At 64.3% G+C, this 56,265-nt stretch carries 51 protein-coding genes and 1 tRNA gene; 24 read left to right on the forward strand and 28 right to left on the reverse strand.

Features of this window, described 5'->3' with window-relative positions:
- Positions 1-174: 174 nt before the first annotated feature.
- From FJW07_RS25800 to FJW07_RS25810, 3 genes are all read left to right on the forward strand, one after another.
- A complete protein-coding gene (locus tag FJW07_RS25800; protein ID WP_140859262.1) occupies positions 175-1,125 on the forward strand; it encodes an acetyl-CoA carboxylase carboxyltransferase subunit alpha in 951 nt (316 codons plus the stop codon).
- Positions 1,126-1,349: 224 nt separating this feature from the next.
- Complete coding sequence (locus tag FJW07_RS25805) at positions 1,350-2,645, forward strand: murein L,D-transpeptidase family protein (RefSeq protein WP_140647418.1); 1,296 nt, start codon at positions 1,350-1,352, stop codon at positions 2,643-2,645.
- Between the two features lie 50 nt (positions 2,646-2,695).
- The gene (locus FJW07_RS25810) at positions 2,696-2,947 is read left to right on the forward strand and encodes a sulfurtransferase TusA family protein (protein ID WP_140647419.1); all 252 of its coding nucleotides are present in this window, start codon (positions 2,696-2,698) and stop codon (positions 2,945-2,947) included.
- A gap of 17 nt (positions 2,948-2,964) precedes the next feature.
- Here the strand turns inward: FJW07_RS25810 and FJW07_RS25815 are convergent, their stop codons facing one another.
- Both FJW07_RS25815 and FJW07_RS25820 read right to left on the reverse strand, forming a co-directional pair.
- On the reverse strand, positions 2,965-4,104 hold the full coding sequence (locus FJW07_RS25815; protein WP_181182722.1) for a GTP-binding protein: 1,140 nt from the start codon (positions 4,102-4,104) through the stop codon (positions 2,965-2,967).
- A gap of 8 nt (positions 4,105-4,112) precedes the next feature.
- Complete coding sequence (locus FJW07_RS25820; protein ID WP_140647421.1) at positions 4,113-5,279, reverse strand: D-alanyl-D-alanine carboxypeptidase family protein; 1,167 nt, start codon at positions 5,277-5,279, stop codon at positions 4,113-4,115.
- Between the two features lie 221 nt (positions 5,280-5,500).
- Here FJW07_RS25820 and FJW07_RS25825 point away from each other — a divergent pair, with 221 nt between their 5' ends.
- Positions 5,501-6,664 carry a M20 aminoacylase family protein gene (locus FJW07_RS25825; protein WP_140647422.1) on the forward strand — a complete coding sequence of 388 codons (1,164 nt, stop codon included), beginning with the start codon at positions 5,501-5,503 and terminating at the stop codon, positions 6,662-6,664.
- Between the two features lie 134 nt (positions 6,665-6,798).
- Positions 6,799-6,875, forward strand: a tRNA-Arg gene (locus FJW07_RS25830).
- 43 nt (positions 6,876-6,918) lie between these two features.
- Here the strand turns inward: FJW07_RS25830 and FJW07_RS25835 are convergent.
- From FJW07_RS25835 to FJW07_RS25860, 6 genes are all read right to left on the reverse strand, one after another.
- Positions 6,919-8,325 (reverse strand): NAD(P)-dependent oxidoreductase, encoded by a 1,407-nt coding sequence (locus tag FJW07_RS25835; protein ID WP_140647423.1) that lies wholly within the window; start codon positions 8,323-8,325, stop codon positions 6,919-6,921.
- A 295-nt stretch (positions 8,326-8,620) separates the two neighbouring features.
- Positions 8,621-9,301, reverse strand: coding sequence for an SGNH/GDSL hydrolase family protein (locus FJW07_RS25840; protein WP_140647424.1), 681 nt, complete (start codon positions 9,299-9,301; stop codon positions 8,621-8,623).
- Positions 9,302-9,355: 54 nt separating this feature from the next.
- Positions 9,356-10,285, reverse strand: a complete 930-nt coding sequence (locus FJW07_RS25845; RefSeq protein ID WP_181182727.1) for an ABC transporter permease — start codon at positions 10,283-10,285, stop codon at positions 9,356-9,358.
- Positions 10,286-10,309: 24 nt separating this feature from the next.
- A complete protein-coding gene (locus FJW07_RS25850) occupies positions 10,310-11,272 on the reverse strand; it encodes an ABC transporter permease (protein WP_140784473.1) in 963 nt (320 codons plus the stop codon).
- Positions 11,269-12,798, reverse strand: a complete 1,530-nt coding sequence (locus FJW07_RS25855) for a sugar ABC transporter ATP-binding protein (protein ID WP_140859264.1) — start codon at positions 12,796-12,798, stop codon at positions 11,269-11,271. Before FJW07_RS25855 ends, FJW07_RS25850 begins: the two co-directional genes overlap by 4 nt.
- A gap of 80 nt (positions 12,799-12,878) precedes the next feature.
- Positions 12,879-13,952, reverse strand: coding sequence for an ABC transporter substrate-binding protein (locus tag FJW07_RS25860; protein ID WP_140704801.1), 1,074 nt, complete (start codon positions 13,950-13,952; stop codon positions 12,879-12,881).
- Between the two features lie 393 nt (positions 13,953-14,345).
- Between FJW07_RS25860 and FJW07_RS25865 the strand changes: the two genes are divergently transcribed.
- Complete coding sequence (locus FJW07_RS25865) at positions 14,346-14,996, forward strand: SGNH/GDSL hydrolase family protein (protein WP_140647428.1); 651 nt, start codon at positions 14,346-14,348, stop codon at positions 14,994-14,996.
- A gap of 47 nt (positions 14,997-15,043) precedes the next feature.
- Positions 15,044-16,144: an ROK family transcriptional regulator gene (locus FJW07_RS25870; RefSeq protein ID WP_226892105.1), complete on the forward strand. Its 1,101-nt coding sequence runs from the start codon at positions 15,044-15,046 to the stop codon at positions 16,142-16,144.
- Between the two features lie 146 nt (positions 16,145-16,290).
- Here the strand turns inward: FJW07_RS25870 and FJW07_RS25875 are convergent, their stop codons facing one another.
- From FJW07_RS25875 to FJW07_RS25905, 7 genes are all read right to left on the reverse strand, one after another.
- Positions 16,291-17,181 carry an adenylate/guanylate cyclase domain-containing protein gene (locus tag FJW07_RS25875; protein WP_140859265.1) on the reverse strand — a complete coding sequence of 297 codons (891 nt, stop codon included), beginning with the start codon at positions 17,179-17,181 and terminating at the stop codon, positions 16,291-16,293.
- 195 nt (positions 17,182-17,376) lie between these two features.
- Entirely contained in the window at positions 17,377-18,294 is a 918-nt protein-coding gene (locus FJW07_RS25880; RefSeq protein ID WP_140859266.1) for an anti-sigma factor, read from the reverse strand.
- Positions 18,281-18,820, reverse strand: a complete 540-nt coding sequence (locus tag FJW07_RS25885; RefSeq protein ID WP_246680868.1) for a sigma-70 family RNA polymerase sigma factor — start codon at positions 18,818-18,820, stop codon at positions 18,281-18,283. Before FJW07_RS25885 ends, FJW07_RS25880 begins: the two co-directional genes overlap by 14 nt.
- 46 nt (positions 18,821-18,866) lie before the next feature.
- The gene (locus FJW07_RS25890; protein WP_140859267.1) at positions 18,867-19,118 is read right to left on the reverse strand and encodes a hypothetical protein; all 252 of its coding nucleotides are present in this window, start codon (positions 19,116-19,118) and stop codon (positions 18,867-18,869) included.
- 207 nt (positions 19,119-19,325) lie between these two features.
- Positions 19,326-20,714: a chromate transporter gene (gene chrA, locus FJW07_RS25895; RefSeq protein WP_140859268.1), complete on the reverse strand. Its 1,389-nt coding sequence runs from the start codon at positions 20,712-20,714 to the stop codon at positions 19,326-19,328.
- A complete protein-coding gene (locus tag FJW07_RS25900) occupies positions 20,711-21,529 on the reverse strand; it encodes a sulfurtransferase/chromate resistance protein (protein ID WP_140859269.1) in 819 nt (272 codons plus the stop codon). Before FJW07_RS25900 ends, chrA begins: the two co-directional genes overlap by 4 nt.
- A gap of 281 nt (positions 21,530-21,810) precedes the next feature.
- Positions 21,811-22,599, reverse strand: coding sequence for a 3-hydroxybutyrate dehydrogenase (locus FJW07_RS25905; protein ID WP_140859270.1), 789 nt, complete (start codon positions 22,597-22,599; stop codon positions 21,811-21,813).
- Positions 22,600-22,848: 249 nt separating this feature from the next.
- On the opposite strand from FJW07_RS25905, the gene FJW07_RS25910 reads away from it, so the two are divergent.
- Together FJW07_RS25910 and FJW07_RS25915 are read left to right on the forward strand one after the other, a co-directional pair.
- Positions 22,849-23,637: an acetoacetate decarboxylase gene (locus tag FJW07_RS25910; protein ID WP_140859271.1), complete on the forward strand. Its 789-nt coding sequence runs from the start codon at positions 22,849-22,851 to the stop codon at positions 23,635-23,637.
- Positions 23,630-24,790, forward strand: coding sequence for a patatin-like phospholipase family protein (locus tag FJW07_RS25915; RefSeq protein WP_140859272.1), 1,161 nt, complete (start codon positions 23,630-23,632; stop codon positions 24,788-24,790). The genes FJW07_RS25910 and FJW07_RS25915 overlap by 8 nt, the downstream gene beginning before the upstream one ends.
- A 159-nt stretch (positions 24,791-24,949) precedes the next feature.
- On the opposite strand, the gene FJW07_RS25920 is transcribed toward FJW07_RS25915, so the two are convergent.
- From FJW07_RS25920 to FJW07_RS25930, 3 genes are all read right to left on the reverse strand, one after another.
- Positions 24,950-25,978: a CorA family divalent cation transporter gene (locus FJW07_RS25920; RefSeq protein ID WP_140859273.1), complete on the reverse strand. Its 1,029-nt coding sequence runs from the start codon at positions 25,976-25,978 to the stop codon at positions 24,950-24,952.
- Between the two features lie 84 nt (positions 25,979-26,062).
- Complete coding sequence (locus FJW07_RS25925; protein WP_140657936.1) at positions 26,063-27,673, reverse strand: inorganic phosphate transporter; 1,611 nt, start codon at positions 27,671-27,673, stop codon at positions 26,063-26,065.
- Positions 27,674-27,822: 149 nt separating this feature from the next.
- Complete coding sequence (locus FJW07_RS25930; protein ID WP_140657938.1) at positions 27,823-28,356, reverse strand: TetR family transcriptional regulator; 534 nt, start codon at positions 28,354-28,356, stop codon at positions 27,823-27,825.
- Between the two features lie 146 nt (positions 28,357-28,502).
- Between FJW07_RS25930 and FJW07_RS25935 the strand changes: the two genes are divergently transcribed.
- Positions 28,503-29,828, forward strand: coding sequence for an efflux RND transporter periplasmic adaptor subunit (locus tag FJW07_RS25935; protein ID WP_246680869.1), 1,326 nt, complete (start codon positions 28,503-28,505; stop codon positions 29,826-29,828).
- Entirely contained in the window at positions 29,825-32,908 is a 3,084-nt protein-coding gene (locus FJW07_RS25940) for an efflux RND transporter permease subunit (protein ID WP_140647440.1), read from the forward strand. The genes FJW07_RS25935 and FJW07_RS25940 overlap by 4 nt, the downstream gene beginning before the upstream one ends.
- A gap of 126 nt (positions 32,909-33,034) precedes the next feature.
- Here FJW07_RS25940 and FJW07_RS25945 read toward each other — a convergent pair whose 3' ends face one another.
- Positions 33,035-33,490 (reverse strand): L,D-transpeptidase, encoded by a 456-nt coding sequence (locus tag FJW07_RS25945; protein WP_140704779.1) that lies wholly within the window; start codon positions 33,488-33,490, stop codon positions 33,035-33,037.
- 367 nt (positions 33,491-33,857) lie between these two features.
- On the opposite strand from FJW07_RS25945, the gene FJW07_RS25950 reads away from it, so the two are divergent.
- Both FJW07_RS25950 and FJW07_RS25955 read left to right on the forward strand, forming a co-directional pair.
- Positions 33,858-34,094 (forward strand): hypothetical protein, encoded by a 237-nt coding sequence (locus FJW07_RS25950; protein WP_140657942.1) that lies wholly within the window; start codon positions 33,858-33,860, stop codon positions 34,092-34,094.
- 32 nt (positions 34,095-34,126) lie between these two features.
- The gene (locus tag FJW07_RS25955; RefSeq protein ID WP_140647442.1) at positions 34,127-34,291 is read left to right on the forward strand and encodes a hypothetical protein; all 165 of its coding nucleotides are present in this window, start codon (positions 34,127-34,129) and stop codon (positions 34,289-34,291) included.
- Positions 34,292-34,362: 71 nt separating this feature from the next.
- Here FJW07_RS25955 and FJW07_RS25960 read toward each other — a convergent pair whose 3' ends face one another.
- Positions 34,363-35,064: a response regulator transcription factor gene (locus tag FJW07_RS25960; RefSeq protein WP_140647443.1), complete on the reverse strand. Its 702-nt coding sequence runs from the start codon at positions 35,062-35,064 to the stop codon at positions 34,363-34,365.
- 93 nt (positions 35,065-35,157) lie between these two features.
- On the opposite strand from FJW07_RS25960, the gene FJW07_RS25965 reads away from it, so the two are divergent.
- Entirely contained in the window at positions 35,158-35,886 is a 729-nt protein-coding gene (locus FJW07_RS25965) for a response regulator transcription factor (RefSeq protein WP_246680870.1), read from the forward strand.
- 136 nt (positions 35,887-36,022) lie between these two features.
- Positions 36,023-38,131, forward strand: a complete 2,109-nt coding sequence (locus FJW07_RS25970) for an ATP-binding protein (protein WP_246680871.1) — start codon at positions 36,023-36,025, stop codon at positions 38,129-38,131.
- A 172-nt stretch (positions 38,132-38,303) separates the two neighbouring features.
- On the opposite strand, the gene FJW07_RS25975 is transcribed toward FJW07_RS25970, so the two are convergent.
- Positions 38,304-38,714, reverse strand: a complete 411-nt coding sequence (locus tag FJW07_RS25975; RefSeq protein WP_140859274.1) for a hypothetical protein — start codon at positions 38,712-38,714, stop codon at positions 38,304-38,306.
- 66 nt (positions 38,715-38,780) lie between these two features.
- Here FJW07_RS25975 and FJW07_RS25980 point away from each other — a divergent pair, with 66 nt between their 5' ends.
- Positions 38,781-39,164, forward strand: a complete 384-nt coding sequence (locus FJW07_RS25980; protein ID WP_140859275.1) for a hypothetical protein — start codon at positions 38,781-38,783, stop codon at positions 39,162-39,164.
- A gap of 26 nt (positions 39,165-39,190) precedes the next feature.
- Positions 39,191-40,393, forward strand: a complete 1,203-nt coding sequence (locus FJW07_RS25985) for an aromatic ring-hydroxylating dioxygenase subunit alpha (RefSeq protein ID WP_140859276.1) — start codon at positions 39,191-39,193, stop codon at positions 40,391-40,393.
- Positions 40,394-40,436: 43 nt separating this feature from the next.
- Here FJW07_RS25985 and FJW07_RS25990 read toward each other — a convergent pair whose 3' ends face one another.
- Entirely contained in the window at positions 40,437-41,855 is a 1,419-nt protein-coding gene (locus tag FJW07_RS25990; protein WP_140859277.1) for an aminotransferase, read from the reverse strand.
- Positions 41,856-42,147: 292 nt separating this feature from the next.
- Here FJW07_RS25990 and FJW07_RS25995 point away from each other — a divergent pair, with 292 nt between their 5' ends.
- Genes FJW07_RS25995 through FJW07_RS26005 form a run of 3 tightly spaced genes read left to right on the forward strand, consistent with a single transcriptional unit; the run spans position 42,148 to position 44,994 of the window.
- Positions 42,148-43,065, forward strand: a complete 918-nt coding sequence (locus FJW07_RS25995; protein ID WP_140684701.1) for an ABC transporter permease — start codon at positions 42,148-42,150, stop codon at positions 43,063-43,065.
- Positions 43,062-43,883, forward strand: coding sequence for an ABC transporter permease (locus FJW07_RS26000; protein WP_140657954.1), 822 nt, complete (start codon positions 43,062-43,064; stop codon positions 43,881-43,883). Before FJW07_RS25995 ends, FJW07_RS26000 begins: the two co-directional genes overlap by 4 nt.
- A gap of 37 nt (positions 43,884-43,920) precedes the next feature.
- The gene (locus FJW07_RS26005; RefSeq protein WP_140859322.1) at positions 43,921-44,994 is read left to right on the forward strand and encodes an ABC transporter ATP-binding protein; all 1,074 of its coding nucleotides are present in this window, start codon (positions 43,921-43,923) and stop codon (positions 44,992-44,994) included.
- On the opposite strand, the gene FJW07_RS26010 is transcribed toward FJW07_RS26005, so the two are convergent.
- The 5 genes from FJW07_RS26010 to FJW07_RS26030 form a co-directional block, all read right to left on the reverse strand.
- Positions 44,958-46,256, reverse strand: a complete 1,299-nt coding sequence (locus tag FJW07_RS26010) for a flavin monoamine oxidase family protein (protein WP_140859278.1) — start codon at positions 46,254-46,256, stop codon at positions 44,958-44,960. The two genes, FJW07_RS26005 and FJW07_RS26010, sit on opposite strands and share 37 nt — an antisense overlap.
- Complete coding sequence (locus FJW07_RS26015; protein WP_140859279.1) at positions 46,253-47,329, reverse strand: extracellular solute-binding protein; 1,077 nt, start codon at positions 47,327-47,329, stop codon at positions 46,253-46,255. The genes FJW07_RS26010 and FJW07_RS26015 overlap by 4 nt, the downstream gene beginning before the upstream one ends.
- A 115-nt stretch (positions 47,330-47,444) precedes the next feature.
- Positions 47,445-48,527 carry an ABC transporter substrate-binding protein gene (locus FJW07_RS26020; protein ID WP_140859280.1) on the reverse strand — a complete coding sequence of 361 codons (1,083 nt, stop codon included), beginning with the start codon at positions 48,525-48,527 and terminating at the stop codon, positions 47,445-47,447.
- 48 nt (positions 48,528-48,575) lie between these two features.
- Positions 48,576-49,262 (reverse strand): transcriptional regulator BetI, encoded by a 687-nt coding sequence (gene betI / locus FJW07_RS26025; RefSeq protein ID WP_140859281.1) that lies wholly within the window; start codon positions 49,260-49,262, stop codon positions 48,576-48,578.
- A 6-nt stretch (positions 49,263-49,268) separates the two neighbouring features.
- Positions 49,269-50,063, reverse strand: coding sequence for a class I SAM-dependent methyltransferase (locus FJW07_RS26030; protein WP_140859282.1), 795 nt, complete (start codon positions 50,061-50,063; stop codon positions 49,269-49,271).
- A 255-nt stretch (positions 50,064-50,318) separates the two neighbouring features.
- Here FJW07_RS26030 and FJW07_RS26035 point away from each other — a divergent pair, with 255 nt between their 5' ends.
- Genes FJW07_RS26035 through FJW07_RS26050 form a run of 4 tightly spaced genes read left to right on the forward strand, consistent with a single transcriptional unit; the run spans position 50,319 to position 55,030 of the window.
- Entirely contained in the window at positions 50,319-51,938 is a 1,620-nt protein-coding gene (locus FJW07_RS26035) for an NAD(P)/FAD-dependent oxidoreductase (protein WP_140859283.1), read from the forward strand.
- Entirely contained in the window at positions 51,925-53,499 is a 1,575-nt protein-coding gene (locus FJW07_RS26040) for an NAD(P)/FAD-dependent oxidoreductase (RefSeq protein ID WP_140859284.1), read from the forward strand. Before FJW07_RS26035 ends, FJW07_RS26040 begins: the two co-directional genes overlap by 14 nt.
- Positions 53,500-53,501: 2 nt before the next feature.
- A complete protein-coding gene (locus tag FJW07_RS26045) occupies positions 53,502-54,776 on the forward strand; it encodes an aminomethyltransferase family protein (RefSeq protein WP_140859285.1) in 1,275 nt (424 codons plus the stop codon).
- A gap of 2 nt (positions 54,777-54,778) precedes the next feature.
- A complete protein-coding gene (locus FJW07_RS26050) occupies positions 54,779-55,030 on the forward strand; it encodes a hypothetical protein (protein ID WP_140704757.1) in 252 nt (83 codons plus the stop codon).
- A 132-nt stretch (positions 55,031-55,162) separates the two neighbouring features.
- On the opposite strand, the gene FJW07_RS26055 is transcribed toward FJW07_RS26050, so the two are convergent.
- Positions 55,163-56,221 (reverse strand): dipeptidase, encoded by a 1,059-nt coding sequence (locus FJW07_RS26055; RefSeq protein WP_140859286.1) that lies wholly within the window; start codon positions 56,219-56,221, stop codon positions 55,163-55,165.
- Positions 56,222-56,265: the final 44 nt, after the last annotated feature.

Here is a 56,265-nt window from a genome sequence, read left to right on the forward strand (position 1 = left end):
ACCCAGATCTACACCCACGTGCTGGAGGAGCGGCTGGTGCGGCTGGTCAACGATCATCATCCGCTTGCCGACTAGGCCTCATATCGCTATGTGAGGGCGACGTTCCACCCCCCGGAGCCGGCATTTCAGCGGTTCCGCCTGCCATTGCCTTCCGACGGATCGGTCCGCTCAAGCATGTACAACTACCTCGACTTCGAAAAGCCGGTGCAGGATCTGGAGCTCAAGATCCTTGAGCTGAAGAAGCTTGCCGAGAACGGCGAGGCGGTCGATGTCGCCGAAGAGATCAGCAGGCTGGAAAAGCGTTCGCGCGACGCATTGCGCGATCTCTACAAGGCGCTCACGCCCTGGCAGAAGGTGCAGGTCGCGCGCCATCCCGACCGCCCGCACTGCGTTGACTACATCAAGGCGCTGTTCACCGATTTCACGCCTTTGGCCGGCGACCGCAATTTCGGCGACGACCAGGCGATCGTCGGCGGCTTCGCCCGTTTCCGCGGCGAGCCCGTCGCGGTGATCGGCCAGGAGAAGGGCTCCGACACGGCAAGCCGTATCAAGCACAATTTCGGCTCGGCGCGCCCCGAGGGCTACCGCAAGGCGGTGCGGCTGATGGAGCTTGCCGACCGCTTCCAGATCCCGCTGCTGACGCTGGTCGACACCGCCGGCGCCTATCCCGGCGTCGGCGCCGAGGAGCGCGGCCAGGCCGAGGCCATCGCGCGTTCGACCTCGGCTTGCCTGTCGCTGAAAGTGCCGTCGATCTCGGTGGTGATCGGCGAAGGCGGCTCCGGCGGCGCCATCGCGATTGCCACCGCCAACCGCGTCTACATGCTGGAACACGCCATCTACTCGGTGATCTCGCCCGAGGGTGCCGCCTCGATCCTGTGGCGCGACACCACGCGCTCCAAGGACGCGGCGACCAACATGAAGATCACCGCGCAGGATCTTCTCGAAATGAAGATCATCGACGCCATCATTCCCGAGCCGATGGGCGGCGCCCAGCGCGCGCCGGAGACGGTGATTGCGTCCACCGGCGACCTCATCGCCAGGACGATGAAGGACTTTGCCGGCGCCAACACCGATTTCCGCGAGCAGCGCCGCGAGAAGTACCTGGCGATGGGCCGCAGCCTTTAATCGGGCATCTTGCGGTAAACTGTGGCGGCAACGACCAATTTCGCCACAAAAATGCCGCCGGATTCGGCTCAATGGACTTGCCGTGAGGGGTTGGCCCAATTTGTCGCGAAGGCTTGCGGTAAGGAATTTTCAAGGTTAACGGGCTTACGATCCACCGGTGTTCAGCCTGCGGGTCAAGCCATGCCGAGAGCCGTTGGCCCGAAAGAAGAGACGTAGCCGTACCGATGTTTGCCAAGCTTGCCCGCACCGGAGTCCTTATCGCCGCCATTGGCGTTGCCGGCTGCAATGATTCATCGATGAAGGATTTCGCGCCGGAGGCCAACAAGCCGCTGCCGGACAAGATCCTCGCCGACATGAAGGCCAAAGGCATGGTGCGCACCTCCTCGGTAATGGCGCGCATCTTCAAGGAAGAAGGCAAGCTGGAGATCTGGAAGGCCAAGACCAATGGCCGCTACGATCTCGTCGCCAGCTACGACATCTGCAAATGGTCGGGAAAGCTCGGCCCCAAATACACCGAGGGCGACCGCCAGGCGCCGGAGGGCTTCTATACGGTGCGTCCGTCGCAGATGAATCCGCGCTCGAATTACCACCTGTCCTTCAACATCGGCTTCCCCAACGCCTATGATCGCGCCAACGGCCGCACCGGCCAGAACCTGATGGTGCATGGCGCCTGTTCGTCGTCGGGCTGCTATTCGATGACAGACGCCCAGATCGAGCAGATCTATGCCTTCGGCCGCGACGCCTTCCAGGGCGGCCAGACCGAGTTCCAGGTCCAGGCTTTCCCGTTCCGCATGACCGCCGCCAACATGGCGCGCTACCGCAGCGACCCGAACTACGAATTCTGGAAGATGCTGAAGGTCGGCTACGACAATTTCGAGATCACCAAGGTGCCGCCGAAGGTCGACGTCTGCGAGAAGCGCTACGTCTTCAATCAGGTCGCGCCCGAAGGCACGACCTTCGACCCGACTGGCCCCTGCCCCGCGACGACCCAGCCGGATTCGTTGAAGACGGCCTACGCCAATTACGAGAAGAGCTACGACGCGGCCTTCAATTCGGCCGTAAAATCGAGCACGCCGCCGCCGAAGCCGACGATTGCCGGCGTCAAGGAAGCCAGCATCGTTTCCGACTGGTCGAAGCGCCGCGCCCGCGGCGAGCGCGTGCCGATCGATCCGCCGTCGATGAATTCAGACGGCTCGGTGACGGAAACGACCCGCATGGGCCGCATAGATTCCCCGCTCGGCCGCAAGATGGCAGCAGCCGACGCGGAAAAGGAAGCCAAGCGCAAGGCCGAAGAGCAGCGCCTCGCGGCGATCGAGGCGGCCAAGGCCGCCAAGGAACAGGCAAAGGCGCAGGCGCTGGCCGAGAAGGAGGCCGCCAAGCAGGCCGCGCAGCAGCCGGTCGTCACCGCCGGCGTCGAACCCGCGCCCGTCCAGCCGGCGCAGGAAACGCAGGCCGCCGACGCCGACCAGGGCACCGTGTCGAAGCTGAAGAAGAAGCTGCTCGGCATGTTCGGCGGCTGACATTTTTATGCATGTCGCCCAAAAGTGGAAGGCGGTCTTGGGATAACGACATGCATGAACAAAAGGCAAAGCCGCCCGCCAACTACGATCTCAAGGGATTGAACTGTCCCTTGCCGGTGCTGAAGGCCCGCAAGCGACTGGCCGCGATGCGACCTGGCACTCGGCTGTGGCTCGAGACCACCGATCCGCTCGCGGTGATCGACATCCCGGCCTTCTGCGCCGATGCCGGTCACCAATTGGTCGAAACGGCCGCGGTCGCCGGCGGCCACCGCTTCCTGATCGAGCGCGGCAACGCGGCCTGAGCCGGTGTCTTTTCGGCTTACAATCCAGCTATCGCCAGCGGATTGGCTTCTAGCGCCGCGCGGTCCGGCGTGTCGATCGACGGCTTGTTGGTGAAGGCGGCGAACAGCCGCCGGATATAATCATCCGGCATATCGAGCGTGATCAGCACCAGCCTGGTGCCGCGCTGGCCATTGGGCCAGGCCGGCAGTCTTGCCGGCGGATGCAGGATCTTCTGCACGCCGTGGATGACCACCGGCCGCGAGGGGTCCTCCGCGAGCTCGATGACACCCTTCATGCGCAGGAGTTTCTCGCCATGCGTCGAGCGCAGAAGGTCGAGGAACATCTCGATCGCCGAGAACGGCACCGGGCCGTCATGGACAAGCGAGTGCGAGCGCACGCGCGTGTCGTGGCGATGCGCATGGTGATGGCGGCCATGATCATCGTCACCGTCATGGTGACGATGGTCGTGATCATGGTGATGATCCTGATCATGGTGATGATCCTGATCATGCGCCGCCTCTTCGCCAAGCCAGCGCCGCACGTCAGCGGACTTGGTTTCAGGATTATAGAGGCCGCAATTGAACAGCGCCGCGGCGCCGGCCTCGCCGACATCGAGCACGACGGCGCCCGGATTGATCTGCTTGAGTCTTGCCCGCAACGCCTCGACCCCGGCCGCGTCGGCAAGGTCGGCCTTGGTCAGCACGATGCGGTCGGCCACAGCGGCCTGTTTCACCGCCTCGACATGGGCATCGAGCGTCGCCTCGCCGTTGACGGCGTCGACCAGCGTGATGACGCCGTCGAGCCGGAAGGCCTGCACCAGCGCCGGATGCGCCATGATCGACTGCAGCACCGGCGCCGGATCGGCCAGACCCGTCGTCTCGACGACGACACGGGTCAGTTTCGCGATACGGCCGGTCTGCAGCCGGTCGACGAGATCGGCGAGTGTGTCGACGAGGTCGCCGCGCACCGTGCAGCAGAGGCAACCATCGGAAAGCTGGATGATGCCGTCCGAGGCCTGCTCGACCAGGAGATGATCGATCGCAACCTCGCCGAACTCGTTGATGATCACCGCCGTGTCGGCAAGCTCCGGATCCTTGAGCAGCCGGTTGAGCAGCGTCGTCTTGCCGGCGCCGAGAAAGCCGGTGAGCACCGAAACGGGAATGGGAAAGCCGCTCATCAGCTTGGCTAGTTGGCAGCTTTGACGGGCTGGTCGCCCTGGGCTCCGGCGGCGGCCGTCGCCAGCGGCTCGGCGCCGGCCGGCGCCGGTCTGTCCGGCCGCCAGATCGGCAGCGGCACATCGGCATAGTTCTGGTCGACCTGGTCGACGAATGCCTTGGGCGCTGGCCCCGTGGCGCCGCCGAGTCCGACCGCGACCAGTGTCGGGTGGTCGAGCTTCACCTGGTAGGGCGATTTCGACTTGTCCTTGGCCGCAACCTCGGGCGCCGCCTCGGACTGCTCCTCCTTCGGTTTCTTCGCGCAGATCTCGTCATGCATGTCGTTGGGCGACAGCGTGTCGCCATAGGGCTTGAGAGCGCCAAGCGTGGTCGAAGTGGCCGACGGCATCTCAAAACCCAGATCGAGCAGCTTTGCCGCCGCTTCGGCGCGGCTGATCGCCGATTTCTCGCCAAGCACGACGGCGACCAGCGTGCGCCCGTTGCGCGTCGCCGAGCCGATCATGTTGAACCCGGAAGAGCATACGAAGCCGGTCTTCATGCCGTCCGCGCCGGGATAGCGGCCGATGAGCAGATTGTAGTTCGGGATGGCCCTCTTGCCGACGGCGAGGCCTTCGATCGAGAACCAGGGCGCGTATTGCGGAAAATCATTGCGCAGCGCCGCCACCAGCACGGCAAGGTCGCGCGCGGTCGTGTACTGTTCCGGCGAATAGAGCCCGTTCGGGTTGACGAAATGCGTGCCCACCATGCCGAGCCGGGCCGCCTCCGCGTTCATGCGGTCGGCGAAGGCGGCTTGCGACCCGCCGATATTCTCGCCGACGGCCATGGCGATGTCGTTGGCCGACTTGACCAGCATCATCTTCAGCGCATTGTCGAGCCGCATCACCGAGCCGGGCTTGAAGCCCATCTTGCTCGGCGGCTCGCCGGCCGAATGCTTCGTCACCTTGATCGGCGAATCGAGCGCCACCTCGCCTGCCTGGATCGCGCGGAAGGCGACATAGGCCGTCATCAGCTTGCTGAGCGAGGCCGGATACCAGCGCTTGAACGCGTCCTGATGCTCCAGAATGGAGCCGCTCTTGAGGTCGAAAAGCACGACCGGGTTGGCACGCGCCGCGCCGGCGAGCGCCGGAAGCGCCAGCGCGCCTGCCAGCAACAGGTTGAGGAAATGCCTTTGCCGCATGATCAAATCCGAAATCGCCTCTTGCCGTAGTCGCCGCTGGGTCCGTAAGATTTCGTTACCCATCGCCAGCACAAATGCGGCTCGACCCTCGACCCCGGACCGCATTGTTGTGGTGCTATTTACCCTATGTGACGCCAAAATGGCAAAGTTCAACATAATCACAATTGCTGAGCAGCGGATCTGAACCGACTGCCGCCAATCAACCAAGAGATGGAACGATCATGCCGATTCTGAACCGCGCCGCGCAAATGCAGGAAGAAGTCGCCGGATGGCGACGACATCTGCACCAGACACCGGAGCTGAATTTCGACGTCTTCCAGACCGCCGGCTTCGTCACCGAAAAGCTGAAGGCGTTCGGCTGCGACGAGGTGGTGACGGGACTGGGCAAGACCGGCGTCGTCGGCATCATCCGCGGTCGCAAGGGCGATGGCCCGACCATCGGGCTGCGCGCCGACATGGACGCGCTGCCGATCGACGAGATCACCGGCAAGCCATGGGCCTCGACCGTGCGCGGCAAGATGCATGCCTGCGGCCATGACGGCCATACCGCGATGCTGCTTGGAGCCGCCAAATACCTCGCCGAGACGCGCAATTTCACCGGCACCGTGGCGGTGATCTTCCAGCCGGCTGAGGAAGGCGGCGGCGGCGGCAACGAAATGGTCAAGGACGGCATGATGGAGCGCTTTGGCATCGAGAAAGTGTTCGGCATGCACAACATGCCGGGCCTGCCGGTCGGCCAGTTCGCCATCAAGCCCGGCCCGATCATGGCCGCGACCGCCGAATTCACCATCACCGTCAAGGGCCGCGGCGGCCATGCCGCGATGCCGCACGGCACGATCGATCCGATCGTCATCGCCAGCCAGCTGGTCGGCGCGCTGCAGACCATCGCCTCGCGCAGCACCGATCCGGTCGAGGCCGTGGTGGTGTCGGTGACGAAGTTCCATGCCGGCGACGCCTACAACGTCATTCCCGAAAGCGCCGAGATCGCCGGTACCGTGCGCACGCTGAAGAAGGAAGTGGCCAAGAAATCGGAAGAGCGCATTCGCGCGCTCTGCGCCGGGCTCGCCTCCGCCTTCGGCGCCACCATCGCGGTGGATTACGACGCCAACTACCCTGTCACCTTCAATCATGCCGAGGAGACCGTGTTTGCGGGCGATGTCGCCGCCGATATCGCCGGCGACAGCCATGTCCACCGCGCCATCCAGCCGGTGATGGGCGGCGAGGATTTCTCCTATATGCTGGAAGCCCGCCCCGGCGCCTTCATCTTCATCGGCAACGGCGACTCGGCGGGCCTGCATCATCCGGCCTACGACTTCAACGACGAGGTCATTCCGCACGGCATGAGCTATTGGGTGAAGCTGGCCGAGACCGCGCTGGCCGCCTGAGCGGCCGCCGGCGAAGGCTCCGCCGCCATACGCTTGGCCGGCTCAGCCCGGCCTCGCCGAGACATTACGGCCTATGGGTAGGTCAGCATGCCCCTTGGCGAACCGACCCGAAGCGGCTATGTGTCTGGCCGCGTGGTCCCGTAGCTCAGTAGGATAGAGCGGCAGATTCCTAATCTGTAGGTCACAGGTTCGATTCCTGTCGGGATCACCAAGTTTTTCAAGGGCTTGGCGAGCAAGTCGCCGCATGGTGGGTGTCAGGGCGATCCTGAAGTGAACGGCCCCGAAAGGTGGTGCGTGCGCATAAGTGTGGAGAGACGGTTGACGGCCTCGGCGAGCTCTTCGCCTCCGGAAGCGATCAGTGCCGGTCGCTCCTGCTCGGACGCCGCCAGGATGCGCTCCCAGAACGTGGCAACGAGAGCGCCCGATCGGGCGAGGTCGGCGGCCACGTTTTGATCGTCGGCCAGCGCCGCCAGGTGCCGGAGATTGACGCCGCCGATACCGGGCGGTGTTTTCGCTCCCATGTCGACAAAACCGGAAGGCAGCGATCCTTTCAGATTGTGGACGCGATGGTCGACGATGGCGGCGCGGATCTGATCGACCGCCTGCTTGGCGCCCGCGACACGGGAGGGATGGTCGGTGTCGGCCGCGGCATGCGGGAGAAGTTCCAGACGCTGGCCATGGCGTTCGACCAGCTTCAGATAAGGCAGCATCGGTCCTGAAAGCGTCGCGCCATCGGCAAAAAGGTCGGCATCGATCGCCGCGTGGGAAATACGGCCCGATTCCAATGCGCGCTCCAGCGCTGGCACATCGACCAGCTCGCCGCGGTCATAGTTGATCAGCACGGCGCCGTGGTTGAGAGCGGAAAGCAGCTCGTCTCCGATCAGCCCGGCGTTGGCGTATTTTTGCCGGCCGGCATCGAAAGCGCCCAGGCCGAGATGGACCGAAAGCGCGTCCGCGCCGCGCGCCGCGTCCACCATGCTTGCGGCGTAGTCGAAGCCTTCCAGCTCGATCCATTTGCGGTGACGGGGCCGCGCATGGATGGTGACCCGCATGCCGAAGGCCTGGCCGAGCCTGGCGAATTCCCGACCGATGTTGCCATAGCCGATCACCGCCAGTCTTTTTCCTTCGAGCTTCTCGGTCGGGTAATGGCGCAGATCTTTTCCCGTATCGAACTGCCCGCCGGCGACCAGGCTGTTGAGCCTGTCCACGGGAAGATCCGGCCTGACTTTCAGCAGCGCCTTCATGGCCATTTGCGCGGTGGCGCGACTGTTGATGCCCGGCGTATTCATAAGCGGCGCTTCGCCGCCCTCTCCGCTACCCCCGCCCCAGGATGCCGAGCCCATATTGCCGGTGCCGGTCCCGATGCGCACGCCGCCGAGGCGGAACCTGGCCTCGGCCGGAATAAAGGTCGCCGCGGCGATGACGGCGTCATAACGGCCGTCGCCAGCCTCGGCCAACAATTCTTCCCGCGTGCTCAATTGCGGCAGGTAGAAGAAATGCAGCCTGCCGGGATCGAGGGCGCCAGCGCTGCCGATGCCTGTCTGATGGAACACATCGCCCTTGGCTTCGATGTAAGCCTTGACCTCACTGTGGTCGGGATTGCCGTCCGCGCCAAAGCGGAGGCCGACAAAATCGCAGATCAGAATATTGGCTGATGTCATGGAGCGTCGTTTCCCTGCAGCTGTCTCCAGCTACTCCAATCCGCTATCCGATGGACCGCGTGAAGCGGCATATCCGGTCGCAAGCGAGAGATTTGCCTCAGGAAGCTAGAACCTGTCGGCCCTGACTTGGAAGGGACAAGCCGCTGAACAATTCATGGTTCGGACCGATCATGGTTTTCATGGCCGGGACGAACCCGCACGATCAGCCTGCCGAAATTGCGGGCCGGCGGTGCCGCGCCGGTCCCGCGATCGCGCATCGGTCTGGAGGGGCCGATGCGCCGTCACACCTGAACCTTCAGGCAACCCTGCGATCGGCCTGGCGCGCGAAGATCTCCTGAACCTTGTCCGCTATCGCCTTGCCGAGGCCGCGGTTGTTCTCAGCGGTGAAGTGGATGCCGTCGCAGCCGTCGGTGGCGATGAAATCCCCGGCATTGAGGAAATCGACCTTCGTGAAATCGGCCATGGCGCGATATTCGGCCGCCAGCGCCGCCGTCTTCTCATGGCCGCCGGCGAACATGCCCTGGAAAAAGGGATGCGGCATCGGGGTCAGCGGCGGCGGCGCGACCACCAGCGCCTGCGGGGCTGGATAGGGTGTGCCGACACCGCCGGCGCTGGTGAGAATCTGGCCGACGAGCTTGGCCATGCCGTTGGCGATCTCATAAGGCGTGCGGCGGAAGAACGACTTGGTGTCATTGGTGCCTAGCATCACGATGACGAGGTCGAGCGGCAGGTGGCTGGCGATGGCCGAGGGCAGATAGGCGCTGCCGTTGAGGCGCGGATCGTTGGGATCGTCGAGGCTGGTCGTGCGGGCGCTCAGGCCTTCCTCGATCACATGATATCCATCGCCCAGATACGAGGCCATCACGCCCGTCCAGCGGTCCTGATAGGCGTAGCGATGTGTCGGCGATCCTTCGACGACCGGAATCCAGCCCCAGGTCAGCGAGTCTCCAAAACAGAGGATCGATCTTTTGGTCATGTCTCCAATCCATTTCCCTATGCGATTGACTATTGGCCGTCCCGAACTCGCCGCTCAGTTCGACCTGCTCCTGATGCCGTAGAGGATCGCCGCGAGCAGGATGATGAGACCCTGCGCGATCAGCTTGCCTGGCTCGTCGACGCCGAAGGTCGTCATCACGACGAACAGCAGCGCGAAGGACAGCACGCCGAAGAAAGGCCCCCAGACACCGCCTTCCCCTCGCCCGAAGACGACGCCCCCAAGGATGGTCGCTGCGACCGCAAGGATCGGCAGGTCGAGGCCGACCCTGACGCTGCCGACGGCGATCGAGGCCGTCTGGACCAGCGCCGCGATGCCAGCGAACAAGCCCGCCAGCGTATGCGCAAGCACGACCGTGCGCGCGACCGGGACGCCGGAGAAATGCGCAGCCTGCACGTTCTCGCCAACCGACGTCACATAACGGCCGAAGACCGTGCGCGACAGGAACAGCGACAGCGCCACCGAAACCACCACCCAGAAGATCACCGGCGTCGGCGCCGGGCCGAGCTTGGTGTTGTAGATGTCGGCGAACATGCCAGGCACATCGCCGGGCGGCTTGCCGCTGGACAGATATTGCACGATCCCGACCAGGACGATGCCGACCGCGAGCGTGACGATGACGGCCGAGACCCGCCTCACCCCGACCATGAGGCCGTTGAAGAACCCGACGGCCAGCCCGATACCCAGCGCCAGGACAATGAAGAAAGCCATGGAAGCGCCGGGAAAGACGCCGGACGAGATAGTATAGTTGATGAGCAGGATGACACCGCCGCCCGACAGGTCGATGCTTCGCACCCGCATCACCAGAAGCTGGCCCAGCACCAATATGCCGAGCGGCACGATCTGGCGCACGAATATGCCCATGATGTTGAGATTGAGCATGTTCGGCCGCGCGATCCACAGAACCAGGAGCAGCACGCCAAAGACGTAGTAGGCAGGAGGGACGCGCAGGAAGCGGCGCATCATAGGATGGGTGAGCGCGGCAGCCACTTACAACCCCATCTTTTTGCGCGACTGCAGAGCGACCACCAGGAGCAGGATCGCCCCCTTGATGGTGGTCTGGATGAAGGGCGACACATTTGTCAGGTTCATGCCGTTGGCAAGCAGCGCCATGACAAGGGCGCCGATGACGGTGCCGTGCAGGCTGCCGATGCCGCCAGAAAGCTGGGTGCCGCCGATGGCGACGGCCGTGATCGCGTCGAGCTCGAACAGCAGCCCGACATTCGGGTCGCCCGAAACGATGCGCCCGGCGAGGAAAATGCCGGCAAGCGCCGCGAAGCAGGCGCAGATCACATAGGCAAGCACGATGTTGCGCCGGTCGGCGATGCCGAAATTATGCGCCGCATCCTCCACACTGGACGAGACGCCACCACCGATCGCGAAAAGATGCAGCCCGAAGCGCGAGCCGTAGAGCAGCTTCCAGGCGACCGCGAGCGTAAAGATGCCCCAGAACACCGGCATGGGCACCCCAAGGAAGGAGCCGGCCACCGCGCTGATGACGACGTCCGGCACCGTGCCGCCCGAAACCGGTCTCAGCACCCGCGTGATCCCGAGCAGAATGTATTGCATCGACAGCGTCGCGATGATCGGATGCACGTTGAAGCGGGTGATGATGAAGCCGTTGCTGAAACCGACCAGCGCGGCCAGCACGAATACCGCCGGGATCAGCACCCAGCTGGGTCCGCCGAGGGCGAGCACTGCCGTCGTGAAGCTGATCATCGATCCGACCGAAAGGTCGAGCCCGCCGAGCAGGACGACGAACATCTGGCCGACCGCCGTGATGACGAGCGGCATCGCCTGCGGCACCAGATTGAGCAGATTCTCCCCGTTGAGGAACTGTGCCGTCTTGAGGCTGAGCCAAAGCGTGATGGCCAGCGCGATCAGCAAGGGCAGCATCCACATGCCTTGCCGCGATCCTCTCGCGCCCGCGAGGCGTCTGTTGATGGCTGTCATCGGCGCTCACCTCTTGCCTCATTGGCCTGCCCGCTGGCGCTGAGCGCGGCGTCGAGGATGTTGTGCTCCGTGGCGTCTGCCGCCGGCATTTCCTTGACGATCGTGTCGTTGTGGACGACGCAGATGCGGTCGCAGAGCCCGATCAGCTCGATCGTCTCGCGCGACAGCACCAACACCGCCCCGCCTTTGCCGGCAAAGTCGCGCAGCAGCCGGTAGATCTCGGACTTTGCGCCGATGTCGACGCCGCGCGTCGGTTCTTCGACGAGCAGGATGTCGATGTCGGCGGCGAGGTAGCGGCCGAGCAGCACCTTCTGCTGGTTGCCGCCCGACAGTGTGCCGACGGGGGCGCTCGGACCGCTGGCCTTCACGGCAAGGCTCGACATCATGTCGGCGACCTGCCGCTGATAGCCGGCGGCCAGGGCCAGTTCAGACCGTTTCGAATGGAGTGCGGCAGCAATGTTGTGCGCCACGGAAAGGCCGAGGAAGAGCCCGTCTTCCTTGCGATCCTCTGGTACGAAGCCGACGCCCATTGCCTGCAGCCGGCGCACGCCGCCGCCAGGCGACACCGGCAAGGGCAGCGACTTGCCTTTGATCGTCACACGGCCGGCGAAAGGATGGTATTGACCGACCAGCGAGCGCAGGAAGCGCTGCTGGCCCTGCCCCTCCAGGCCGGCCAGCGCAACGATCTCGCCGCGGTTGAGCGCCAGCGAGAACGGCCTGGAGCGCTCGGTGATGCGGAAACCCTCGACCGAAAGCATGGCGGGGCCGGAGACATCGCCACGCTGAGGAAAGAGATCGGCCAGCTCGCGGCCGACCATCATCGCGATCAGCGACGCCGGCGTCATCTCGGCGATTGCTCTGGTGCCGACGAGTTCGCCGTCCTTCAGAACCGTGACGGTGTCGCAGATGGCGAAGATTTCGTCCATCCGGTGCGAAATGTAGACCACCGCCTTGCCCTCATCCTTCAGCCTGCGGATGTGGCGGTTCAGGATTTCGACATCGGCGGCATTGAGCGCCGCCGTCGGCTCGTCGAGGATGAACACGCTGGCATCGGTCATGATGCCGTGCGCGATCTCCACGAACTGCCGTTCGGCGATGCTGAGCCTCGACACCAGCGTGCCCGGATCGAGCGTAAGGCCGAGTTCGGCTAGCGCGGCGCCAGCCTCGCGCCGCATGCGGCGATGGTCGACCCCGCCGAAAGCAGTGGTCGGTTCTCGGCCGAGAAACATGTTTTCGGCGATCGTCAGATTGGGCAGCAGCGACAGTTCCTGGAACACCGTCGAGATGCCGGCTTCCAGCGCATCCTTCGGCCTGTGGAAGGCGATCTGGCGCCCATCGCGCAGAATGGCGCCGCTATCCGGCTGGTGGACGCCGGCGAGTATCTTCATCAACGTCGATTTGCCGGCGCCATTCTCGCCCATCAGCGCATGGACGGAGCCCGATCGGAGAGCGATGGAGACGCCCTTCAGCGCCGCCGTGCCGGCAAAGGCCTTCCGGATATCCGACATTTCGACAAGGGTTTTCACGAAACAAGCACCACTGCATTCAGGAGTATTCGGTGGCGCGGGCCACGTCGCCGCAGCCCCGCGCCACCATGGCGCCACCTTTACTTCTTGGCGTAGAACTCCTTGAGCTTGTCTTCGGGCAGCTCCGACGGCCACCACACATTGGCCGAGAGATCGTCGCGATAATATTTCTTGATCTTCTCGATATCCCAACCGGGCGGATTGTAGTCGTAGTGCTTTTTCAGCTCCTTGCCTTCGAGCAGGGCGACGGCGGCGCGGATGCCGGCCGCGCCCTGGGCCGGGCTGTATTCCGCCGAGATCGACTTGAAGCCGTCGGCGATCCACTGGCCGAAGAAGCCGTTGTTGCCCTCGCCGGTGATCGGCGGGATCTTGGCGCCGAACTGCTTGAAGACGTCGACGCAGGCGCGCGTCATATCGGCGCCGGAAGACCAGATGCCGTCGACCTCGGGGTTGTTCAGGTAGAGCGTCTCGCAGAGCTTCTTGGCCTTGTCGTACTGCCAGTCGCCATGCTCCTCGGCGATGATCTTGACGTCGGTCCCCTTCAGCGCCTGCAGCAGGCCGTTGTACCGGTTGGTGTCTTCCGGATGGCCGGCAAGCCCGCGCAGCACCCAGATATTGCCCTTGCCGCCGAGTTCCTTGACCAGGAAGTCGCCCATCACCTTACCGAAATGTTCGGCGCCGCCCTGGATTTCGGTGGTGAAGGCGTCGCTCTCGATACGGCCGGTATGCACGATGACGGGAATGCCCGCCGCCACGGCCTTGGCGATGCTGGCGTCCGCCGAGGTCGACGTGACCGGCTGGACGATGATGGCGTCGACCTTCTGGGCGATCAGGTCCTCGATGTCGGCGACCTGCTTCTTCTGGTCAAAGCCGGCATCGAGCAGGATGAATTTGCTGATGCGCTTGTCCTTGGCGGCGGCAGCCTCCGCCTCATGCGCGACCTGCACCGTCCAGGTGTTCGCGTTTACGCCGAAATGGCTCATACCGATGACCCAGGGCGGATCCTTCTTGAATTTCCCGGCCTCGACCGCTGGATTGTCGCCGGCACGGGCGGTAACCCCGTCGAGCAGCGATACCTCGTCGGCGAACGAGGGAGCACACCACATGGTGGTCGCGATCACTGCCGCTGCGATTGATTGGATAATCCGTCTCACTGAGCCATCCTCCTTCTCAAGCTCCACGAGCCCTGGTGACCAGGACCACGACTTCCCATCGGCGCGCGGCCATTGCCAAACGCCGCTCCTGCCGGGGCGAGCCCGGCACTGCTTCAGTTCGTTGCTCAACCCGAGCGCATGAGCGCTGGAGACAAAGGTCCAGCGTTGCCGCCATGGATCATGGCAGCCAGTCGGCGCAAAAGGTTCGGGGCATTCCTCCCAGGCTCAGTTCAACCATCGATCCGGCGAGCTGTCAATAATTATTCAGAGTGATGGATTATCTTTGCAGCTTGCGCTACCTTTCCGCCAGATGGCAGGGTCGCTGGAAGCGGACGACCGACTCTCGTCCGATAATTTCTGCAAATCAGAACCTTGGCTGGATCGGGGAGGAGCATGCGATCGGTCTTGTGCTACGGCGACTCCAACACGCATGGGCAGGTGCCCGGCGGCACGCCGCTTGACCGCTACGGCCCGGCCGAGCGCTGGCCCGGTGTCATGGCAAGGGAGCTGGGCGTCGGCTGGCATGTCATCGAGGAAGGCCTCAGCGGCCGTACGACGGTGCGCGACGATCCCATCGAGGGTGCCCACAAGAACGGACGTACTTACCTCAGGCCTTGCCTGCAGAGCCATGCCGTTCTCGATCTCGTCATCATCATGCTGGGGACCAACGACCTCAAGGCGCGCTTCAACCAGCCGGCCTCTGAAGTCGCCATGGCCATGGGTTGCCTCGTCTACGACATCAAGGAACTCAAGCCCGGCCCGGGCGGCAGCGTGCCCGAAATCATGATCGTGTCTCCGCCGCCAATGCTGGACGACATCAAGGAATGGCGGTCGATCTTCGCCGGCGCGCCCGAAAAGTCGCGGCAGCTGGCGCTCGAATTCGAGATCATCGCCGATTCGCTCGAAGTGCATTTCTTCGACGCGGGCTCGGTCGTCACCTGCGATCCGCTTGACGGATTCCACATCAACGGACAGGCCCATGTGTCGCTTGGCCGTGCACTGGCCCGCGAAGTCGAAGCAATCGGGTGGCCGGATGAGAGATGAACGCGGCATACGGGTGTCCCGCAGGACCGATCGCGAGAGGACGCACCATGCCTGACATGCGCTTTGCGCCGCCGAACCCGCTCCGCATCGCGGACCGCGCCAGCGGCCTCAACGCCGTCAGCGTGCGCAGCTACAACGAACGCCTTGTGCTGTCGTTGCTGCTTCAGAGCAAGGATATCACCCGTCTCGAGATCGGCGAGCGGACCGGCCTGTCGGCGCAGACTGTGTCGGTCATCGTCCGATCGCTCGAGCAGGAAGGGCTGATCGCCAAGGGTGAGGCCCAGCGCGGCCGTGTCGGACCGCCGACGGTGCCGATCTCGCTCAACCCCGAGGGCGCCTATTCCGTCGGCATCAGCGTCGGCCACCGGCAGGTGGAGGTCGTGCTTGTCGATTTCGTCGGCTCGATCCGCTCCCATACGGTCCTGCCGTTCTCAGCCGCACAAGACACCAACCACCCGCAATTCATGACCGCCATTGCCAAGGCGATTGCCGATCTGCCCCGGCATCTCCACTCGCGCATTGCCGGTATCGGCCTTGCCCTGCCCGGCGACGAAGCAGAACTCGAGCTAACGCCAAAAGCGGCGCGCGAGCGGTTCGACGCCCTGCAGGAGGAGGTCGAGAGGGAGATCGGTTATCCCGTCTACGTCCAGAACGACATCACCGCCGCTGCCGGTGGCGAAAGCATGTTCGGCGTGGCAAAGCATCTTTCGGACTACCTTTTCTTCTATCTCGGCGCGCGCCTGCACAGCCGCCTGGTCCTCAATCACCAGATTTACAACACCACTGCCGCGGTGAGTTTCGACGTCGGCATCCTGCGCCTGGAGCAGGAGATCCGGAAAAATGGCAATTCGCCCTCCGAGCTGTGGGAGCGGCGCGCGGACTGGCCTTCGTTCGGCGATGCCGAGATCGCGTGGCAACGCGAGCTGCTGGAGCAGATGAAGTCGTCGATAGCGGCGCTGAAGCCGTTCGTTCCCGTGGCTTCAGTCGTCCTGTCCTCTTACGCGCCGCAGGCGGTCTGCAAGGCGATCTGCCGGGAGCTGGAACAGGCTATGCCTGGGATAAGCGCCATAGCCGGCAACATCGAGCGTTCGCCCAAGGCGGTGGGAGCGGCGGGCCTGCCCTTCAGCTCGCGGTTCATGGTGGAGTGACGTTCATGATCACCGGCGTCTCGCTGCCCATCGACGGCGGCTACACCGGCCGGTGATATCGGGCGCATAACAAACAGGACCAAGCCACCAGCAGCGGCGGGACAGCGGCCGCTTGAAGTCAGCCACGCCCCAACGAACCCAGCCGGTCAGCCTGAGATAATTTCGTAGCGAAGGATCTGGGCGTCGCCGAGGGCCGATCTGCGTCCAGGCGAGATGACGCCGGAGCCGAAGAGGAGAATATCTTCGCGGCGTACGAATACTTCATTGCCGGGCCCCATCGACACAAATGTGCCCGATGAGCTTCGCTCGGCAAGCCGCGCCTTGCCATTCGAAATGGTGAAGGTCGCGTGGTGCCTTGAGACCCAGGGTCGCTGGACGACGATATTGCATTCCGGAGATCGGCCGATCGTCACCAATTCGTTGTTTCGGCAGGATCGCGACTGATCTTCATAGCGGATGACCAGATTGATCTGCGGCGGCGGAGCGGAGCGCCTATCGACAAAGGTGCCTCGGTTGGCGATGTGCGTGCTGAGGGCCCCATCGTCGCTCCTCAGCGTATAGACGTCGAAGAGTTCTTGCTTTCCCTTGAAGGCCATTTTGTCGAGGAGCCGCAAGGTACTGCGGCTGCCCGCGGAAAGGGCTTCGAAGAAGCTCTGGCTGATCAGGACCTCCCCGGGGTTGGCCGTGGTGGACAATCTTGCGGTGACATTGACAACGTCGCCGAACACCGCGCCACGCGCGCGAATGACCGCCCCGAAATGCAATCCGATCCGGGCGATCAAAGGCTCTTTTGTCAGTTGGCCGCCAATCTGGCAGACGGCCCTCAGCGCCGCCTCCGGTCTCTCGAACAGGCTGAGCACGTCATCGCCCTTGGAGTAAATGAAGTCACCGCCGTGCTGGGCGACGATCTCGCGTATCGCGTCGAGGCAATCCGAGACCTGCCGCAGGGCGGCATCGTCGCCGATGCGCTCATAAAGTGTCGTGCTGCCCACGACATCAGCTAAGAGGACTGCGGCTAGAAGTCTTTCCTGATCCATCGACTCGTATCCGCCCCGAGAGCGTGGCGTTTATAACATACCAAAGGTGACCTTGACTTATCTACCTGCGCGCCCGGGCGCCGGCGCAACGGGGTAAGTGCTTTGGCGCGATTATCCTGGACGGACAGGCATCTGCCTTCCCGCCGAACGGGTTATCGGCCTCAAAAATAGCGGCGATAAAGAAGTTTCGTTTCCCTAACCCGGGCTACCGGCCGCCGGATTGGCGATGATCGCCGCCCGGAAGCGGGCGACGAAATCGTCGAGCGCCGGGCGTTCGGCATCCGAGATCGCCCAGTAGGAGAAGGCGTCGTCTGTCCAGTGGACCAGCAGGAAACCGCCTGCCGACAGATCGTCCGCCACCGGCACGGATTTGGCCTCGTTCTGCCGGGGCGCGGCCACCAGCGTGATCAGATGCTCATGATGGCGGTAGACCAGAGCCGGCATCGGCCTGTCGCCGATCACCTCGACGCGCCCGCCAAGCAGGGCGTAACCATCCTTGGCCATGTCGGGCGCCGCAGGCGAGACGCCGATGCGGCCGTCGAGCCATGGCTTCACCGTGTGGCGGTCGGACGAGACGATGTCGACCGGCGTCGCCGCGAGCAGGCTGCGGCGATGGCCGTTGGCGACGGCCACGGCGAAGCTGTCGGCCCCGTTGTCCGCCGTCGTCAGCCATTGCGTCGCGCCGCTGGCCAGAAACGCCGTCAGCGCGATCGAGGCCGCCATCTGGCGCCAGTCGAAGGAATTGAACCAGCGCGGCGCGCGTGGCCGCATCGCGATGACCTGGCCCGGCACGGAGGGCTGTGCCTCCACCCTCATATCTTCAGCCTGCGTGGCCTCCGCGACCTCGGGATCCTTCACCTCGGCGATCGCCGCGATGCGCGCCAAAAAGTCGTCACTGACGGCGGGCCGCGGCACATTGGCGAGCGCACCGCGCAGCGCCACCAGGCGCGCATGTTCGGCGGCGAGCTCCGGATCGGCGGCCATGCGCCGCTCGACCGCCAGGGCAGCCGCGGCATCGAGCTCGCCATCGACAAGGGCGTGGATCATCAGCTTCATATCCTGCGGGTCTTGCGGCAATCCATCCTCACGCGGGCGATTTTCATGCGGGCTCATGGCGCCCTCCAAGTTCCGTCATCAAGAGATCGCGGGCCCGCGCCAGCCGCGACATCACCGTGCCTTGCGGCACGTCGAGCATGGTGGCGATTTCGCGGTAGCTGAGACCGTTGATGTCGCGCAGCACCACCGTTTCGCGGAAGGCTTGCGGCAGCCTGGCGATCGCCGCTTCCACCGCCGCCGAATTCGCCTTGGCGATCAGCACCGCCTCCGGGCTGTCGGCATCATTGTCCGGCGGCGGCGAGACGTCATCGAGATCGGCGAGGTCGCCGACGGCAACCACGCTGCGCGGGCGGTTGCGCGCCATCCATGTGTAGGAAGCGTTGCGCACGATGGTGAGCAGCCACGCGCGGGAATTTCCCCCAGCGAACCCGGCAATGCCGGCATGCGCCTTGAGGCAGGCCTCCTGCACCACATCCTCGGCGTCGGCTTGATTGCCGGTCAGCCAGCGGGCAAGCGACAGCGCATCGCTAAGATGCGGCAGCACCACTTCGGCAAAACGCGCGGCCAGCATCTTTTCGCTCAACACCGTTCCGCCGTCGGACGCTCCCGCCACGGGTCTGCCGCCGCCCTCAGCGGGAGGCGACGATCTGTCCCCGCTCGTGCGGGTGAAGATCGCGACCGCAGGCGATGGCGCCTGCTTCGAGGGAGGAGAAGGCATTGGTGTCACCGGAGTCAAGTGTCTCGGAAGCAAGGGGCGCCTCGGAAGAGGACGGCGCATCGCTGGCTGCAACGGGATGCTCGCCGTCATGGTCGTGGATCTCGATGGTTGCGATCGGCACGGGATCAGGGCCGGCGGCAGGGCGGTATCGCCCGGAACACATGCGCCCAGCTCCAACGCTCCAAGCGACGACGGTGGCTGACGCCTTCGCCCTCTTCGGCCCGTGCGTATTTGTCGTCGTGCCGCTTCATGATGGTCTCCGCTGTTGCGCACAAATGGTGCATGCCCCTGGAGACCGGCGGACCGGGCGGTTTATTCCCGGCCGGTCGGCTTTTTCGTTCACGCTAACGTGATCGGACGGCGTGCCCGCCTACAGCGCCAGCAGCGCAAGCCCCGCCAGCGCAGATCCCGCCAATGTCGGCAGCATGCCGAGTTTCAGCCTGAACATGGCGACCATCGCCGCCGCCGACAGCAGCGCGGCACGCCAGTCGAGCGAGGACAGGACCGGAACCTCCACGCCCCAGCCGACACTCGCTACCTTGCCGAAGACGACATGCAGCGCGAACCACAGCGCAAGGTTCATGATGACGCCGACCACCGCGGCGGTGATCGCGCCAAGCGCAGCCGCCAGCGCCTTGTTCCGTCTCAATTGCTCGATGTAGGGCGCACCGAGGAATATCCAGAAGAAGCAAGGGACGAAGGTGACCCAGAGCGTCAGCAGCGATCCGAGCGATCCAGCCAGCAGCGGGTTGGCAAAGCCGGCATGACGATAGGCGGCGGCGAAGCCGACGAATTGCAGCACCAGGATCAATGGCCCCGGCGTCGTTTCGGCGAGCCCGAGCCCATCGACCATTTGGCCAGGCGAAAGCCAGCCGAACGAGGTCACCGCTGCCTGCGCGACATAGGCAAGAACGGCATAGGCGCCGCCGAAGGTGACGACGGCCATCAGGCTGAAGAAGCCGCCGATCTGCGCCCAGACGCTCCCCGGCCCCGCCAACACGGCGATCAGCGCCGCCGGCCCCAGCCAGACCGGCAGCCAGATGGCGATGGTGCGGATGGCATGCCCTCGCTTCGGCATGGTGTGGCCGAGTTCGCCCCGCTCGAACATCAGGTCGACCGCGCCCCTGGTCTCGGTGCCGGCTGCAGTCTTGCCATGCGCCGCGGCGGAGAACAGCGCCGGCGCGAAGCGGCTGCCGGTCCAGCCGATCAGCCCGGCTGCGAGCACGATCAGCGGGAACGGCACCCGGGCGACATAGATGGCGAGGAAGGCCGCCACGGCGATCGCCACCATCGCACGGTTCTTCAGCGCCCGCTTGCCGATGCGGATCACCGCCTCGACGACGACGGCGAGCACTGCCGCCTTGATGCCGAAGAACAGCGCCTCGACGACCGGCGCATCGTTGTAGAGCATGTAGAAGCCGCTCAGGCAGAGCATCACCAACGCGCCGGGCAGCACGAACAGGATGCCGGCGACGAGGCCGCCTGCCGTCCGGTGCAGCAGCCAGCCGATATAGACGGCAAGCTGCTGCGCCTCCGGGCCCGGCAGGAGCATGCAGTAGTTGAGCGCGTGCAGGAACCGCTCCTCGCCGATCCAGCGGCGCTCCTCGACCAGTTCCTTGTGCATCAGCGCGATCTGGCCGGCCGGCCCGCCAAAGGAGAGCAGGCCGATCCTGGCCCAGAGCCGCGTCGCTTCGCGGAAGCTCGGCGCGGCCGGGATCTCGGCCCGTCGCGCGGCGGCGTCCTTGGCAAGCGCGCTCATTGTGCCTTGCCTCCAACCGGCCAGTTATGCGTCTCGTCGGTGGCGTCGCGGCACCAGCGGAAGAAGGCGTCGTAGAGAAGCATGCCGGCTTCGAGCTGTTCGAGGTCATCACGGAACATGCGCGACAGGCCAAGCGAAGCGGCGAGGAACCCGGCCGCCTGCGGCACGAGGTCGAGGCGCGCCGTATCGGCGGCGCGCACGATCAGCGCCAGGCGGTCGAGCGCATCGACGCGCAGTCCGAATTCCTCGACCATCGTGTCGAATGTGCAGCGATCGCCGCGATGGCTCCAGAGCACGCCTTCGATATCGAAGGGAACCGCGGCGAAGCGATCCGCGACCAGAGGCACCTCGGCAGCGTCGACGAACAGGAACACCGCATCGGGATCGACGAAGCGGCGGATCAGCCAGGGGCAGGCAATGCGGTCTACCTTCGGCCGGGAACGGGTGACCCATATGGTGCGGCCGTTCTGGTCGCGGGGCGGGATCGCGCCGGCCGCGACCAACGGCGCGCTGGCGGCGGCCCAGGCCTCGAAGCCGCCTTCCAACGACTCCGCCGGAATACCGTCATGGCGCAGCCACGCGGCAACGCCTTGCGAGAGTTTCTGCCCTCTCTGGCAGATGACCACGACCTTGCGTCCCGAAAACTCCGACGCCCAGCTTGAGACAGTTCTGAAATCGCGCCGGCATGACGCCGGCAACAGGCGCGGATCGGCTTCATAGTCCTCGTCGGTGCGCACATCGACCAGGCAAGGCGCATCGGGCAAGCCGACGAGACGGGAAAGCTGCGGAACGGTAATTGCGGTTGTTGACGGCATGGCGTCCACCTCCAGAACACAGAGAGTTTGGACGCGATCGTTGGGCTGACGCCTCACGGGGTCGTCGCGAGGAACCCCTTGGCCATGATGCTGGAACGCGCCCCTACGATTGTCAAGAATTCAAATTGCTAATGCATGTCGCGCAAAAGTGTGCAGCGGTTTTGCGATAACGACATGCATGAAACAAAGGCTTAAAGCGCGTCGCCTGAATCCGCTTCAGCGCGACACGCTTTTAGGGAAGATGGGAGCTCCGCCCTGTCTCCCTTAAACGGTCGTTGCCCTTACTGCGCCGTCCAGCCGCCATCCATCGGCAGGGTCGTGCCGGTGATCTGCTTGGCCGCGTCCGAGCACAGGAACAGCGTCAGCGCGGCAAGCTCTTCGACTGTGACAAATTCCTTGGTCGGCTGCGCCGCAAGCAGCACATCGTGCTTGACCTGCTCTTCGGTCATGCCGCGCGCCTTCATCGTGTCGGGGATCTGCTTTTCGACCAGCGGCGTCCAGACATAGCCTGGCGCGATCGCATTGACGGTGATGCCGTCCTGCGCGACTTCCAGCGCCACCGTCTTGGTCAGCCCCGCAATGCCGTGCTTGGCCGAGACATAGGCCGACTTGAACGGCGAGGCGACCAGCGCATGCGCCGAAGCCGTGTTGATGATGCGGCCCCATTTGCGGCTCTTCATGCCCGGAACCGCCGCCTTGATGGCATAGAAGGCGGCCAAGAGGTTGATGCGGATGATGGCTTCCCATTTGTCGTCGGGAAATTCCTCGATCGGCGCGACATGCTGGATGCCGGCATTGTTGACCAGGATGTCGAGGCTGCCGAACGCTGCCTCGGCCTCGTGGACCATGGCGGTAACGGCGGCGCCGTCCATCATGTTGGCGCCCGAATAGCGGCACTTGACGCCGAAATCCTTTTCGATGCCGGCCCGCTCCTGCTCGATCGCCGCGGCGTCGCCCAGGCCATTGATGGTGACGTTGGCGCCCTCGGCGGCGAAGGCGCGGGCGATTGCCAGGCCGATGCCGCTGGTCGAGCCGGTGACGAGCGCATTCTTCGAAGACAGGGAACCCATGGGAGATCTCGCGACAGGAGGACAGGAGGGAAGACTATGAAGACGAACAGCCGGGAAGGCACATGATTTGTGCGCCGCAGCATCACAATGCCACACCCATATGTCGGCACCATTACAGCTCCGCGATGGGGTTTGCCGGCTGTAAGAAGTGTCGTCTTGGCGCTGACACGGCACTGTCATGCTGCCGTGCAACATATTTGCCAGCGCATTCGCGCGGGCTCATTTCAAACCTTGTTTGGGGCACCAGCCATGGAAATCGCCGACGTCGTGAAGCGGGCCTATGCGATGCCGCTCACCAACCCGTCCTTCCCGCCAGGCCCTTATCGCTTCTTCGACCGCGAATACATCATCATCACCTACCGCACGACGCGCGAGGCGCTGGAAGCCGTCGTTCCGGCGCCGCTCGAGATCGACGAGCCGCTGGTCAAATACGAATTCATCCGCATGCCTGACTCCACCGGCTTCGGCGACTACACCGAAACCGGCCAGGTCATCCCGGTGCGCTACAAGGGCCAGTATGGCGGCTATGTGCATTCCATGTATCTCGACGACGATGCGCCGATCGCCGGAGGCCGCGAGCTGTGGGGTTTCCCGAAGAAGCTTGCCAGCCCCAAGATCGTGCATGAAGGCGAAGTGGTGGTCGGCACGCTGCATTATGGCAGCATTCTGTGCGCCACCGGCACCATGGGCTACAAGCACCGCGAGGCCGACCACGACCAGGTGCTGGCCTCACTCGCCGCGCCCAATTTCCTCATCAAGATCATCCCGCATGTCGACGGCAGCCCGCGCATCTGCGAGCTGGTCCGCTACTACCTCACCGACATCACGCTGAAGGAAGCCTGGACGGCGCCGGCTGCGCTCGACCTTCGCCCGCATGTCATGGCCGACGTCGCCAAGCTGCCGGTGCTCGACATCGTCTCTGCCGTTCATTTCACCGCCGACCTGACGCTGGGCCTCGGCGAAGTCGTGCATGATTACCTCGCGGACCACGGCCGATCGGCTGCGGGCGCGAAGGAGCTGGAGAAAGCCGGTGCTTGAGCGCAACCGCAGCAAGGCGGCCGCCGCCACCATTCAGGAAATCACGGCGCAATATGACCGCATCGCCCTGGTCTTCCAGGGCGGCGGCGCGCTCGGCGCCTATCAGGCGGGTGTCTATCAGGCGCTTGCCGACGCCGGCTGTGAGCCGACCTGGCTTTCCGGCGTCTCGATCGGCGCCATCAACGCCTCGATCATCGCCGGCAACGAGCCCAGCCGCCGCCTGCAGCGGCTGGAGCAGTTCTGGCAGACGATCTCGGGCCGCAAGATCTGGGCCTATACGCCGGAAGGCGACATCTACCGCGACATCCGCAACCAGACCTCGTCGTGGATGACCATGACCATGGGCCAGCCCGGTTTCTTCAAGCCGCGCAGTCCCAGCCCCTGGTTCCAGCTGACGGGAGCGGAAGGCGCCACCAGCTTCTACGACACCGCCGAGCTCAAGGACACGCTGGAGAGCCTGATCGACTTCGACGTGCTGAACGACGGCAAGAAGCGCTTGAGCGTCGGCGCGGTCAATGTCAGGACCGGCAACTTCGTCTATTTCGACACCGACAAGGTGCGCATCGAGCCGGAACATATCATGGCGAGCGGCGCGCTGCCGCCGGCCTTCCCCTCGATCCGCATCGAGGGCGAATATTACTGGGATGGCGGCATCGTTTCCAACACGCCGCTGCAATATCTGCTCGACCAGGAAGAGGATCGCTCCTCGCTGGTGTTCCAGGTCGATCTGTTCAGCGCCCGCGGCGTGCTGCCCCGCGGCATGGCCGACGTCCTGTCGCGCCACAAGGACATCCTGTATTCCAGCCGCACGCGACAGAACACCGACAACTTCCAGCGCATCCATGCGCTCAAGATGAAGCTTCTCGACGCGCTGAAGCGCGTGCCGCCGGACCAGCTCAAGGACGGCGAGAAGGAACTGATGGCCGACTATTCCGATGCCGGCGTGGTCAACATCGTCCACCTGATCTACCAGCACAAAGGCTACGAAGGCCACGCCAAGGACTATGAGTTTTCCGGCACCTCGATGCGCGAGCACTGGGAGATGGGCCTGGAAGACACCGAACGCACGCTGCGTCACAAGAAATGGCTGATGCTGCCCGACAACGCCGACGGCGTCACCATCCACGACCTGCACCGCGAAGACCCGACCTAAGGGTCATGGCCGCCCGGGCCGCGTCGCGGCTCGGGGTCCTGACGCACGTCAAGAAGCCTAATGCATGTCGCGCAAAAGTGACCTCGGTTTTGCGACAACGACATGCATCAGGCAACGACCTAAAGCGCCTCGCGTGTATCCGTTTCGACGCGACGCGCTTTAGAATTTGAGATCGGCGCCTGCCCGCAGCAACAGCCAGTAGAACAACCCGGTCGCCCCACCCGCAAGCAGCATCGCCAGCAGGAAGCCGCCATGCGTATGCGTGAACGGCAGTCCTTCTGTGTTCATGCCGAAAATGCCGACGATCAGCGTTCCCGGCAGGAGCAGCGCGCTCATCACCGCCAGCGCCTTCAGGCTGCGGTTCGATTCGTCCGCGAGTTCCGCCGCGACCTCTTCCTGCAGCAGCCTTGCCCGGTCGTTGACCATGACGACTTCGCGGTCGAGCCTTTTGAGGCGAGCCGCCAGCTTGCCCAATATCTCATGCGCGCCGGCCGACAATTCCCAGCCGGCACGGTTCTCGTCCAGGAACAGCGCGACCTGTGCCGCGATCGGCCGGTGCAACGACACCCCCAGGCGACGCACCTCCTTGATCCGGCGCCGCTCGTCGGCAAGGCGCTCGGTGACGAGACGGTCCTCGACCTCGTCAAGCTGCTTCGTGGCCAGCGCCAGCCGCCCGCTCGCGCTTCCGCAGAAGGCAAGCACGATAGCGCCGAACAGCTCGAAGGCGGTCGCCGGTTGGAGCCCTTGCGAAAGCGCCTTGTTCACCTCTTCCACCGCTGCCAGCGAATGGCGCCGGCCGGTCACCAGCAACCGGTCCGTCACGGCGAAATGCAGCCTGCCGATGGTGGTCGACCTGCGTCCGATCTCGCCATGCAGGTCGGCGGCGATACCGTGCACGACGCCCTTTTCATGCGCCAGCGCCATGCTGTCCTCATGGCCTTCGAGGATCGCATGCGCCGATTGCGGCAGCGCGCAGGCATGGCCGATCCAGGAATGCGCCCGCTGGTCGATGAGATCGACATGCAGCCAAACCCAGCCGTCCGGCGCGGCAAGCGCTGCTTCGATGTCCTTCGGCGCGATCGGCTGCGGCGCTTGGCCGGCGGCGCCGCGATAGGCCCAGATCAGGCCGGGCGCGTGGTGGCGGCTGTCGTCCCAGGCAAGCAGCGTCAGATGCGATGCCTCATTCATGGCCGCCACTCAATCAAATGCTCGAAAGCAAGACGGCGCCGGAACCGGCGCCGTCGATGTTGCTGGTCAGGCAAGAACCGCCGCTCAGAAAACGTGGCGCAGGATCACGAACAGCACGAAGGCCAGCGCGATCGAGCAGGGCAGCGTGAGCACCCAGGCCAGCAGGAGGTTGCGCACGGTCGACCACTGCAGGCCGGAGCCATTGGCCGCCATCGTGCCGGCGACGCCGGACGACAGCACGTGCGTCGTCGACACCGGCAGGCCGAAACGGTCGGCCATGCCGATCGTCACCATCGCCACCAGCTCGGCGGCGGCGCCCTGGCCATAGGTCAGGTGGCTCTTGCCGATCTTTTCGCCGACGGTGACGACGATGCGCTTCCAGCCGACCATGGTGCCGAGGCCAAGCGCCAGCGCCACGGCGATCTTCACCCACAGCGGGATGAACTTCGTCGCGTTGTCGACCGCCTTATGGTAGTCGGTCACCGACTTCAGGTCGGCGTCCTGCATCGGCAGCAGCTTCTTCTTGTCGATCAGCTTCAGCGCTTCGCCGATCAGGTAGATGTCGTTACGCGCGTTGCTGACCAGGTCAGTCGGCACGTTGTCGACGGAAGCGTAGGGCTGCAGCTCGGCAGTCGTGTTGTGGATATAGGTCTGCAGCGCAACGGTCGTCTGATCGTTCCATGTCTTGCTGCGCACGGCTTCCTGCACGGCTGCCTTTGCGGCATTGGCATCGGCAACGGTGACGCCGGGCTTGGCATATTTGCCCAGCGCCGTCTCGACGCTGGCGGAGGCCGACTTGTAGGCTTGGAGATAGTTGATGTCGGGCGTGCGGTTGAGCGCATAGGCGGTCGGCACGACGCCGATCAGGATCAGCATGATCAGGCCCATGCCCTTTTGACCGTCATTGGAGCCGTGCGCGAAGCTGACGCCGGTGCAGGTGAAGATCAGCAGCGCGCGGATCCACCATGGCGGCGGCGCGTTGCCCTTCGGCGCCTCGTAGAGCGCCGGATTGCGCACCAGGAGCTTCATGGCATAGAGCAGGATGGCCGCGGCGAAGAAACCGACGATCGGCGAGACCAGCAACGTGGTGCCGACATTGGTCGCCTGCCCCCAGTCGACGCCGCTGGTGGCGCTTCCGGCCGGGGCCATGAACTGGTTGGCGAGGCCGACGCCGATGATCGAGCCGACCATCGTGTGCGAGCTCGAGGCCGGCAGGCCGAGGAACCAGGTGCCGAGGTTCCACAGGATCGCTGCGACGAGCAGCGCGAACACCATGGCGAAGCCGGATGACGAGCCGACCTGCAGGATGAGCTCGACCGGCAGCAGCGACAGGATGCCGAAGGCCACCGCGCCGCTCGAGGTCAGCACGCCGAGGAAATTGAAGACGCCCGACCACATGACGGCGAATTCGGCCGGCAGCGACCGCGTGTAGATGACGGTGGCCACCGCGTTGGCGGTGTCGTGGAAGCCGTTGACGAACTCGAAGCCCAGCGCAATCAGAAGGGCGATGCCGAGCAGGATCCAGGGCACCGTCTTGGCGATGGCAAGATCCTGGCTGAGCGCATAGCCGACATAGATGATGCCGACGAGCACCAGCACGCCGAAAGCCGGCAGGAACCATTTGGCACCGCCCGATTGTTCTAGGGGATGATCCGGTCTCGGGATCCCCGCCTCACTGGAAACTACGTCCACCATTGTCCCACTCCATTTGCATTGCAGCAAAGAACCGGGGAGGACGCTATGTCCCTAGGATGAAGCTGGTGTGACGCTCTTAACCGTTTGGTCACCACCAAACACTTTGGTCGCCACCAAACTGTTTGGTCACTACCAAACCGTTTGGCGACCTATCCGGCTATCTTCAGGAGCGAGGACACCAGAAGCTTGCGCTCGTCTTCGGACAGCACGTCTGAATCAAACAGATTCATGCTGCGCATCCCCTCGATGGCGAGAAAGCAGACCAGCAGCGAGCCGAGGTCGTCCGTCTCTCCCTTCAGCCGTTCGAACAGCTGGTGCTTGAAGGCCTTGATCGGCGTCAGAAAATCGGGATCTTCGGCGATCGCCGAGAACATCCAGGACGCCGAGGGTTTCGGCCGCTCGCAGTCGTCGGCCGACAACTTGATATAGGCTGAGAGCACGCTTTCCTGGCCGGCCTCGCTAGCGCGTGCTTCTAGCGCCTTCTGGAAATCGCTGAGGTAGCTTTCGACCAGCCCCTGCATCAACTTGGCCTTGGTTGGGAAGTTGTAGAGCAGGCCGCCTTTCGACACTCCTGCGCGGCTGGCGACCGCCTCGAGCGACAGGCTTCCCGGACCAGCCTCGCGCGCCACGTCGGCGGCGGCGGCAAGTATCTTTTCGCGTGAGTTGGCCCTGGGTACTCTCATCACGCCTCCCCCTACATTAGCCTAGGCGGAATTGACAAGACCGTCCAGCCGGTACAGTAAGGCGCGCCATTTGAAATCGGGACCTTTCGTCGATATGTGTCCCGGCATCGATTGATTTGCCGGTTGCCGGCTCGAGGGGACCATCCGTGAAGCGCTTTTTCATCATCGCCGGATTCTTGCTTTTGCTCGCCCTGGTGTGCGTCGGCATCGTAGGCTTCAACTTCATGCGCGATGCCGGCATCAAGCAATTCTTTGCCACTATGAAGCCGCCGGCCGCTACGGTCTCGACCGTGATCGTCAAGCCGGCAGAATGGACGCCCGGCGTCGAGGCGATCGGTACCGTCAATGCCGTGCGCGGTGTCGACCTTACCGTCGAAACGAGCGGCATCGTCAAGGACATCCTCTTCCACGCCAACCAGAAGGTCGCCGCCGACGCCGTGCTCTTGCAGCTGGACGACGCGGTCGAGAAAGCCGATCTGGTGGCGCAGAAGGCGCAGGCCGCGTCGGACCAGGCGGCGCTGACCCGCGCGATCGAATTGCAGCGGCGCGGCGTCGGCACGGATGCGACGCTCGACGCCGCGCGCGCCGCGGCGGACGCTTCCGCCGCGCAGGTCAACAAGATGCAGGCCGTGCTCGACCAGAAGCAGTTGTCCGCGCCCTTCGGCGGCACGGTCGGCATCCCGAAGATCGACGTCGGACAGTACCTGGCCCCCGGCAACTCCGTCGTGACGATCCAGGATCTCGACACGATGCGGGTCGACTTCACGGTTCCCGAGCAGCAGCTGCCGCTGCTCAAGATCGGCCAGACCGTCAAGCTCGGCGGCAGCCTCGCCGACATGACCTTTGCCGGCTCTATTCGCGGCATCGATCCCAAGATCGATCCGGCAAGCCGGCTGGTCTCGATTCGCGGCGAGGTCGCCAATCCGGAAGGCAAGCTGACGCCTGGCCAGTTCGTCCAGATCCGCGTCGAGCTGCCGCAGGAAAACAACGTCATCTCCGTGCCGCAGACGGCGGTGACGACCAGCCTCTATGGCGATTATGTCTTCGTGGTCGAGCCGGCAAAGCCCGCCGGGGGTGCCGCTGCCGCGCCGGCCAAGCCGGATGAGCACAAGGCCGGCGCCGACAAGGCGGCCGGCGATCCCGCCAAGCCGCAGGCGGACGCCACCAAGCCCGCCGACGACGCGGCAAAGCCGGCGGACGCGAAGCCGGCCGACAAGGCGTCCGGCGACGCCGCCAAACCAGCCGACGCCGCCAAGCCGTCCGAGGCCGCGCAGCAGCCTGCGCTCACCATCTCGCAGGTGTTCGTCAAGCTCGGCCGCCGCAACAACGGCATGGTCGAGATCGCCGAGGGCCTCAAGGACGGCGACCAGGTTGTCACGGCCGGCCAGAACCGGCTCTTCAACGGCATGTCGGTTGCCGTCGACAACACCATCGATCCCAGCAAATCGGCGAACAAGCAGGTTCAGCAATGAGCTTCTCCGACCTCTTCATTCGCCGGCCGGTGCTCTCGACGGTGCTGGCCTGCATGATCCTGCTTCTGGGCTTCCAGGGCATCTTCGGCCTGTCGATCCGCCAGTATCCGAAGGTCGACGAGACGGCGATCACCATCACCACGGCCTATCCCGGCGCCAGCGCCGACCTGATCCAGGGCTTCATATCGGCCCCGATCGCGCGCGCCGTCGCCTCGACCGAAAACATCGACTACGTGACCTCGTCCAGCCGTCCGTCCTCGAGCACGGTCACCGTGCAGATGAAGCTCGGCTCCAACCCGGACGTCGCGCTCGCCGAGGTGTTGTCCAAGGTCCAGGGCGTGCGCGGCACCCTGCCGGACGCCTCCAAGGACCCGGTGATCGTCAAGGGCACCGGGCAGCAGTTCGCGATGATGTACATCTCGATGCAGAACCCGAACATGACGAAGGAGCAGCTCACCGAATATATCGAGCGCGTCATCCGGCCTCGCATCTCGACCGTGGAAGGTGTCGCCGACGTCCAGATCTTCGGCGCCCAGGAATATTCCATGCGCATCTGGATCGACCCGATCCGGCTCGCCGCCCGTGGCGCCACGGCCGTGGACGTGCTGACCGCGATCAACAACTCGAACTTCCTGTCGGCGCCGGGCAACACCCAGAACGAATATGTGGTCTCCTCGATCACCGTGCATTCGACCCTGCAGACGCCCGAGGCCTTCGCCCAGCTCCCGATCCGCTCGACGGATGGCCAGGTTGTGCGCCTGCGCGATGTCGCGCGAGTCGAGCTCGGCGCGGAGAACACCGACACCAGGGTGAGCTTCAACGGCAAGCCGGGAACCTTCCTGGCCATCTTCCCGACGCCCGCGGCCAACCCGCTGACGACGGCGGCGGCGCTGACCAAGCTCGTGCCGCAGATCCAGGATACGCTGCCGAAGGGCATGACGATCGAGATCGTCTACGACGCTACCGGGCAGATCAGCGCGTCGATCGAGGAAGTGTTCAAGACCATCGCCGAGGCGGTTGCCATCGTCATCGTCGTCATCCTTCTGTTCCTGGGTTCGTTCCGCTCGGTGATGATGCCGATCGTCACCATCCCGCTGTCGCTGATCGGCGTCTGCTTCATCCTGTTTGCGGTCGGCTACTCGATCAACCTTCTATCCCTGCTGGCCATGGTGCTGGCGATCGGCCTTGTCGTCGACGACGCCATCGTGGTGGTGGAGAACATCCACCGTCACATGGAGGAGGACCACATGTCGCCGATGCAGGCGGCATTCAACGGCATGCGCGAGATCGCGACCGCAATCGTGGCGATGACCATGACCCTGGCCGCCGTGTTCGCGCCGCTCGCTTTCACCGGCGGCCTGACCGGCGCGTTGTTCCGTGAATTTGCGGTGACGCTCGCCGGCTCGGTGGTCTTGTCCGGCCTTATCGCCATCACCATCACCCCGATGATGTCGGCACGTCTGCTGAAGGCCGGCCAGCACGGCCGCTTCCAGCGTATCGTCGACGGCACGTTCACACGCGTCGAACACCTCTATGAGCGGGCTGTCACCGCCTCGCTCAGGAACCGCCCGGTAACGCTGATCATCGTCGTCGCGTTGGTCGCCCTTACCGGCTTCATGTTCACCAAGACCTCGACCGAACTCGCGCCGGAAGAAGATCAGGGCTTCCTGCTCTCGATCGTGACCGCGCCGCGCTACGCGACGTCGGATTACACCGAGACCTACGTCAACCAGATCCTCGGCCTGGTGAAGGACATTCCCGAGACCAGGGCGCAGTTCTCGGCCGTTGCCTTTGGCGGCGCCACCAACAGCGCCTTTGTCGGCTTCGCCTTCAAGGACTGGGCGGAACGCAAGCGCAATTCGAAGGCGCTTCAGGCCGACATCCAGGGGCGCATCTCCAAGGTCGCCGGCGTCGAGGCCTTCGTCTTCGCGCCGCCGACGCTGCCCGGTTCCGGCGGCGGCCTGCCGATTTCCATGGTCGTGCGCTCCACCGGCGACCCCTCGGAAGTCTTCGAGCAGGCGGAGAAGATCAAGAACAAGGCGCAGGCTTCGGGCCGCTTCATCGTCGTGCAAAACTCGATGGCTTACGATGCGCCGCAGGTGACCGTCACCATCGACCGCGAGCGCGCGGCGGCGTTGAACCTGCCGATTGCCGATATCGGCAACACCCTGACGCTGCTTGTTGGCGGCGCCGAGGTGGCGCAGTTCGACCGGGATTCCAACAGCTACGACATCATCCCCCAGGTGCCGCAGGAATTCCGCGACAACCCCGAGAAGCTCGGCGAATATTTCGTCCGCAGCGTCGACGGCAAGATGGTGCCGCTGTCGGCGGTCGTGAAGATTTCGACCAACGCCTCGCCGGCGGCCATCGAGCAGTTCAACCAGCTGAACTCCTCGACGATCTCGGCCTTGCCTCTGCCCGGCGTGACCACCGGCGACGGCCTGAAGGTGCTGGAGGACCTCGCCAAGGAGACCCTGCCCGACACCTTCTTCGTCGACTATTCCGGCCAGTCGCGGCAGGAGAAGGAACAGGGCAACACCATCCTGATCGCCTTCGCGGCGGCAGTGATCGTGATCTACCTGGTGCTGGCGGCCCAGTTCGAGAGCTTCCGCGACCCGCTGATCATCATGATGGCGGTGCCGCTGTCGATCTTCGGCGCGATCGTGCCGCTCAACATCGGCCTGGGAACGCTCAACATCTACACCCAGGTCGGCCTGATCACGCTTATCGGCCTGATCACCAAGCACGGCATTCTGCTGGTGGAATTCGCCAACCAGCAGCGTGAGATTCATGGCATGCGGCGCCGCGACGCCATCATCGCTTCGGCCAAGGTGCGCCTGCGGCCGATCCTGATGACCACGGCCGCCATGGCGCTCGGCGTCGTGCCGCTGATCGTCTCCAGCGGCGCCGGTGCGGCCGCGCGCTATTCGATGGGCCTGGTCATCTTCACCGGCATCCTGGTCGGCACCATGTTCACGCTCTTCGTCGTGCCGATGTTCTACACCTTCATCGCCAGCAGGGACCTGCCGCATCTCGCCGAGAAGCCCGATCCGAAGCTGATGCCGGCGCTGCCGAGCTGAAGCGAGCCAAAAAAAGAGGCCGGAAATTCCGGCCTCTTTTTTGGCGGTCGCCCCACGGCTTCGGCGCTATCCCGAAGGCGGCAACCCGCCTGCTACTTTACCCAGCCCGTTACTTGACCCAGTCTGCTACTTGACGATCACGATGCTGGTGTTGCCGGGGCCGAAGACCTCGACGAGTTGATAGAAGTCGGCCGCCGCATCCGGATGCAGCCGCACGCAGCCATGCGAGGCAGGACGGCCGAGACGGCCGATGGCATAGGTGGCGTGAACGGCGTAGCCGCCGCTGAAGAAGACCGAATGCGGCATCGGCGCGTTGTCGTATTTCTTCGAATACCACATCTCATGCATGCGGGTCGGCTTGAACGAGCCGGTCGGCGTGATGTGCCCCCTCGCGCCGGTCGATACCTTCCAGGTGTAGGTCGGGCGGCCGTCGACCGTGACTTCCATGATCTGCTGCGACAGCGAGACCTTGGCGACGATCTGGTTGGCATGCGCGGCATTGCCGGCGCCGAAGAGCAGAGCCGCGCCGGTGAGCGCGGCGGCGGTGACATTGATGAGCTTGGCGGAAATGGCGGTGTGCATGACGATCCCTCTGTTTTTGCCGTTGTGTCCGGCTTCAATTTCGATGGACCGCCTTATCGAGAAGGCCTGTTTCAGGTCAATTTCGCTTGGTGCTCGTTTTTGTTTCGAATTTGTTTCTAGAAATTAACAAGATGTCTCCGAAGACGGGTGCTGCTAGACCTTTCCAAGGTAAGGGATAGAGGGTTGGACAATGGGCTCGGTCGAGAAACGAAAGTTCACTTCATACATATATGAAAGAAACGCAGCCCCTTTTGAAACCAATCTGCAACAAAGTGCAGCCACGGCGGCATGATCTGGATACAGGCCGGCGTCAGATTTGACGCAACGGGAACAGACATCTGCAAACGAAAATGCGCAGGAAATCGAAATGACGCTGGCGGCGATGACGTCCGGCGAGGTTTCGACGCTGCACATGGCTCTGTTCATCGCCACGGTCTGGATTTTGTCCAGCCTGCGCGTCCACCGGCTGAAGGCCCTCTGGCGGGTCGGCCTTCGGTTGATGAGGACACGCGGCCCCTCCGGCTACTTGCTGCCGAGAGGACCGAAGGCCCGCGCCGCAGCGGGGGGCTCCGTCAGCGGCGCGGGCGCTTCGGGAGTCTCCTGAAGCACCGACGATTTCGAGATTGGGGTTTGAAGATGAAGACGAAATTTGCCGCTTCTGTACTTTCCGCGCTGCTCTACGCGCAGGGTCTGCTCGGCTTCGCCGCGCTGGCGACGGTGTTGCTCAAGGAGCGCGCCAAGGCGGAGATAACCGCCAGCGCCGACCTTCCATCCGGCCCCTCTGTCATCGTGGTGCGCTGAGCGCCGGGCGTCGGACCCAGAATGACTACCGCTTGGGAAAGCCGATGCTCAAACGCCTCGCCGATCGGAACTTACTCGTTGCGCGGGACCGGCGGATCGAAACGATAGCCGGCGCCCCTGATGGTGGTGATGGTCTCGGTGTCGAGCTTGCGGCGCAGCCGCACGATGCGCGAGTCGATCGAACGGTCGAATGCGTCGGCATTCTCGGCCGGCGCCGCGGCAATGATGTCGTCGCGCGTCAGCACCTTGCGCGGGCTCGCCAGGAACAGCCTGAGCAGCGCCACCTGCCCCGGCGAAAGCTGATCCTCCGAGCCCGAGCGATGCATCACCATGGCCGACCGCAGGTCGACGGTGGCGTTTTCCAGCACGATCAGTTCGCCGGCGGCCCTGCCGCGTCTGGTCAGCAGGCCGCCGATACGCGCGGCAAGCTCGCGCACGTTGAGCGGGCTTTCGATGACGTCGGCAGCACCGAGTTCGAGCGCCAGCACCTTGTCGACGAGGTCGCCCGGCCGGCAGATCAGGATGAAATCGGGACCGCCCTCGCCGCCACCGCCTTGGCCGCTGTAACGTTTGAGCAGTTCGCGGCTCTCGGCCTGGGTGACACCGTCGCCGACCACCACGACATCGATGCCGCCGGCCGAAAGCAGCGTCTCCGCTTCCCAGGGCTGGCGCGCCTGGCGCACGTCGTGCCCACGCCGGTCGAGATGATCGGCGAGATCTTTAGCCACCACCTCGGCGACGGACACAAGCGCGATGACGGATCGTGCGGCCATTTTCTTCACCCCGCCACAGACAACTCGAGATGAGTGCTGGACATCATGTTTATACCCAATCTACTTTCCGCTGAAAGCGGGAGCGAGCGCGTCGTGAAGGTACGCATCATCGTCGTCGAGGACGAACCGGATCTGAGGGAGGCTGTGGCCGAATATCTCGGCGCCAGCGGCTATGACGTCGTCACGGCCGAAAATGCGGCCGTGGCGCGCGCGCTGTTCGAGGCGCAATCTTTCCACCTCGCCATCCTCGACATCGCCATGCCTGGCGAGGACGGGCTGTCGCTCGGCCGCTGGCTGCGCTCGAAAACGCAGATCGGCATCATCTACGCCACGGCCGCCGGCACCGCGCTCGACCGCATCGTCGGGCTGGAGCTCGGCGCCGACGATTACATCGTCAAGCCGTACGAATTGCGCGAGGTGCTGGCGCGGGTGCGCAGCGTGCTGCGCCGCGTGCCGCGGCCCGCCGAGCCGCAGGCGGCGAAGGCCGAAACCGGCAATCGCCGCTTGATGAATTTCGGCGGCTTCCAGGCCGATTTCGACGGCCGTCTGGTCATCGGCGCCAATGGCGCGGTCATCGAGATGGCCAAAAGCGAGTTCGACGTGCTCGAGGTTTTTCTCACCCGCGCCAACCGGCTTCTGACGCGAGCGGCGATTTCGGAAGCCATCGGCTTCGTGGAGGATCCGGAATCCTCGCGCGCGGTCGACATCCGCATCATGCGGTTGCGAAAGAAGATCGAGGCCGATCCCGCCAATCCGAAATTCCTGCGCACGGTGCGCGGCGAAGGCTATATCTTCTCGCTGCCGAGCGGCGACAGCAATTGAACCAGCCCAATGCATGTTGCCCAAAAGTGCGCAGCGGTTTTGGAAACGACATGCATCAAAATACAGACTTGAATCGCGGCGCTCGAATCCGTTTCGACGCGACGCGCTTCAAGCGGGCTCCGAGAGACGGCCGACCATGACTGCTGATACAGCACGCGCCGATACGCATGGCTCGCGCCCGGGCGGCGCCGCGATGGCGGCCGTCCATGTCGTGCGCCGCCTGCGCGAGGCAGGCGATTGGCAGCGCGAGATGGACGACATACTGCGAACAATGTGCCGCAAGATGGATTGCCAGCGCGGCATTCTCTTCCGCCTGCGTGAATTGCCGGGCGAAGGCTTCGCCCAATCCGTCGCCGCTTATTGGATCGACCCTGACTTCGGCGGCGAGCTGGCGTCGCCCTCGGTGATCATGCAATCGATCATCAACTCGGACTCGCTGCTGGAGCAGTTGCAGGAGGATGAGCGGCAAGGCAAGATTTTCTCCGGCCACACACGCGACCTCGACGGTTTCCTGCGGACCGATTTCGAGAAGCAGAACATCAGGTCGTTCCTGTCCGTCTCCGTGTTCGCGCATGGCCACCTGTGGGGCACGCTGGCCGTCAACGACTGCGTCGCCGAGCGCGAATGGACGGACGAGGAAGAAGCGACCCTGCACATCATCGCCCTGGCGATCGGTGACGCCATCGAGCGCTCGCCGTCCGAGGCGCATGCCAGCGAAGTGATTCGCCGCACCATGCTGCAGGCCTCGCTCGACGCCATCATCGTCATCGACGAGGCCGGTTCGATCATCGAGTTCAATCCGGCCGCCGAGAAGATGTTCGGCTTCCAGCGCAGCGCCATCCTTGGCAAGGACCTGCTCGATACCATCGTTCCGATATACTATCGCAAGGGCTATGCCTCGGGCGCCGAATACATGGCCGGGCGCGGCGCGCCGATGGTCGGCCAACGGCTGGAGACCGTCACCCAGAACGCCGCCGGCGAGATCTTCCCGATCGAGCTTACGGCGACCGAGATGCGCGTTGCCGACCGCCGCCTGATCTTCGGCTCGATCCGCGACCTGCGCGAAAAGCTGCAGGCCGAGGAAGAGATCAACCGCCAGCGCGAGAAGCTGCACCAGAACGAGAAGATGGCGGCGATGGGCTCGCTGCTTGCCGGCGTCTCGCATGAGCTCAACAACCCGCTGGCGGTGGTTGTGGCGCAGTCGACGCTGCTGCACGAATTCGCCAGCGATCCGCAGACCAAGGTCCGCGCCGAAAAAGTGCGCGCCGCCGCCGAGCGCTGCGGCCGCATCGTCAAGAGCTTCCTGTCGATGGTGCGCCTGCACCCGACCGAGCAGGCCGAGACCGATCTCAACCAGGTGATGCGCTCGGCGCTCGAGGTCACCGCCTATGGCGCGCGCTCCAGCGGCATCGTCATCGACACCGATTTCGCCAGCGGGCCACTGCTTGCCATGGCGGATGCCGATCACATCACGCAGGTGGCGGCGAATTTCCTTATCAACAGCCAGCACGCGCTGGCCGGCGTCACCGGCGAGCGGACCATCAAGGTGCGGACGTTTCGCAACGAGCACGGCAATCCGGGCTTTTCCGTCGAGGACAACGGCCCCGGCATTCCCGAGGCGATCCGCGCGCGCATCTTCGAATCCTATTTCACCACCAAGCCGGTCGGCGTCGGCACCGGCATCGGCCTGTCCATCTCGAAGTCGATCGTCGAGCGCCACCACGGCAACATCTGGTTCGAGGAGGTCGAGCCGCACGGCGCGCGCTTCGTCGTGCAATTGCCGGCGATCGCCGGTGAGGCGGCAAAGGCCGGCGAGAGTGCCGTACGCTCGAGCGGACTGCGCCATGCCTTGATCATCGACGACGAGCCCGACGTCGCCGGTTCGCTTTCAGATATATTGGAGCTGATGGGCCTGAAGTCACGCGTCGTGGCAAGCTGGACGTCCGCCGCCGACGTGCTGAACGGCCATATGCCGCCCGACATCGTCTTTTCCGACCTGCGCATGCCGGGCACCAGCGGCATGGCGATCTATCGCGAACTGCTGGTCGAGAAGCCGGTGCTGGCGAAGCGCTTTGTGCTGGTGACCGGCGATCTGATCGGCGCCAAGGCCGAGATCGAAGCCTTGCCGCCGCAGCAGCGGCCGCAAATCCTGGAGAAGCCTTTCTCGACGCTCGACGTCCGCGGCATCCTCTCAACCGTCGCCGACGAGGTCGCCGCGGCAGCCGACAATGGCGCCCACATTTGAACCGGCCGGTCTGAGGCAAGAACAAGATCGCAAAGGTGTGGCCGAGTGCTGCCCTCGCGCCGCCAGAGGGGCTGTTGAGATTCAGGTCAGGCCGAGCCGAAAAAAGAGGCTCCCTACCGACGGTGCGGCGGGAGCCTGACTGGAGCGCAGGAGGGTGCGCTCAGGGGAGGTCTTAAAAAACGTTCGGCGTGTTGGTGAGCGGCGCGGCGTTGGCGATCATGCGCACCGCGCGTTCCCTGTGCTGGCCGGACTGCTCGGCGATGGCGCGCAGGCAGTCGACGCTCTCGGCGCCCCAATTCTGGCCCTTGCAGGCAAAGTCGATCGAAGGTTCCGGCAGGCGGGCGGTCTTGAGCGTGGTCTGGGCGCCCTCGATGACATTGACCGGCGGATTGATCGAGGCGAAAGCCGGACCTGAGGCAGGTGCCGCCAGCATGGCGACAAGGGCGCAGGCGCCGATCAGCATGAACATTGCCATCGGATGGTCGCTGGCGCGCTGGCGCAGCGCAAGCTTCGGCCGGCGGTCATTGCGTTCCGGCACATCAAGGCGGCGATTGGCGTCCGCGGCGCGAGCTTTCGCAAACATCGTTGTTCCCTTCGTTATCTTTCTTTTTGCTATGAAACGAACATAATCGCACCAGGTAACAGTCGGATGATCGGCGGTGGCCGCCTGTGTAACAGGATTGAAACAGGCGCCGGACGCGCCGGCATTCTCAATCCGCGGCAACCGTTCGACGGCCATCGAAGCTGGTCGGCGCAGATATGCGCCTGTCGCGCGGGGCCGACTGTAAGCAGCCTCACACAGCAATGCCTGAATCGAGCGCGCCGCCGCCGTCTGCCCCCCGCCCGTGACCCGTCGAAACAGGCCTTCTCCGAGACGGGTATCCGCCTTCTGAATTGCCGTTCCGCTTCCTCGATTAACACCCGGATTTTCCGGTATTTTTCCGGCTCAGGCGAGGCCAGACTTGCCGCCACGGAATTTCCACATTTCCGCAAGCCGTTGCATTTCAATGAAAAATATGCTTATATTGAATGAGTATTCAACAAAAGAAGAGCATACCCATGAACCCGCACCTCCGTGACGTGGCGATCCCCAACGATTGGGACCGGCGGGGTTTGCCGGGGTGGAGTTACCATTCCAACGCCCTTCTCGAACTCGAGAAGGAATATGTCTTCCGCAATCACTGGCAGATCGCCGGCCATGTCTGCGACGTGCCCAACGCTGGTGACTATCTGACCATGGACGTCATCGGCGAGCGCGCGCTGATCGTGCGCGGCAAGGACGGCGTCGTGCGCGCCTTCAACAATATGTGCCGCCACCGCGGCAGCCGCGTCGTCGCCGACAGCCAGGGCACCTGCAAGAACGCCCTGGTGTGCCCGTTCCACGGCTGGGTCTACAATCTCGACGGCACGCTGCGGGGCGCCGCCCGTCCGCGCTCCTTCCCCGAGCTCGACAAGACCGAGTTCGGCCTGATGCCGCTCGACCTCGAAATCTGGATGGGCTTCATCTTCATCCGCTTCCGCAAAGGCGGTCCGCAGCCTTCGGTGGCCGAACTGCTGAAGCCGATCGAAGCCGAGATGGCGCATTACAATATCGCCGACATGGTCCCGTCCTGGGGCATATGGACCCAGAAATCGCCGGTCAACTGGAAGTCGGTGCGCGACGTCGACAATGAAGGCTATCACGTCGCCATGGCGCATCCGGCGCTGCAAGACCTCTATGGCGCGACCTATCTCGACGAACCCTTCATCAACGGCGTGTCGCGGTCCTTCGCCACCTACAATCCGCATGCCGGACGGCGCTGGAGCGTTCGCGAGTACATCAAGCTCGCGCCCGAGGCCGCGCATCTGCCGGAGCATCTGCGCAAGGCCTGGATCTATTACGGCATCTTCCCCAACAACGCGCTGTCGATCATGCCGGAATCCGTCCAGTTCTATCAGGAGTTCCCGTTGTCGACCGGCGAGACGCTGCTGCGCGGCGCCATCTACCGCTACAAGGACGAGACGCGCGAGCAGGCCGCGGCGCGTTACCTCGCCTACCGCATCGACCGCGACACGATGAGCGAGGACGTCCAGCTTTCGGTGTGGTCGAACGAATCCATGCTGTCGGAAGCCTTCGAGGGCTTCTATCTCTCCGACCTCGAATATGGCGTGCGCACCCACCACGACCATCTGCGCAAGCAGGTCCCGGTTCTCGGCCTGGAAACTGCGCCCGAGGAAAAGGACATGTGGGGGCTGAACGACGCGCTGCGGTCGAGGGCGTGAGGCCCTTCCTTCTCCCCGTTCCACAGGGAGCAGGAAGAGACGGTCACCCCCGCCACACGCCCTCTTTCCGCAAATCATCCATGGTCCGCGAAATCCCTTCGCGCAGGATGCCGACCATGTCGTCGACCTGCTCGCGGCTGATGATCAGCGGCGGCGACATCACGCACATGTTGATCAGCGGCCGCACCAGGAGGCCAAGCTCGTGGCAATGCGCGTCGATGCGTTTTCCCACATCCTTGTCGAGCTGCAGCGGATCCTTGCTCTCGCGGTCGGCGACGCATTCGACGCAACCCATCAGGCCGACGCCACGCACCTCGCCGACCAGCGGCAGCTCTTCCAACGTCTTCAGCCGCGCCTGGAAATAGGGCGCGATCTCGCGCGTGTGGGCGAGCACGCCCTCTTCCAGCAGGTCGAGGTTCTTCAGCGCCACCGCGCAACCGATCGGATGGCTGGTGTAGGTGAGCCCGTGCCCGAACAGCGCATCCGGATGGTTGGAGCGACGCAGCTCTTCCAGCAGCCGCTCGGAGATGATGACGCCGCCGAGCGGGAAATAGCCCGATGTGATGCCCTTGGCGAAGGTGATCATGTCCGGGTCGATGCCGAACACGTCGCCGGAGGCAAAGACATGGCCGAGCCGCCCGAAGCCGGTCACCACCTCGTCCGAGACATAGAGGATATCGTTCTCGCGGCAGATCTCGCGGATGCGTTTCAGATACCCATCCGGCGGCACGATGACGCCTCCGGAAGCCTGCACCGGTTCGCCGACAAAGGCGCCGATCCGGTCGGCGCCGACACGCGCGACGGTGTCGCGGAACTGGTCGACCAGGAAATCGGTGAAGGCGGCAATGCTCATGCCTTTCGGGCGCCGGAACGGATCGGGCGAGGACAGCTTGACCACCAGCTCGTCGGCGCCGTCCATCCAGTCGCGGTCGCGCGGGCGGCCGTTGAGCGAGGCCGACAGATAGGTCGAGCCGTGATAGGCGCCGCCGCGGCTGAGGATGAGCTTCTTCTCCGGCCGTCCGCGCACATTGTTGTAGAACTGCATGAAGCGCAGCGCCGTCTCCACCGCCGAAGAGCCGCCGGTGGTGAAGAAGGTGTGGCTGAGGTCGCCAGGCGCCGCATCGGCGATGCGCCGGGCAAGCTCGGCCGAGGGCGCGTTCATCGTGTACCAGGGCGTGTTGTAGGAGAGCGCCATCGCCTGGTCGTACATGGCCTTGGCCAGTTCCTCGCGGCGATGGCCGACATTGATGCACCACATGCCGGCCGGACCGTCGATCAGGCGCTTGCCGGAGCCGTCGGTGATGTAGATGCCGTCACCCTCGGCGATCAGCGCGCGAGCTTCGTTGCCGACCGAGCCGGCATAAGGCCAGGGCTGCACGAGATGGCGCTTGGCGAGCTCGACCGCGTCCTCATCGCCGGGCTCGATGAGTTCGCTTGCCTTGATCTTGCTTTGAGCCGCCATTTTCGCCTCGCATTGCCAGGGTTGTCGAATTTTCCTCGGATATCAAACGACGTGGAAAACCAGGGAAATTAGGCTTTTCATCACTTCATTTTGAATATCCGTTCAATCAATATCGCAGAAATAGCGCTTGATTTCAATCGGCGGATGCGCTCATGATGAAAGAAAGCCGGCAAGCCAGGGAGCGATCGCGCTCCGAGCATAAATCGGGAACAGGCAACCGGCGCCACGAATGGGAAGGCCGCATGGCGGGACACTCCGAGCCAGCTATCGAAATCACGCCCGGAGCGCTGCAATGACGGCGGCTGCGGAAGGGTCGCCCCCGCTGCGCATGGCGGGATCGAGACGAAGTCCCCTTCTGCAATCGGAAGCCGTCCAGGGCTTTGCCCTGATCAGTCCGACCTTCGTTTATGCCCTTATTCTTCTGGTCCTGCCGATCCTGGTCGTCATCGCGCATTCCTTCTGGACGCAGAACTATCTCACCATCGACCACACATTCACGCTGGAGAATTACCGGATCGCGCTGACCGAGCCGATCTACCGCGACCTGCTCTGGCGCTCGCTCTACATCTCGCTGACGGTCAGCCTGCTGACCGTGGCCCTTGCCTACCCGATCGCCTATTTCATTTCCTTCCATGGCGGCCGCCACAAGAGCCTGTGGCTGTTCCTCATAACCATCCCGTTCTGGACCAGCTACCTGCTGCGCGTGATGTCGTGGAAAGTGATCCTCGGCTATAACGGCGTGCTCAACTCCGGCCTGATGGGCCTCGGCATCATCCAAGAGCCATCGGACGCGCTGCTCTACAATTCCACCGCCGTCATCATCACGCTGACCCATGCCTGGGCGACCTTCGCCATCCTGCCGATCTTCGTTTCGCTGGAGAAGGTCGACCGGACCCTGGTCGAAGCGGCGACCGACCTCGGCGACGGGCCGCTGCGCTCCTTCCTGCGCGTCACCTTGCCGCTGTCGGCGCCCGGCGTCATCTCGGCGGCGCTGATCGTCATGATCCCGACCGTTGGCGACTACGTCACGCCGAAGCTGGTCGGCGGCAAGGACGGCGTGATGATCGCCAACGCAATCCAGGCGCAGTTCGGCAAGGCGTCGAACTGGCCGCTGGGTGCCGCGCTCTCCGTCACCACCATGATCATCGTCTCGCTGATGGCCGGCGCCACCGTGCTGGTCTTCCGCGCCCTGCAGAGGCTGGCACGATGACGGCGATAAGACGTTTCCTACCCGGCTGGCTCTCGAGTTACGCCGTCCTCTATCTGCTTTTCCTTTATCTGCCGGTGATCTTCCTGCCGATCTTCTCGATCAATACGGCAGCGACGCCGAAATTCCCGCTCTCCGGCGTCACGCTGCACTGGTACGAGGACCTGCCGCGCACGCCGGCACTGATCGACGCCACCTGGAACAGCCTGATCGTCGGCGCCTCCGCCGCGATCCTGTCGACGGTGCTGGGCATCCTCGCCGCCCGCTCGATCACCCGCTACCGTTACCCGGGCCGCCGCGCCATCAATGGGCTGATCATGGCGCCGCTGGTGCTGCCGGAGGTAATCGTCGCCATCTCCATGCTGCTGGTCATGCTGCAACTCGGCTTGAGCCTGTCGCTGTTCACCGTCGTGCTCGGCCATGTGCTGGTCTGCATTCCCTATTCGATGACCGTGCTGACCTCCGGCTTCGAAGGTTTCGACCGCAGCCTGGAGGAGGCTTCGGCCGATCTCGGCGAGAGCGCCTTCGGCACCTTCCGGCGCGTGACGCTGCCGATGGTCGCGCCGGCGATCATCTCCAGCCTGCTCGTCTGCTTCACCATCTCGCTCGACGAGTTCATCATCGCCTTTTTCCTCACCGGCACCGAGGCGACGCTGCCGATCTACATCTGGGGCCAGCTGCGTTTCGCGGCCAAGCTTCCCGGCGTGCTGGCGCTCGGCACCTTGCTGCTCTTTGCGTCCTTCCTGCTGATGACGATTGCCGAAATCCTGCGCCGCCGCGCGGCGAGACGCACCCAGAATGAGGGAGGCCTCTATGCTTGAGCGCGTCCAGTCCGAGCGCACGCAATCGGATCGCACCATGATCGAGATCCGCGACGTCACGCGCAGCTACGGCGCCTTCAAGGCGCTGGACAATGCCTCGCTGGCGATCAAGGAGGGCGAATTCTTCTCGCTGCTCGGGCCTTCCGGCTGCGGCAAGACCACGCTTTTGCGCATGATCGCCGGTTTCGACACGCCGACCAGCGGCTCCATCGCCGTCGACGGCCAGCCGATGGACGGCATCCCCGCTAACCGCCGGCCGACCAACATGGTCTTCCAGAGCTACGCGATCTTCCCGCATCTCAATGTCGAGCAGAATGTCGCCTATGGGCTGAGGCGGCTGAGACTCGACGCCGGCGAGGAGAAGCGCCGCGTCGAGGAAGCATTGGCGCAGGTGTCGCTCACCGGTCTCGGCAAGCGCCGCGCCACCGAGCTTTCCGGCGGCCAGCGCCAGCGCGTTGCTTTAGCCCGGGCGCTGGTCATGCGACCCAAGGTGCTGCTCTTAGATGAGCCGCTCTCGGCGCTCGACAAGAAGCTGCGCGAGCAGATGCAGGTCGAATTGCGCCGCCTGCAGCAGGCGGTCGGCATCACCTTCGTGCTGGTCACGCACGACCAGTACGAGGCCCTGGCGATGTCGGACCGCATCGCCGTCATGTTCGGCGGCAAGATCGCCCAGGTCGCCTCGCCGAAGGAGATCTACCAGCGCCCGGTCAATCGCCAAGTGGCCGACTTCCTCGGCGGCATGAACTTCGTCAAGGCCGAGATCGTCGAGGAAAACGGGACTTCAATGGTGCTCGACACGCTGGGCTTCGGCCGCGTCAAGACCGACAAGCCGAGGGCTTTCGTGCGCAATGGCGGCGCGGCCACGCTTGGCATCCGGCCGGAGCGGCTGCGTGTCTTGTGGGACACCGCGACGGCAAAGTTCGAGGTCGCGGGCAAGGTGGTGGAGCGCCACTATTTCGGCGAGATCACGCATCTGATCGTCGAGATACCGGGACTGGAGAAGCCGCTCTCGGTGACCGAGACCAACGATTTCGGCGCCGACGACATTCCGGTCGGCGCGCCGATCCGCCTCGCCTACGACCCCGAGGCGCTGGTGGCGATGGCCGACTGAATCTTCCCGGCCGCGATGCGGCCGGCGACGATCGCCCCTTCGACATAGCCCGGGAAAGACGGCGACACTTCCGAAGCGGCGAAATAGACGGGCGGCGCGCCCGCGAGAATTGCTCGTTCGGCATGCCGCGCGGTCACGTCGACGATGAGGTCGCTATAGGCGCCGCCGCTCCACCGGTCATGCGTCCAGTCGCGCGCGCTGAAATCGACGACGTCGGCGGCTCGCGGGCCGAGCGCCTCGACAAGCCTTGCAGCGACTTCCGCCTGCAATGCCGCCGCGCCGAGCGGGTGCCAGCGCAGCGCCAACGGCCCGCCGACGAAGACGATAAGCGCGGCATGATCGGCATCCGTGCTGGCGTCGCAGGCAAACAGCCCCGGCTGGCCGCGCCACATGACCATGCCGCACAGGCCCCGCTCACGCCAGAATGGGCTGGCATAGCGCACCAGGATCTTGATCACCGCGCCGCTTTCCCAGACGCCGAGCGCGCTCGCGAGCTCCGCCGGCAGGGCAGGCGTGAAGTCGAGCTTCGCGGCCGTCGCAGGCGGCAGGGCGACCAGCGCCGTGCGCGCTTCGATCACACCGCGGGCCGAAACGACCCGAACGCCTTGCTGCCCATGCTCGACGCGCGCAACCGGCTCATTCAGCCGCAGCCGATCGCCAAGGTCCGCCGCCAGATCGTCGGCCAGCGACTGCATCGTCTCGCGCAGGAAATACTGCAGCTCGAATACTTCGTTGGTGATGCGGCGATCATTGTCGATCAGGTACCACAGCGGCACCTTGTCCAGCGCCAGGCACCACAGGCCCTCGATCATCGAACGGAAGGCTGCCTTGGCGTCGGTCGTGTCTTTCTGGCGCTCGAGCCATGTCGCGACCGTCAGCCCTGCGATCGACGGATCGTCCGGCTCGATCCTGTTCATGCGCTCGCGGATCGCCATGGCGACCTGGTAGGTCCGCTCGGCCTCCTCGACCGACATCCACGGATGGGTGATGAACTCGCCTTCGATATAGGTCTCGACGAAAGTCTTGCCGCGCGCCTTGGCCAGCGCCATCAGCTCAGGCATGTCCTGGCACAGGAACTGGCCGCCGCTGTCGATCAGTTCGCCGAGCCCATTGCGGACAGCCTCCACCCTGCCACCGACGCGGTCGCGCGCCTCCAGCACAAGGAAATCGACGCCGGCGCGCTGAAAGTCGAGCGCGGCGGACAGGCCGGTGAAGCCGCCGCCGACGATGACGACGTCGGTTCTTTCGATGATGCTGCTCAATAGCCGGCCTTGATCTTCTCGAACTCGGCGACCATGCGCTGCTTCAAATCCGGCGCAACCGGCTGCTGGAACAGCGTCTTGTCGAGGAATTTGTCGAGATTGTCGAAGCCGCGGTTGGTGAGCAGCTTGTGGTCCATCGCCGCCATGCCCGCGCTGTTGCCGTGACCGTAGCCGAAGGTTTTCACCATATACTCCGAAACGTCCGGCGCGTTGACGGCGCTCAGGAAATCATAGGCCTGGTCGGGCTTGCCCGGCGCATCCTTGAGCAGCACATAGCCGCACACCCAGGTCGAGATGCCTTCCTTGGTGTCGCGGTTCATGGCGATCGGCAGGCCCTGCCCTTTCAACGTCACATAGGTCTCGTTCCAGCCCCAGACCAGGTCGACTTCATTGCCCGTGAAGGCCTGGTTGAGATCGGTGTCGTCGGTCCAGTAGAAGCGGATGTTCTTGTGCACGTCGCGCAGGAAGGCGGAGGCCTGTTTGAACTGCTCGTCCGTCATCTTGGTCCAGTCTTTCAGGCCGATGACCAGGCTCGCCAGCGCATAGGCGTCGTCGACATTGTCGCCGATGGTGACGCGGCCCTTGAATTTCGGATCGGCGAAGATCTTCAGCGACTGCGCCTCGTCGGCGGTCACCTTGTCGGTGCGATAGAGCAGCGAAGTGTTGCCCCAGTCGAAAGGCATGAACCAGGCTTTGCCGTCGGCGGTGGTGGCCAGATCCTTCATCGCCATGATGCCTGGATTGAGATCCTTCCAGCCGGCGATCTTCGAGGTGTCGAGCGGTTGCAGCAACCCGGCCTCGCGCCATTTCACCACGCTTTGCGAGCAGGGATGCGCGATATCGGCCTTGAAGCCGGCGCGCATCTTCTCGAAGGCCTCGTCCTCGTCGCCGAAGAAGGAGAAGGTCGGCTCGGCGCCGTGTTTGGCGGCGTAGGCCGGATGCAGCAGCGGGTCCTCGTAACCGGACCAGTCGAAGACGACGAGGTCGCCGCCGCCTTCGGCAAGCGCATAGGCGGTACCCGCGCCGATGGTGACGACGGCAACCAAGGCAAAGCGGCGAAGCATGGTTTTCATGGCGCGAGAAACTCCCCCATCGCGGACATATCGGGGAGGTTAGGAGAATTCCCGGGCTTTGGCGAGCCCGCTCACCTTGCTCTGCTTTGTAGTGAGCGGGCCGCTGAAGTTCGGCTCAATAGCCGGCTTTGATCTTCTCGAACTCGGCGATCATCTTGAGCTTGAGCGCGGAAGGCACCGGCGACTGGAACAGCGTCTTGTCGACGAATTTTCCCACGTCGTCATAGCCCTTTTCCTTCAGGATCGCCGGGTCGACGCCGGCCATGCCCTTGGCATTGGCCTGGCCGTAGCCCCAATCCTTGACCAGCACCTTGGCGACTTCCGGATCGTTGACGGCGTTGAGGTAGTCATAGGCCTTGTCGATGTTGCCGGGCGCGTCCTTGAACAGCACATAGCCGCACACCCAGGTCGAGATGCCTTCGTCGGTGTCCTTCTTGGACTTGATCGGCACGCCGGCGGCCTGCGACTGCACCGCCGCGTCGTTCCAGGCCCAGGCGAGATCGACTTCGCCGCCGGAGAGCAGTTGCACGATGTCGGTTGTGTCGGTCCAGTAGGAGCGGACATTCTTGTGCACCTGGCGCAGGAAGTCGGACGCCTGCTTGAACTGGTCGTCCGTCATCTTGGTCCAGTCCTTGAGCCCGATGGCGAGGCTGGCCAGCGCGTAGGCGTCGTCGACATTGTCGCCGATCGAAACCTTGCCCTTGTATTTCGGATCGGCGAAGGCCTTCAGCGACTGCACGTCCTTTTCGGCGATCTTGTCGGAATTGTAGGTGAGCTGGGTATCGCCCCAATCCCAGGGCATGAACCAGGCCTTGCCGTCGGACGTCGTGGCAAGGTCCTTCATCGCCATGATGCCGGGATTGAGGTCCTTCCAGCCGGTGATCTTGGAGGTGTCGAGCGGCTGCAGCAGGCCTGCCTCGCGCCACTTCACCACGCTCTGCGAGCAGGGATGGCCGAGATCTGACTTGAAGCCGGAGCGGATCTTTTCGAACGCCTCGTCCTCGTCGCCGAAGAAGGCGAAGGTCGGCGAGTCGCCGTTCTTCTCGACATATTTGCCGTGGAAGCTCGGATCCTCGTAGCCGGACCAGTCGAACACGATCAGGTCCTTGTCGGCGGCGACGGCGAGCGCTGCCGCGGAGGCCGCGAGCGCGCCGCCAAGCGCCAATGTCAATGTCAGGCGTCGGCTGAGTTTCTTCATGCTGTTCCATCCTCTTTTGGTCTTGCCGGTCTTAGCGGCCGGCTGTTGCTAACCGTAATGTTTCGGGAAAGCGGCGGCCAAAAATGCATTCGCCGACTGCAAGGCCGTCTCGCGCGTCGTGTCCTCCGTCCCCATCATCAGCCGCAGCCACAGGCCTTCGAGCATGGCGCTGAGCGCCAGGGCGATGACCTGAGGGTCATAGGCATAGCCGCCGCTCTGTTTGAGCGTCGTGCAGAGATCGATGAAGACCTGCTGGTAATAGGCGTCGCGCGAGCTGCTCAGCGCCTGGTAGGTCGGCCGCGACTTGGCCTCGCCCCAGAAGGCGAGCCAGGCGGCGAGCTTGCGCTTGTTGCAGATCGAGCGGTCGAAATCGGCCCATACCAGCTGCTGCAGTTGCCTGGCCGGATCGTCGCCCGCCTTCTGCAAGGCCGTGCGCCAATGCGCCGAATACTCGTCATACATGTGCTGCAGCGTGGCGATCAGCAGCTTTTCCTTGCTCTCGAAATGGAAGTTGACGATGCCGCGCGACAGGCCCGCGCCGTCTGCAACGTCGGCCATCGTCGTTTCGGCATAGCCGCGCTTGGCCAGCGAATCGATCGTCGCCTCGATCAGCTGCAACTGCCTGACCTCTTTCGAGGCCTTGCGGCCGCGCTTTTCGGCATCGCCCTTGCGCGTCGTTTCGGGGAGAGCGTCGCTCGCCTCTGCAATCTTCATGGGTGTGACGGTCTCCAGCATTGCCGGCTATCCGACCGGCTTCCAACCGCGCAGATGAGTGGGGCGGTGCTCGCCACTGTCAAGCACCTTCTGCATCGCCTCCCAGGTCTTGATGTTCTTGTCGACATAGGCCGCGCCGACCGCCGCGGCGGCCTGCGCGTAGAGCGGTCCCTTGAGGCGCACCAGTTCCTCCCGCGCGACCTCGCGGTACCATGGATTGCGGTCGCGGACGGCGATGTCGGTAAAGCCGGCGCGCCGCATCGCTTCGGCATAGCGTGCCGGCGAGGCCATGGCGAAGGAGAGCCCCTCGGCCGCGACATAAGCCTTCATCTGAGGCGACGGCTCGCCGTCATGCCCGATCATCCAGTTCGACGCCGCAAACACCCCGCCGGGCTTCAGCACGCGAAAAATTTCGGCGAACAGCGCGTCCTTGTCCGGCACATGCAGCAGCGCATCCTTGGAGAAGACGACGTCGAAGGAAGCGTCCGCGAAAGGCAGCGGCCCCGGCGGCGCTTGCACGAAGCCGACACGGTCTTCGAGACCTTGCCGGGCCGCTCCTCGCCTTGCCGTCTCGATCACCGGCTTTTCGACGTCGAAGCCGGTGGCCCGAGCCGCGCCGTGCCGCGCTACCAGATGCAGCGTGATGCCGCCGGCGCCGCAGCCGACATCGAGGATCGTCTTGCCCTTGAGCGATAAGCCTTCGACCACGCGGTCGACCTCGTCCGGACCGCCGGGCGACAGGTAGCCCTCGCCCCATAGCGCCTCGAGGAAGCGAATGGCGGTGTCGTCATATTCCGGCTCGGCGTCAGCCGTTTCGATCATTGGATCTTCAACCCAAAATGCCGATGTGGATCAGTCCAGAACGCAGGGAAAGCCTAGCGCATCAACGGGAAAACGCAACACCATTTGTTGAACATTCATTCAATATGGCTAGACAAAAAACTGTGATCCGTGCCAAATTCGGGCAATCGGGGAACAAAACGCAGCGAGCAATTCCAGGAAAAGTGTGAAGCGGTTTTCCGTGCGGAATTGCGTAAAAACAAGAAGATAGGGAAACCGGATGGAGGCTCGGCCCGCATGAAGGCATGGGACGCGATCGTCATCGGCGGCGGCCACAACGGGCTGGTCAACGCCTGCTATCTGCAGCGCGCTGGCCTGAATGTGCTGGTGGTCGAGAAGAACGACTGGGTCGGCGGCGCGGCAACCAGCCGCGAGCTGACGCCGGGCTTCCTCTATTCGAACTGCTCCTATGTCTGCTCGCTGTTCAGGCCCGAGATCATGCGCGATCTCGAGCTGCCGCGCTTCGGCCTGCAGGTAATCTCCTATGAAGGCGGCGCGGTGTTCACGCGCGACGGCGACTATCTCGCCAATTACCGCGACCACGACGCGCATCGCCGCGAGTTCGCCCGTTTCTCGAAGCGCGATGCCGAGGCCTATGACCGCTATTCGCGCGACGTCACAAGGCAGTGCCGCTTCATCCAGCCGCTCTTGATGCGCACGGCGCCCGACCCAACCGGCTTCAGGCCGCGCGATCTCGGCGAACTGCTCTATCTGGGGAAAAAATTCGCCGGCCTCTCGGCCGAGGAAATGGCGCTGACCCTGCGCTTCTGGACGATGTCGATCTCGGACTTCCTCGACGAGTATTTCGAGACCGACGTCATCAAGGCGAACTTCGCGCTTTCCGGCATCATCGGCACGGCGCTCGGCCCGATGTCGCCCGGCACGGCCTATGTGTTGCTCCACCACTATATGGGCGAGGTCGACGGCTCGGTCGGCGCCTGGGGCTACGCGCGCGGCGGCATGGGCGCCGTCACCAAGGCGCTGGCCGCCTCCTTCAAGGCCAGCGGCGGCACCATCCGCACCGGCACCGAGGTCGACCACGTGTTGATCAGGAACGGCAAGGCGAAGGGCGTGGTGCTCGCCGGCGGCGAGGAGATTTTTGGTAAGCTCGTCATCTCCAATGCCGACGTCAAGCGCACCTTCCTGAAGCTGGTCGAGGAAAAGGAACTGCCCGACATCTTCCTGCGCCGTGTCAGGAATTTCAAAATCCGCGGCTCCTCCGGCAAGGTCAACATCGCGCTGGATTCGCTGCCCGAATTCCCGGCTCTGCCGAAGGACTCGCCGGTCTACCGCGCAGACATGCATTTCACCGATTCCATCGAGCGCATGGAACGCGCCTATGACGACTGGAAGGCCGGGCGCTGGTCGGCCGATCCCTTCCTCGACATGATGATCCCAACCACGCTCGACCCGACCATGGCGCCGCCCGGCAAGCACTTCATGAGTTGCTTCGTGCAATACGCGCCACCCAAGATAAACGGCCGCGACTGGACCGACGCCGACCGCGACGGCTTCGCCGAAAGCGTGATCTCCCAAATCGCCGAGTATTCGCCCGGCTTCCGCGACCGGATCGTCCACATGGAGGTGCGCACGCCGCGCGAGATCGAGGCCGAGGTCGGCCTCACCGAAGGCAACATCTTCCAGGGCGAGCTCACCTTCGACCAGTTGCTGTTCAACCGCCCGGTGCCTGGCTACGCGCAATACCGCTCGCCGGTCGGCGGCCTCTATATGTGCGGCTCCTCCACCCACCCGGGCGGCGGCGTCATGGGAGCGCCCGGACGCAACGCCGCCGCCGAGATCCTGCGCGATCTCGCCAAGCCGACCCTGCATATGAGCCCCGCCCATGACGTCATCTGATTTGAACTGGGATGCCATCGTCATTGGCGGTGGCCATAACGGCCTCGTCGCCGCCGCCACGCTGGCAAAGGCGGGCCGCAAGGCGCTGGTCCTCGAAGCCGGCAACGATGTCGGCGGCGCCGCGCGCACCGAGGAATTCGCGCCGGGCTTTCGCGCTTCCGCCGTCGCGCATCTGCTCAATCGCCTGCATCCCGATGTCGTGAAAACGCTGGAGCTGGAGCGGCACGGGCTCAAAGTCGAGCGCGGCGATTTCGTGCCGTCGGTGGCGCTGTCGAGAGACGGTCCGCTGGTGCTGCACGGCGCCTATGGCGAGGTGCTGACCGGCGCCAGCCCCTCGGAGCAATCCGCCTGGAAAGAGCTGCGCGCGCAATTGCTGCGCTATGCCGGCGTGCTGAAGCCGTTCCTGTCGCGCCGGCCGCCGGACCTTGCCGGCCTATCGCTGGCGGAAATGACCGGGCTCGGCCAGACCGCGCTGGCGCTGAAGCGGCTCGGCAAGGAAGATATGCGCGACTTCCTGCGCGTGCTTTTGATGAACGTCTACGACCTGCTCGACGAACAGCTGTCAGACGATCGGCTGAAGGGCCTGCTCGCCTTCGACGCGACGCTGGGTTCCCATCTGGGACCGCGCTCGCCGACCTCGCTGCTCGGCCTCTACTATAGGCTCGCCGGCGAGATCGGCGGCCTCGCCGGTGCGCAGATGCAGCCGAAAGGCGGCATGGGCGCCGTCGTCGCCGCCATCCGCGCGGCGGCGGAAAAGGCAGGCGTTACGATCCGCTCGGCTTCGCCGGTCGCCAAGGTCATCGTCGAGAAGGGCCGTGCCGTCGGTGTCGTCACGCAGAGCGGCGAAACCTTGCGCGCCAAGACCGTCGTTTCCGCCATCAATCCCGCAACGACGATCCTCGATCTCGTCGGCCCGCGCGAAGTCGACACCGGCTTCGTGCGCAAGGTGAAGAACATCCGTATGAAGGGCGACGCGGCAAAGCTGCATCTGGCGCTCGATCGGCCGCCGCAATTCACCGGCGTCGACACCGCCGGCCACAAGGGCCGCCTCGTCATCGCGCCTTCGCCCGACCATGTCGAGCGCGCCTTCAACCCGTCGAAATATGGCGAGTTCTCGCCCGAGCCGGTGATGGAGATCACGCTGCCTAGCTTAGCCGATCCATCGCTCGCGCCGTCCGGCGCCTGCCTGCTTTCGGCCGTGGTGCAATACGCGCCCTATGCGCTGAAAGAGGGCTGGACCGCCGGCAAGCCGCAATTCCTCAAGGCGATCATGGCGCAGCTCGAAACCTATGCGCCCGGCATCGGCGCAACGGTGCGCCACGTCGAGCTGTTGACGCCCGCCGACATCGAGGCGCGCTACCGCATGCCCGGCGGCCATTGGCACCATGGCGAGTTGCAAGCCGACCAGATGCTGATGTCGCGGCCCGTTTCCGGCTGGTCGGGCTACGACACGCCGCTCGAAGGGCTGTTCCTTGCCGGCGCCGGTTCGCATCCGGGCGGCGGCATCTCCGGCGCGCCCGGCCTCAACGCCGCGCGCCGCATCATCGCGATGAGGGCATGAGCATGGCGCAAGCAACCAGGAAGAAGCCGGTTGAGACGGTAATTGATCCCGCCCTCGAAGCCCGTGCAGCCGCGCAATCCCACTTCCGCACGCTGCGGCTCGGCACGCCCCTCCAGCCACGCATCGACGCGCTGGGGCTGAAGCAGGATTGGTACAGCTGGGCCGGCTACCGCGCCCCGCATTCGCTGTGGGATGAGGAGCTCGAATATTTCGCCATCCGCAGTCAGGCAGCACTCTTCGACATCTCGCCGATGACCAAATACCGGATCGAAGGTCCGGACGCCGAAGCCTATCTCGACCGCGTCACCTTGCGCGACGTGACCAAACTGAAACCGGGCCGCGTCCACTACACCGCCTGGTGCGACGACGAAGGTTTCGTGCTCGACGACGGCACTTTGTTCAGGCTCTCGCCGACACGCTTTCGGCTGTGCTCGCAGGAGCGGCATCTGCCCTGGCTGCTCGACAGCGCGATCGGCTATGACGTCAGCGTCGAGGAAGAGACCGAAGCGGTCGCCGGCTTGGCGCTGCAGGGCCCGACCTCGTTCGCCGTCCTGCGCGACGCGGGCTTTGCCGGGGTCGAGCGGCTGAAGCTCTTCGACCTCGCCGAATTCGCGCATGATGGCGCTCCCCAAGGAACTGGCAAAGTCACCATCTCGCGCACCGGCTTCACCGGCGATCTCGGCTATGAATTGTTCGTGCCGGCGGACAAGGCGCTGAGCCTGTGGGACCGGCTGATGGCGGCGGGCGAACCGCGCGGCATCCGCGCCATCGGCTATACCGCGCTGAACCGCGCTCGCCTCGAAGCCGGGCTGATCGTCGCCAACAGCGACTTCACAGCTGCCGAGCATGCCATCCGCACGGACCGCCTGCGCATGCCGGACGAGATCGGCCTCGGCTTCATGATCGATCCGGACAAGGGCCACTTCAACGGTCGCCGAGCCATCCTCGAAGCCCGCGCCAAGAAGAGGCTTCGCCACGTGCTGGTGGGGCTGGAGATCGAAGGCAACATTCCGGCCGAGCATGCCATCGTCTACTACAAGAAAGGCCAGGAGGTCGGATTGGTCAGCGCGGCGATGTGGTCGCCCATGGCCAAGCGCAACATCGCGCTTGCCTCGCTGCGGCGGCCTTATGGCGATACCATCGTCGACGACCTCTGGGTCGAGATTTACGCCATGCGCGAGCTGCAGTACCAGAAGCTGATGAAGAAGGCGAAGGTAGTGCAGCGGCCCTTCATCAAGCTCGACCGCCGCACCGCCAACCCGCCCGCGGACTTTTGACCATGGCAAGCGAAGCGGAGGACCTGGAAGCGGAAGCCACCGAGCAATGGCAGCTGGTCAACACGCCGCTCGGCGAGATGTGGTCCGGCCGCACCCGCTACGCGGCGGCGATGTTCTTCTTCAAACGCGGCGAGATGAACGCCGAGACGCTGGAGGTCTACCGCATCTGCGCCCGGCTCGACGCGGAAAATCCCTTGCCGATCATCCGCGACCGCGGCGTCGGCAAGGACTGGCTGAAGCGCATGGGTGGTTAAGCAGCCCTTCACCTCGTCATTCTAGGGCGGAGCAACGAGCGAAGCGACGCGGCGCAGACCCTGGAATGACGAAGTGGGGAGCGTTCTGGCTCCAATCCCAGCGTCCCGGATTGTGCCTTCACACGGGGTGGCCTATCCGATCGTCCTTTCCAGCACGCTCAACCAGTTGCGATAGGCGATCTTCTCGATCAGCGCGCGCCCGAAACCGCGCGCGGCGAGCGCGTCGATGAGCTTCGGCAAGCCGGCGACGTCGCCGATAGGGGCTGGGATCATGGCGCCGTCGAAATCCGAGCCCAGCCCGACCCCGTCCTCGCCCAGCGCCTGTAAAAGCGAGTCGATGTGGCGCACCATGACATCAATACTGGTGTCGGCATTCATGCGGCCGTCCTCGCGCAGGAAGCCGGTGGCGAAGTTGAGGCCGACCATGCCGCCCGACTCGCGGATCGCGCCGAGCTGCCAGTCGGTCAGGTTGCGCGAGTGGCCGCAGATCGCGTGCACGTTGGAATGGGTGGCGACCAGCGGCGCGTCGCTAAGCGCCGCGACATCGCGAAAGCCCTTCTCGTTGAGATGCGAGAGGTCGATCATGATCCGGAGCTGATTGCAGGTCTTGACCAGCGCCTTGCCAGCATCGGTGAGGCCCGGCCCGGTATCGGGCGACGAAGGAAAGCGGAACGGCACGCCATTGCCGAAGGCGTTGGGGCGGCTCCAGACGATGCCCAGCGAGCGCAGGCCTGCGGCGTGCAGCACGTCGAGCATGGCAAGCCCGGGATCGATCGCCTCGACGCCTTCGATGTGGAACACCGCCGCGATCGAGCCCTTCGCCATCGCGTCACGCACATCGCCGGCGCTGCGGCAGACGGTCAACGCGCCGGCACGCTCCAGCCGAAACAGGATCGAGGCCATGCCGATGGTCGAGGTGATCGCCTCGGCCTGCGGCAGCTCCGGCGGCAGCGGCTCATTGTCGCTCGGCGCCGGCGGCACGGCGCTGCGCTTCGACTTCTCGACCGGCGGCGGAAAGATAGCGAACATGCCGCCGGCAAAGCCGCCCTTCCTAGCGCGCGGCAGGTCGATATGGCCGCCCGGCGTCCCCTCGATGAACAGCTTTTCGACGTCGGCTTCCTTCGACTGGTAGAGCCGAAGCAGCGTGTCGTTATGTCCGTCGAAAACGGGGATCAGGTCGGTATCGGTCATCAGGGAAGCCATTCAAATCGGGGACAGGCGGGACGACAGGTTTC

Origin of the sequence: Mesorhizobium sp. B3-1-9, from assembly GCF_006439595.1 — a bacterium.
In the GTDB taxonomy this organism is placed as follows: domain Bacteria; phylum Pseudomonadota; class Alphaproteobacteria; order Rhizobiales; family Rhizobiaceae; genus Mesorhizobium.

Excerpts from the sequence above, each read along its gene's own strand:
- FJW07_RS25800 (WP_140859262.1), top strand. The coding sequence starts at position 175 with ATGTACAACTACCTCGACTTCGAAAAGCCGGTGCAGGATCTGGAGCTC.
- FJW07_RS25805 (WP_140647418.1), top strand. The coding sequence starts at position 1,350 with ATGTTTGCCAAGCTTGCCCGCACCGGAGTCCTTATCGCCGCCATTGGC.
- FJW07_RS25810 (WP_140647419.1), top strand. The coding sequence starts at position 2,696 with ATGCATGAACAAAAGGCAAAGCCGCCCGCCAACTACGATCTCAAGGGA.
- FJW07_RS25815 (WP_181182722.1), bottom strand. The coding sequence starts at position 4,104 with ATGAGCGGCTTTCCCATTCCCGTTTCGGTGCTCACCGGCTTTCTCGGC.
- FJW07_RS25820 (WP_140647421.1), bottom strand. The coding sequence starts at position 5,279 with ATGCGGCAAAGGCATTTCCTCAACCTGTTGCTGGCAGGCGCGCTGGCG.
- FJW07_RS25825 (WP_140647422.1), top strand. The coding sequence starts at position 5,501 with ATGCCGATTCTGAACCGCGCCGCGCAAATGCAGGAAGAAGTCGCCGGA.
- FJW07_RS25835 (WP_140647423.1), bottom strand. The coding sequence starts at position 8,325 with ATGACATCAGCCAATATTCTGATCTGCGATTTTGTCGGCCTCCGCTTT.
- FJW07_RS25840 (WP_140647424.1), bottom strand. The coding sequence starts at position 9,301 with ATGACCAAAAGATCGATCCTCTGTTTTGGAGACTCGCTGACCTGGGGC.
- FJW07_RS25845 (WP_181182727.1), bottom strand. The coding sequence starts at position 10,285 with ATGATGCGCCGCTTCCTGCGCGTCCCTCCTGCCTACTACGTCTTTGGC.
- FJW07_RS25850 (WP_140784473.1), bottom strand. The coding sequence starts at position 11,272 with ATGACAGCCATCAACAGACGCCTCGCGGGCGCGAGAGGATCGCGGCAA.
- FJW07_RS25865 (WP_140647428.1), top strand. The coding sequence starts at position 14,346 with ATGCGATCGGTCTTGTGCTACGGCGACTCCAACACGCATGGGCAGGTG.
- FJW07_RS25870 (WP_226892105.1), top strand. The coding sequence starts at position 15,044 with ATGCCTGACATGCGCTTTGCGCCGCCGAACCCGCTCCGCATCGCGGAC.
- FJW07_RS25875 (WP_140859265.1), bottom strand. The coding sequence starts at position 17,181 with ATGGATCAGGAAAGACTTCTAGCCGCAGTCCTCTTAGCTGATGTCGTG.
- FJW07_RS25880 (WP_140859266.1), bottom strand. The coding sequence starts at position 18,294 with ATGAGCCCGCATGAAAATCGCCCGCGTGAGGATGGATTGCCGCAAGAC.
- FJW07_RS25890 (WP_140859267.1), bottom strand. The coding sequence starts at position 19,118 with ATGTGTTCCGGGCGATACCGCCCTGCCGCCGGCCCTGATCCCGTGCCG.
- chrA (WP_140859268.1), bottom strand. The coding sequence starts at position 20,714 with ATGAGCGCGCTTGCCAAGGACGCCGCCGCGCGACGGGCCGAGATCCCG.
- FJW07_RS25900 (WP_140859269.1), bottom strand. The coding sequence starts at position 21,529 with ATGCCGTCAACAACCGCAATTACCGTTCCGCAGCTTTCCCGTCTCGTC.
- FJW07_RS25905 (WP_140859270.1), bottom strand. The coding sequence starts at position 22,599 with ATGGGTTCCCTGTCTTCGAAGAATGCGCTCGTCACCGGCTCGACCAGC.
- FJW07_RS25910 (WP_140859271.1), top strand. The coding sequence starts at position 22,849 with ATGGAAATCGCCGACGTCGTGAAGCGGGCCTATGCGATGCCGCTCACC.
- FJW07_RS25920 (WP_140859273.1), bottom strand. The coding sequence starts at position 25,978 with ATGAATGAGGCATCGCATCTGACGCTGCTTGCCTGGGACGACAGCCGC.
- FJW07_RS25925 (WP_140657936.1), bottom strand. The coding sequence starts at position 27,673 with ATGGTGGACGTAGTTTCCAGTGAGGCGGGGATCCCGAGACCGGATCAT.
- FJW07_RS25930 (WP_140657938.1), bottom strand. The coding sequence starts at position 28,356 with ATGAGAGTACCCAGGGCCAACTCACGCGAAAAGATACTTGCCGCCGCC.
- FJW07_RS25940 (WP_140647440.1), top strand. The coding sequence starts at position 29,825 with ATGAGCTTCTCCGACCTCTTCATTCGCCGGCCGGTGCTCTCGACGGTG.
- FJW07_RS25945 (WP_140704779.1), bottom strand. The coding sequence starts at position 33,490 with ATGCACACCGCCATTTCCGCCAAGCTCATCAATGTCACCGCCGCCGCG.
- FJW07_RS25950 (WP_140657942.1), top strand. The coding sequence starts at position 33,858 with ATGACGCTGGCGGCGATGACGTCCGGCGAGGTTTCGACGCTGCACATG.
- FJW07_RS25955 (WP_140647442.1), top strand. The coding sequence starts at position 34,127 with ATGAAGACGAAATTTGCCGCTTCTGTACTTTCCGCGCTGCTCTACGCG.
- FJW07_RS25960 (WP_140647443.1), bottom strand. The coding sequence starts at position 35,064 with ATGGCCGCACGATCCGTCATCGCGCTTGTGTCCGTCGCCGAGGTGGTG.
- FJW07_RS25970 (WP_246680871.1), top strand. The coding sequence starts at position 36,023 with ATGACTGCTGATACAGCACGCGCCGATACGCATGGCTCGCGCCCGGGC.
- FJW07_RS25975 (WP_140859274.1), bottom strand. The coding sequence starts at position 38,714 with ATGTTTGCGAAAGCTCGCGCCGCGGACGCCAATCGCCGCCTTGATGTG.
- FJW07_RS25980 (WP_140859275.1), top strand. The coding sequence starts at position 38,781 with ATGATCGGCGGTGGCCGCCTGTGTAACAGGATTGAAACAGGCGCCGGA.
- FJW07_RS25985 (WP_140859276.1), top strand. The coding sequence starts at position 39,191 with ATGAACCCGCACCTCCGTGACGTGGCGATCCCCAACGATTGGGACCGG.
- FJW07_RS25990 (WP_140859277.1), bottom strand. The coding sequence starts at position 41,855 with ATGGCGGCTCAAAGCAAGATCAAGGCAAGCGAACTCATCGAGCCCGGC.
- FJW07_RS25995 (WP_140684701.1), top strand. The coding sequence starts at position 42,148 with ATGACGGCGGCTGCGGAAGGGTCGCCCCCGCTGCGCATGGCGGGATCG.
- FJW07_RS26000 (WP_140657954.1), top strand. The coding sequence starts at position 43,062 with ATGACGGCGATAAGACGTTTCCTACCCGGCTGGCTCTCGAGTTACGCC.
- FJW07_RS26005 (WP_140859322.1), top strand. The coding sequence starts at position 43,921 with ATGATCGAGATCCGCGACGTCACGCGCAGCTACGGCGCCTTCAAGGCG.
- FJW07_RS26015 (WP_140859279.1), bottom strand. The coding sequence starts at position 47,329 with ATGAAAACCATGCTTCGCCGCTTTGCCTTGGTTGCCGTCGTCACCATC.
- FJW07_RS26020 (WP_140859280.1), bottom strand. The coding sequence starts at position 48,527 with ATGAAGAAACTCAGCCGACGCCTGACATTGACATTGGCGCTTGGCGGC.
- betI (WP_140859281.1), bottom strand. The coding sequence starts at position 49,262 with ATGCTGGAGACCGTCACACCCATGAAGATTGCAGAGGCGAGCGACGCT.
- FJW07_RS26030 (WP_140859282.1), bottom strand. The coding sequence starts at position 50,063 with ATGATCGAAACGGCTGACGCCGAGCCGGAATATGACGACACCGCCATT.
- FJW07_RS26035 (WP_140859283.1), top strand. The coding sequence starts at position 50,319 with ATGAAGGCATGGGACGCGATCGTCATCGGCGGCGGCCACAACGGGCTG.
- FJW07_RS26040 (WP_140859284.1), top strand. The coding sequence starts at position 51,925 with ATGACGTCATCTGATTTGAACTGGGATGCCATCGTCATTGGCGGTGGC.
- FJW07_RS26045 (WP_140859285.1), top strand. The coding sequence starts at position 53,502 with ATGGCGCAAGCAACCAGGAAGAAGCCGGTTGAGACGGTAATTGATCCC.
- FJW07_RS26050 (WP_140704757.1), top strand. The coding sequence starts at position 54,779 with ATGGCAAGCGAAGCGGAGGACCTGGAAGCGGAAGCCACCGAGCAATGG.
- FJW07_RS26055 (WP_140859286.1), bottom strand. The coding sequence starts at position 56,221 with ATGACCGATACCGACCTGATCCCCGTTTTCGACGGACATAACGACACG.